Origin of the sequence: Streptomyces sp. NPDC006368 (genome assembly GCF_040612535.1) — a bacterium.
In the GTDB taxonomy this organism is placed as follows: Bacteria; Actinomycetota; Actinomycetes; order Streptomycetales; family Streptomycetaceae; genus Streptomyces.
In genome coordinates, this window is sequence record NZ_JBEXQK010000039.1 from 1 (window position 1) to 54,714 (window position 54,714).

At 72.3% G+C, this 54,714-nt stretch carries 57 protein-coding genes (1 of these 57 only partly in view); 25 read left to right on the forward strand and 32 right to left on the reverse strand.

Going from position 1 to position 54,714, the window contains the following annotated elements; genetic code table 11:
* Positions 1–279 precede the first annotated feature (279 nt).
* Positions 280–972 (reverse strand): metal-dependent transcriptional regulator, encoded by a 693-nt coding sequence (locus tag ABZZ38_RS23960; protein ID WP_356743357.1) that lies wholly within the window; start codon positions 970–972, stop codon positions 280–282.
* Positions 973–1,135: 163 nt separating this feature from the next.
* Between ABZZ38_RS23960 and ABZZ38_RS23965 the strand changes: the two genes are divergently transcribed.
* A complete protein-coding gene (locus ABZZ38_RS23965) occupies positions 1,136–1,942 on the forward strand; it encodes an SIS domain-containing protein (RefSeq protein WP_356743359.1) in 807 nt (268 codons plus the stop codon).
* Positions 1,943–1,972: 30 nt separating this feature from the next.
* On the opposite strand, the gene ABZZ38_RS23970 is transcribed toward ABZZ38_RS23965, so the two are convergent.
* On the reverse strand, positions 1,973–2,572 hold the full coding sequence (locus ABZZ38_RS23970; protein ID WP_356743361.1) for a TetR/AcrR family transcriptional regulator: 600 nt from the start codon (positions 2,570–2,572) through the stop codon (positions 1,973–1,975).
* A 117-nt stretch (positions 2,573–2,689) separates the two neighbouring features.
* Here ABZZ38_RS23970 and ABZZ38_RS23975 point away from each other — a divergent pair, with 117 nt between their 5' ends.
* From ABZZ38_RS23975 to ABZZ38_RS23985, 3 genes are read left to right on the forward strand one after another with little or no spacing between them, the layout of a single operon-like run.
* Complete coding sequence (locus ABZZ38_RS23975; RefSeq protein WP_356743363.1) at positions 2,690–3,304, forward strand: flavodoxin family protein; 615 nt, start codon at positions 2,690–2,692, stop codon at positions 3,302–3,304.
* A complete protein-coding gene (locus ABZZ38_RS23980) occupies positions 3,301–4,401 on the forward strand; it encodes a nitronate monooxygenase (protein WP_356743365.1) in 1,101 nt (366 codons plus the stop codon). The genes ABZZ38_RS23975 and ABZZ38_RS23980 overlap by 4 nt, the downstream gene beginning before the upstream one ends.
* Positions 4,402–4,452: 51 nt before the next feature.
* A complete protein-coding gene (locus tag ABZZ38_RS23985; protein WP_356743497.1) occupies positions 4,453–4,977 on the forward strand; it encodes a transposase in 525 nt (174 codons plus the stop codon).
* Here ABZZ38_RS23985 and ABZZ38_RS23990 read toward each other — a convergent pair.
* Together ABZZ38_RS23990 and pdxH are read right to left on the reverse strand one after the other, a co-directional pair.
* Positions 4,905–6,221: a PAS domain-containing protein gene (locus ABZZ38_RS23990; protein WP_356743367.1), complete on the reverse strand. Its 1,317-nt coding sequence runs from the start codon at positions 6,219–6,221 to the stop codon at positions 4,905–4,907. The genes ABZZ38_RS23985 and ABZZ38_RS23990 overlap by 73 nt on opposite strands.
* A 364-nt stretch (positions 6,222–6,585) precedes the next feature.
* A complete protein-coding gene (gene pdxH, locus ABZZ38_RS23995) occupies positions 6,586–7,260 on the reverse strand; it encodes a pyridoxamine 5'-phosphate oxidase (RefSeq protein WP_356743369.1) in 675 nt (224 codons plus the stop codon).
* A 233-nt stretch (positions 7,261–7,493) separates the two neighbouring features.
* Here pdxH and ABZZ38_RS24000 point away from each other — a divergent pair, with 233 nt between their 5' ends.
* The gene (locus tag ABZZ38_RS24000) at positions 7,494–8,594 is read left to right on the forward strand and encodes a citrate synthase 2 (RefSeq protein ID WP_356743371.1); all 1,101 of its coding nucleotides are present in this window, start codon (positions 7,494–7,496) and stop codon (positions 8,592–8,594) included.
* Between the two features lie 76 nt (positions 8,595–8,670).
* On the opposite strand, the gene ABZZ38_RS24005 is transcribed toward ABZZ38_RS24000, so the two are convergent.
* The 10 genes from ABZZ38_RS24005 to ABZZ38_RS24050 all read right to left on the reverse strand — a co-directional run bounded on the left by ABZZ38_RS24005 (position 8,671) and on the right by ABZZ38_RS24050 (position 21,739).
* A complete protein-coding gene (locus ABZZ38_RS24005) occupies positions 8,671–9,273 on the reverse strand; it encodes a TetR/AcrR family transcriptional regulator (protein ID WP_356743373.1) in 603 nt (200 codons plus the stop codon).
* Complete coding sequence (locus ABZZ38_RS24010; protein WP_356743375.1) at positions 9,261–9,998, reverse strand: enoyl-CoA hydratase family protein; 738 nt, start codon at positions 9,996–9,998, stop codon at positions 9,261–9,263. The genes ABZZ38_RS24005 and ABZZ38_RS24010 overlap by 13 nt, the downstream gene beginning before the upstream one ends.
* Positions 9,995–10,528, reverse strand: a complete 534-nt coding sequence (locus ABZZ38_RS24015; RefSeq protein WP_356743377.1) for an AMP-binding protein — start codon at positions 10,526–10,528, stop codon at positions 9,995–9,997. The genes ABZZ38_RS24010 and ABZZ38_RS24015 overlap by 4 nt, the downstream gene beginning before the upstream one ends.
* Positions 10,529–10,576: 48 nt before the next feature.
* Entirely contained in the window at positions 10,577–11,710 is a 1,134-nt protein-coding gene (locus ABZZ38_RS24020) for an acyl-CoA dehydrogenase family protein (protein ID WP_356743379.1), read from the reverse strand.
* Entirely contained in the window at positions 11,707–13,605 is a 1,899-nt protein-coding gene (locus tag ABZZ38_RS24025) for a biotin carboxylase N-terminal domain-containing protein (RefSeq protein ID WP_356743383.1), read from the reverse strand. Before ABZZ38_RS24025 ends, ABZZ38_RS24020 begins: the two co-directional genes overlap by 4 nt.
* An 8-nt stretch (positions 13,606–13,613) precedes the next feature.
* Entirely contained in the window at positions 13,614–15,212 is a 1,599-nt protein-coding gene (locus tag ABZZ38_RS24030; RefSeq protein ID WP_356743386.1) for a carboxyl transferase domain-containing protein, read from the reverse strand.
* A 40-nt stretch (positions 15,213–15,252) separates the two neighbouring features.
* A complete protein-coding gene (locus ABZZ38_RS24035; RefSeq protein ID WP_356743389.1) occupies positions 15,253–16,932 on the reverse strand; it encodes an acyclic terpene utilization AtuA family protein in 1,680 nt (559 codons plus the stop codon).
* On the reverse strand, positions 16,929–17,717 hold the full coding sequence (locus ABZZ38_RS24040; protein WP_356743392.1) for a TIGR03084 family metal-binding protein: 789 nt from the start codon (positions 17,715–17,717) through the stop codon (positions 16,929–16,931). The genes ABZZ38_RS24035 and ABZZ38_RS24040 overlap by 4 nt, the downstream gene beginning before the upstream one ends.
* 78 nt (positions 17,718–17,795) lie before the next feature.
* Entirely contained in the window at positions 17,796–18,764 is a 969-nt protein-coding gene (locus ABZZ38_RS24045; protein WP_356743394.1) for an EamA family transporter, read from the reverse strand.
* Between the two features lie 161 nt (positions 18,765–18,925).
* Positions 18,926–21,739, reverse strand: coding sequence for an FAD-binding and (Fe-S)-binding domain-containing protein (locus ABZZ38_RS24050; protein WP_356743397.1), 2,814 nt, complete (start codon positions 21,737–21,739; stop codon positions 18,926–18,928).
* A 205-nt stretch (positions 21,740–21,944) separates the two neighbouring features.
* Here ABZZ38_RS24050 and ABZZ38_RS24055 point away from each other — a divergent pair, with 205 nt between their 5' ends.
* The 8 genes from ABZZ38_RS24055 (at position 21,945) to ABZZ38_RS24090 (ending at position 29,307) form a co-directional block, all read left to right on the forward strand.
* Positions 21,945–23,285, forward strand: a complete 1,341-nt coding sequence (locus ABZZ38_RS24055) for an ATP-binding protein (protein WP_356743399.1) — start codon at positions 21,945–21,947, stop codon at positions 23,283–23,285.
* On the forward strand, positions 23,282–23,689 hold the full coding sequence (locus ABZZ38_RS24060; protein WP_356743401.1) for a roadblock/LC7 domain-containing protein: 408 nt from the start codon (positions 23,282–23,284) through the stop codon (positions 23,687–23,689). Before ABZZ38_RS24055 ends, ABZZ38_RS24060 begins: the two co-directional genes overlap by 4 nt.
* Positions 23,686–24,063, forward strand: a complete 378-nt coding sequence (locus ABZZ38_RS24065; protein ID WP_356743403.1) for a DUF742 domain-containing protein — start codon at positions 23,686–23,688, stop codon at positions 24,061–24,063. The genes ABZZ38_RS24060 and ABZZ38_RS24065 overlap by 4 nt, the downstream gene beginning before the upstream one ends.
* Complete coding sequence (locus ABZZ38_RS24070; protein ID WP_356743405.1) at positions 24,044–24,637, forward strand: ATP/GTP-binding protein; 594 nt, start codon at positions 24,044–24,046, stop codon at positions 24,635–24,637. The genes ABZZ38_RS24065 and ABZZ38_RS24070 overlap by 20 nt, the downstream gene beginning before the upstream one ends.
* Positions 24,634–25,863: a cytochrome P450 gene (locus tag ABZZ38_RS24075; protein WP_356743407.1), complete on the forward strand. Its 1,230-nt coding sequence runs from the start codon at positions 24,634–24,636 to the stop codon at positions 25,861–25,863. Before ABZZ38_RS24070 ends, ABZZ38_RS24075 begins: the two co-directional genes overlap by 4 nt.
* Positions 25,860–27,098, forward strand: coding sequence for a cytochrome P450 (locus ABZZ38_RS24080; protein ID WP_356743409.1), 1,239 nt, complete (start codon positions 25,860–25,862; stop codon positions 27,096–27,098). The genes ABZZ38_RS24075 and ABZZ38_RS24080 overlap by 4 nt, the downstream gene beginning before the upstream one ends.
* 107 nt (positions 27,099–27,205) lie before the next feature.
* A complete protein-coding gene (gene serC / locus ABZZ38_RS24085) occupies positions 27,206–28,324 on the forward strand; it encodes a phosphoserine transaminase (protein ID WP_356743411.1) in 1,119 nt (372 codons plus the stop codon).
* A 269-nt stretch (positions 28,325–28,593) separates the two neighbouring features.
* Complete coding sequence (locus ABZZ38_RS24090; RefSeq protein WP_356743413.1) at positions 28,594–29,307, forward strand: DUF4360 domain-containing protein; 714 nt, start codon at positions 28,594–28,596, stop codon at positions 29,305–29,307.
* Between the two features lie 126 nt (positions 29,308–29,433).
* Here the strand turns inward: ABZZ38_RS24090 and ABZZ38_RS24095 are convergent, their stop codons facing one another.
* Positions 29,434–30,276, reverse strand: a complete 843-nt coding sequence (locus ABZZ38_RS24095; RefSeq protein ID WP_356743415.1) for an ABC transporter permease — start codon at positions 30,274–30,276, stop codon at positions 29,434–29,436.
* Positions 30,273–31,235, reverse strand: coding sequence for an ATP-binding cassette domain-containing protein (locus ABZZ38_RS24100; RefSeq protein WP_356743417.1), 963 nt, complete (start codon positions 31,233–31,235; stop codon positions 30,273–30,275). Before ABZZ38_RS24100 ends, ABZZ38_RS24095 begins: the two co-directional genes overlap by 4 nt.
* Positions 31,236–31,380: 145 nt before the next feature.
* Between ABZZ38_RS24100 and ABZZ38_RS24105 the strand changes: the two genes are divergently transcribed.
* Positions 31,381–32,154 (forward strand): TetR/AcrR family transcriptional regulator, encoded by a 774-nt coding sequence (locus ABZZ38_RS24105; protein ID WP_356743419.1) that lies wholly within the window; start codon positions 31,381–31,383, stop codon positions 32,152–32,154.
* Between the two features lie 66 nt (positions 32,155–32,220).
* Here ABZZ38_RS24105 and ABZZ38_RS24110 read toward each other — a convergent pair whose 3' ends face one another.
* Positions 32,221–33,234 (reverse strand): WD40 repeat domain-containing protein, encoded by a 1,014-nt coding sequence (locus ABZZ38_RS24110; RefSeq protein WP_356743421.1) that lies wholly within the window; start codon positions 33,232–33,234, stop codon positions 32,221–32,223.
* 60 nt (positions 33,235–33,294) lie between these two features.
* Here ABZZ38_RS24110 and ABZZ38_RS24115 point away from each other — a divergent pair, with 60 nt between their 5' ends.
* Both ABZZ38_RS24115 and ABZZ38_RS24120 read left to right on the forward strand, forming a co-directional pair.
* Entirely contained in the window at positions 33,295–33,981 is a 687-nt protein-coding gene (locus tag ABZZ38_RS24115) for a GDSL-type esterase/lipase family protein (RefSeq protein WP_356743423.1), read from the forward strand.
* Between the two features lie 48 nt (positions 33,982–34,029).
* Complete coding sequence (locus tag ABZZ38_RS24120) at positions 34,030–34,416, forward strand: phage holin family protein (RefSeq protein ID WP_356743425.1); 387 nt, start codon at positions 34,030–34,032, stop codon at positions 34,414–34,416.
* Between the two features lie 21 nt (positions 34,417–34,437).
* Here ABZZ38_RS24120 and ABZZ38_RS24125 read toward each other — a convergent pair whose 3' ends face one another.
* The 4 genes from ABZZ38_RS24125 to ABZZ38_RS24140 all read right to left on the reverse strand — a co-directional run bounded on the left by ABZZ38_RS24125 (position 34,438) and on the right by ABZZ38_RS24140 (position 37,180).
* A complete protein-coding gene (locus ABZZ38_RS24125) occupies positions 34,438–34,608 on the reverse strand; it encodes a hypothetical protein (protein WP_356743427.1) in 171 nt (56 codons plus the stop codon).
* Positions 34,609–34,856: 248 nt separating this feature from the next.
* Entirely contained in the window at positions 34,857–35,195 is a 339-nt protein-coding gene (locus ABZZ38_RS24130) for a hypothetical protein (protein ID WP_356743429.1), read from the reverse strand.
* Between the two features lie 432 nt (positions 35,196–35,627).
* Positions 35,628–36,671 (reverse strand): hypothetical protein, encoded by a 1,044-nt coding sequence (locus ABZZ38_RS24135; protein WP_356743431.1) that lies wholly within the window; start codon positions 36,669–36,671, stop codon positions 35,628–35,630.
* Between the two features lie 98 nt (positions 36,672–36,769).
* On the reverse strand, positions 36,770–37,180 hold the full coding sequence (locus ABZZ38_RS24140) for a hypothetical protein (protein ID WP_356743500.1): 411 nt from the start codon (positions 37,178–37,180) through the stop codon (positions 36,770–36,772).
* A gap of 82 nt (positions 37,181–37,262) precedes the next feature.
* On the opposite strand from ABZZ38_RS24140, the gene ABZZ38_RS24145 reads away from it, so the two are divergent.
* Positions 37,263–38,081, forward strand: coding sequence for a helix-turn-helix transcriptional regulator (locus ABZZ38_RS24145; RefSeq protein ID WP_356743433.1), 819 nt, complete (start codon positions 37,263–37,265; stop codon positions 38,079–38,081).
* Positions 38,078–38,314 (forward strand): DUF397 domain-containing protein, encoded by a 237-nt coding sequence (locus ABZZ38_RS24150; RefSeq protein WP_356743435.1) that lies wholly within the window; start codon positions 38,078–38,080, stop codon positions 38,312–38,314. The genes ABZZ38_RS24145 and ABZZ38_RS24150 overlap by 4 nt, the downstream gene beginning before the upstream one ends.
* A gap of 1 nt (position 38,315) precedes the next feature.
* Here the strand turns inward: ABZZ38_RS24150 and ABZZ38_RS24155 are convergent, their stop codons facing one another.
* Positions 38,316–39,719 carry a hypothetical protein gene (locus ABZZ38_RS24155; protein ID WP_356743437.1) on the reverse strand — a complete coding sequence of 468 codons (1,404 nt, stop codon included), beginning with the start codon at positions 39,717–39,719 and terminating at the stop codon, positions 38,316–38,318.
* Positions 39,720–39,748: 29 nt separating this feature from the next.
* Positions 39,749–40,726, reverse strand: a complete 978-nt coding sequence (locus tag ABZZ38_RS24160; protein ID WP_356743439.1) for a GlxA family transcriptional regulator — start codon at positions 40,724–40,726, stop codon at positions 39,749–39,751.
* 127 nt (positions 40,727–40,853) lie between these two features.
* On the opposite strand from ABZZ38_RS24160, the gene ABZZ38_RS24165 reads away from it, so the two are divergent.
* Positions 40,854–41,312: a hypothetical protein gene (locus ABZZ38_RS24165; protein WP_356743441.1), complete on the forward strand. Its 459-nt coding sequence runs from the start codon at positions 40,854–40,856 to the stop codon at positions 41,310–41,312.
* Between the two features lie 41 nt (positions 41,313–41,353).
* Here the strand turns inward: ABZZ38_RS24165 and ABZZ38_RS24170 are convergent, their stop codons facing one another.
* Both ABZZ38_RS24170 and ABZZ38_RS24175 read right to left on the reverse strand, forming a co-directional pair.
* Positions 41,354–41,773: a PPOX class F420-dependent oxidoreductase gene (locus ABZZ38_RS24170; protein WP_356743444.1), complete on the reverse strand. Its 420-nt coding sequence runs from the start codon at positions 41,771–41,773 to the stop codon at positions 41,354–41,356.
* A gap of 82 nt (positions 41,774–41,855) precedes the next feature.
* On the reverse strand, positions 41,856–42,137 hold the full coding sequence (locus ABZZ38_RS24175; RefSeq protein WP_356743447.1) for a ribosomal protein L7/L12: 282 nt from the start codon (positions 42,135–42,137) through the stop codon (positions 41,856–41,858).
* 164 nt (positions 42,138–42,301) lie between these two features.
* Between ABZZ38_RS24175 and ABZZ38_RS24180 the strand changes: the two genes are divergently transcribed.
* Positions 42,302–42,892 carry a Uma2 family endonuclease gene (locus tag ABZZ38_RS24180; protein WP_356743450.1) on the forward strand — a complete coding sequence of 197 codons (591 nt, stop codon included), beginning with the start codon at positions 42,302–42,304 and terminating at the stop codon, positions 42,890–42,892.
* A 56-nt stretch (positions 42,893–42,948) separates the two neighbouring features.
* Positions 42,949–43,938: an aldo/keto reductase gene (locus tag ABZZ38_RS24185; protein ID WP_356743452.1), complete on the forward strand. Its 990-nt coding sequence runs from the start codon at positions 42,949–42,951 to the stop codon at positions 43,936–43,938.
* A 182-nt stretch (positions 43,939–44,120) separates the two neighbouring features.
* Here ABZZ38_RS24185 and ABZZ38_RS24190 read toward each other — a convergent pair whose 3' ends face one another.
* The 3 genes from ABZZ38_RS24190 to ABZZ38_RS24200 all read right to left on the reverse strand — a co-directional run bounded on the left by ABZZ38_RS24190 (position 44,121) and on the right by ABZZ38_RS24200 (position 46,283).
* Entirely contained in the window at positions 44,121–45,323 is a 1,203-nt protein-coding gene (locus ABZZ38_RS24190) for a tachylectin-related carbohydrate-binding protein (protein ID WP_356743456.1), read from the reverse strand.
* Between the two features lie 306 nt (positions 45,324–45,629).
* Positions 45,630–45,803 (reverse strand): hypothetical protein, encoded by a 174-nt coding sequence (locus ABZZ38_RS24195; protein ID WP_356743460.1) that lies wholly within the window; start codon positions 45,801–45,803, stop codon positions 45,630–45,632.
* A 108-nt stretch (positions 45,804–45,911) separates the two neighbouring features.
* On the reverse strand, positions 45,912–46,283 hold the full coding sequence (locus ABZZ38_RS24200; protein ID WP_356743464.1) for a hypothetical protein: 372 nt from the start codon (positions 46,281–46,283) through the stop codon (positions 45,912–45,914).
* Positions 46,284–46,451: 168 nt separating this feature from the next.
* Here ABZZ38_RS24200 and ABZZ38_RS24205 point away from each other — a divergent pair, with 168 nt between their 5' ends.
* Entirely contained in the window at positions 46,452–47,447 is a 996-nt protein-coding gene (locus ABZZ38_RS24205; RefSeq protein ID WP_356743466.1) for a helix-turn-helix transcriptional regulator, read from the forward strand.
* Positions 47,448–47,530: 83 nt separating this feature from the next.
* Here the strand turns inward: ABZZ38_RS24205 and thpR are convergent, their stop codons facing one another.
* From thpR to ABZZ38_RS24220, 3 genes are all read right to left on the reverse strand, one after another.
* Positions 47,531–48,097: an RNA 2',3'-cyclic phosphodiesterase gene (gene thpR, locus ABZZ38_RS24210; RefSeq protein ID WP_356743468.1), complete on the reverse strand. Its 567-nt coding sequence runs from the start codon at positions 48,095–48,097 to the stop codon at positions 47,531–47,533.
* 198 nt (positions 48,098–48,295) lie between these two features.
* Complete coding sequence (locus ABZZ38_RS24215; protein WP_356743470.1) at positions 48,296–49,624, reverse strand: MFS transporter; 1,329 nt, start codon at positions 49,622–49,624, stop codon at positions 48,296–48,298.
* Between the two features lie 29 nt (positions 49,625–49,653).
* Complete coding sequence (locus tag ABZZ38_RS24220) at positions 49,654–50,097, reverse strand: MarR family transcriptional regulator (protein WP_356743472.1); 444 nt, start codon at positions 50,095–50,097, stop codon at positions 49,654–49,656.
* Between the two features lie 110 nt (positions 50,098–50,207).
* Between ABZZ38_RS24220 and ABZZ38_RS24225 the strand changes: the two genes are divergently transcribed.
* Positions 50,208–50,390: a ribbon-helix-helix protein, CopG family gene (locus ABZZ38_RS24225; protein WP_356743474.1), complete on the forward strand. Its 183-nt coding sequence runs from the start codon at positions 50,208–50,210 to the stop codon at positions 50,388–50,390.
* 35 nt (positions 50,391–50,425) lie between these two features.
* On the opposite strand, the gene ABZZ38_RS24230 is transcribed toward ABZZ38_RS24225, so the two are convergent.
* A complete protein-coding gene (locus ABZZ38_RS24230) occupies positions 50,426–51,880 on the reverse strand; it encodes an NCS2 family permease (RefSeq protein ID WP_356743476.1) in 1,455 nt (484 codons plus the stop codon).
* A gap of 203 nt (positions 51,881–52,083) precedes the next feature.
* On the opposite strand from ABZZ38_RS24230, the gene ABZZ38_RS24235 reads away from it, so the two are divergent.
* Positions 52,084–52,350, forward strand: coding sequence for a DUF2530 domain-containing protein (locus ABZZ38_RS24235; RefSeq protein WP_356743478.1), 267 nt, complete (start codon positions 52,084–52,086; stop codon positions 52,348–52,350).
* A 145-nt stretch (positions 52,351–52,495) separates the two neighbouring features.
* Positions 52,496–54,714 carry the 5' portion of an HAD-IC family P-type ATPase gene (locus tag ABZZ38_RS24240; RefSeq protein WP_356743480.1) on the forward strand. Its footprint extends 235 nt past the window's final position, so only the first 2,219 of its 2,454 coding nucleotides appear in the window; its start codon is at positions 52,496–52,498; its stop codon lies off the right edge, out of view.

Genomic DNA, 54,714 nt, shown 5'->3' on the forward strand with positions numbered 1-54,714 from the left:
GACTCAAGTCCCGGGCGGTGTTGGGCAGTATGTTGTGTTTGGGTTGTAGGGTGGGGGGTGTTCGGGCGTAAAACGACTGAACTCGCGCGAAGCGCGGTGAACGAGAGCCCGAAGGCCCCCCACCGGAGACCCCGGCACCCGACCCGCGCCCACGGCGCACCACACCGGGCGCCCACCCCGGGCAACGGCACCGCACCACACCGCAGCCGGGCCCACCGCTCAACGCACCGCGCAGCGGCACCGCACCCCGCGAGGGTCAGGCGGCGGGCGCGGGGGCGTTCAGGGCTTGGCGACGAAGACGTGGGAGGCCACATCCGCCGCCAGCTCCGCGGCTTCGCCGCTGCTGCCGACCAGGACGCCGCCCGGCGATTCCGTGACGCTCACCACCGAGCCGGGCTGCACGCCGGCGCGGCGGAGGGTGTACATCAGCTGGGCGTCCGTCTGGATCGGTTCGCCGATGCGGCGGACCACCACGGTCTTGCCCTCCGTGCCCGCGTCGAGCTCGGCCAGCGACACCATGCCCTCGTCGAGGAACGCCTCGGCCCCCGCCTCCTCGCCCAGCTCCTCCAGGCCCGGAATCGGGTTGCCGTACGGCGATTCGGTGGGGTGGCGCAGCAGTTCGAGCACGCGGCGCTCGACCGCCTCGCTCATGACGTGCTCCCAGCGGCACGCCTCGGCGTGGACCTGTTCCCACTCCAGGCCGATGACATCGACGAGCAGGCATTCGGCCAGTCGGTGCTTGCGCATCACGCGGGTGGCCAGGCGGCGGCCCTCGTCGGTGAGCTCCAGGTGGCGGTCGCCGGCGACGGTGACGAGACCGTCGCGCTCCATTCGCGCGACCGTCTGGCTGACGGTCGGACCACTCTGGTCGAGCCGTTCGGCGATGCGGGCGCGCATGGGCACCACACCTTCCTCCTCCAGCTCGAGGATGGTGCGGAGATACATCTCCGTGGTGTCGATCAGTCCGGACATACATGCCCCTCGATTCGTGCGCTGGCCCTGACTCAATTCTGACGCATCCCACTGTCAACCGTGTCGCGCCGGGGAGAAGCCCGGTATCGGGAGCCCGGTATTGACAGCGCAATGGTCCAGACCGCAACGTGATCCGCGACACGAGGAAAAGGGGCTCCGGACCATGGGCGAGAGCGGCGGGAACGGCGAACGCGAGAGCGGCGGAACCGGCGGGAGCGGCACGAGCGAGCTGGCCGGTCGGTTCTTCGACGCGGCGATCGGGCTGCTCCAGCGGGTCCGGGACGAGGAGGCGGGGAGCGTCGCCGCCGCCGGGGAGGCCATCGCCGACGCCGTCGCCGCCGGCGGCCGTCTCTTCGCCTTCGGCGCCGGCCACTCGTCGCTCGCCGCCCAGGACGTGGTCTACCGGGCCGGCGGGCTGGCGCTGATGAACCTGCTCGCCGTGCCGGGTGTCGTCGGCGTCGACGTCATGCCGGCGACGCTGGGCTCGGCCCTGGAACGGGTGGACGGCCTGGCGGGCGCGGTCCTCGACTCCTCACCCGTCAGGGCCGGCGACGTACTGGTCATCGTCTCGCTGTCCGGGCGCAACGCGCTGCCCGTCGAGATGGCGATGAACGCCCGCGCGCTGGGCCTGAAGGTCATCGGCGTGACGTCGGTGGCGTACGCGCAGGAGACCAAGTCGCGGCACGTGTCGGGGACCTTCCTGCGGGACCACTGCGACATCGTGCTCGACTCCAAGATCGCGGTGGGGGACGCGGAGCTCACCCACGAAGGCGTCGCGGCGCCGTTCGCCCCGGCGTCCACGGTCGTCACCAGCGCGCTGATGCAGGCGACGATGGCCGCCGCGACCGAGTCCCTGGTCGCCCGCGGCATCGAGCCGCCCCTGCTCCGCTCGGGCAACGTGGACGGCGGCCACGAGTGGAACGGCCGCGTCATGACCGAGTACGCGGACCGGATCTTCTTCCGGCACTGAACACCGTCGCAGTCCTGACCCGCGGCAGTCCTAGCCCGCGGCTCCGAGCAGCAGCAGTGTGTGCGGCCACAGGTCGTCGAGGACAGTGGGGTCGTTCTTGAGCTTGGCGAACATGACCAGTCCTTCGAGGTGGGCGACCACGGCTCGCGCGGTGGCCGCTGTGGCTCGTTCGCGGGGGACGGTTCCCTCGTCGGCGGCGTCGTTCAGGGTGGCGGCGACGAGTGCGATCTGTTCGTCGAAGATCTCTTCCAGGCGGGCCCGCACGGCGGGCTCCTGGGTGGACAGCTCCAGTGCGAGGTTGCCGAGGAGGCAGCCGTCGACCGTCCCCGAGGTCTCCTTCATCCGGCGCTGGAGCTGCGCCATGGCGTCCAGGAGTCGCCGCAGGCGGTCGAGGGCGGGGCCGGTGGCGGCCAGCTCGGTGGTCCAGCAGCTGCGCTCGGCGTTCCAGTAGGCGTTGACGGCCTCGACCGTCAGCGCCTGCTTGGATTCGAAGAAGTGGTAGAAGCTGCCCTTCTTCACCTCTGCCTTGGCGCAGATCTCGGCAACGCCGAGGCTGCTGTAGCCGCGGCTCCGCATCAGTTCACCGGTGGCATCGATGAGGCGGTCGCGTGCCGTGCTGGTGCGTCCCATGGGGGTGAGTATACGTCCGGTCAACTATCCGTACTGGTGGGGTACCGAATAGTTGACCAGTCGTCTACAGTCAGGTTCGTTGATCCGCACAGCACCACAGAGCACGAAGGGACACCCATGTCCGTGCCACTCTCCGTCGTTATCGCTCATCACAGCGGCTACGGCCACACGGGGCGCCAGGCCGCCGCCGTCGCGGCCGGCGTTGATTCGGTCCCCGGCGTGCGCGCCGACCTGCGGGACGTCGCCACTCTGGACGACAGCCTCTGGGCGGCCCTTGAGGACGCTGACGCGATCATCTTCGGCTCGCCCACCTACATGGGGTCCACCTCCGCCGTCTTTCAGCGGTTTGCCGAGGCCAGCGGCAAGGTATGGGCCGAGCAGGGCTGGCAGGGCAAGCTCGCGGCCGGTTTCACCAACTCCGCCGGCGTCAACGGCAACAAGGACAACGCCCTGCTCTCCCTGGCCGTCCTCGCCGCGCAGCACGGCATGACCTGGGTCTCGCTGGGCCTGCTCCCCGGCTGGGCCTACACCTCCACCGGCAGCCCGGACGACCTCAACCGTCTCGGCGGCTTCGTCGGCGCCATGGCCCAGTCCTCCTCCGACCTCGGCCCCGACCAGGCCCCCACCGACTCGGACCTGCGCACCGCCCACCACCTCGGCGCCCGCGTCGCCCGCACCGCGCTCCAGTTCGCCCACGGCCGCGAGGCCGCCGCCCTGGCGGTGACCGCATGAGCGGTCCGGGCCGGCTCGGCGATCTGCTGGGCATCGACCACCCCATCGTCCAGGGCCCCTTCGGCGGCGGACTCTCCTCCGTCGCCCTCGCCGCCGCGGTCAGTGAGGGCGGCGGCCTCGGCTCCTACGGCGCGCACATTCTCACCCCCGACGCGATCACCGGGCTCGTCACCGAACTGAAGGCCGCCACGAGCCGGCCGTTCGCCGTGAACCTCTGGGTGCCGTTGGAGGGCGAGCGCTCCGCACTGCCGGACAAGGCCGTATACACGGCCCACACCGAGCGGCTCCGTCCCTACTACGACGAACTCGGCGCCGCCGCCGCCTACGAGGACATCGAAGCCCTGCCTGACTTCGACGACCAGATCGACGCGCTCCTCGCCGCCGCGCCGCCCGTCATCAGCTTCGTCATGGGCATCCCGCCCCGCCGTGTCATCGACGAGGCGCGCCGCCGGGGCATCGCCCTGATCGGTACGGCGACGACCGTGGACGAGGCCGTCGCCCTCGACGACGCGGGCCTCGACGCGATCGTGGCCTCGGGCAGCGACGCGGGCGGGCACCGCGGGGCGTTCCTCGCGCCGCTACGGGAGTCGCTGGTCGGCACCTTCTCGCTGGTGCCGCAGATCGCCGACGCCGTGACCGCGCCCGTCATCGCCGCGGGCGGCATTGCCGACGGCCGCGGCATGAGGGCCGCCCTCACCCTCGGCGCCGACGCCGTGCAGATCGGCACCGCGTTCCTCGCCACCCGGGAATCCGGCGCGAGCGACGCCCACAAGCGTCAGCTCGGGACCCCGGCGGCTCGTACGACCGTTCTCACCCGGCTCTTCTCCGGCCGCACCGCCCGCGGCATGCCCAACCGGTTCGTCCGCGACATGGCGGCGTACGAGGACGCCGTGCCCCCATACCCCATCCAGAACGCCCTGATGCAGCCCATCCGCCGGGCCGCCGCCGCCCAGGGGAGGCCGGAGTACGTGAATCTGTGGGCCGGACAGGCGGCGGCGCTGGCCGGCGATGGTCCGGGGGCAAGGGAGTACCTGGCCCACTTGGTCGAGGAGCTCCCACGTCAGGGCGTTCCCTTCGGATCACCTTGCGCCTGCTGACGAAGACCGCGCCGTGGAGTGCGGCCACGTGCCGTCGTGATCGAGGGGTTCGTGGAGTTCGCCGGCGCGTGGGGCAAGGAGTATCCGGCGATCGTCCGGCTTCGGGAGAACGCGTGGGAGGAGTTCACACCGTTCGTCCGGTTCGACACCGCGATCCGCCGCGTCGTCCGCACCACGAACGCGGTCGAGTCGGTGAACGCCGGGATCCGGCGGGATCCGGCGGGATCCGGCGGGCAGTCAGGGCCGCGGCCACTTCCCCAACGGGACCGCGGCCTTGAAGGGCGTCCACCGGGCCATCATGTCGCTGGGTCCCACCGGTCGGGGCCGGGCCCGCTGGACCATGCGTGGGAAGACCGCCCTGAACGCCCTCGACATCACCTTCGACGGCCGACTCCCAGCAGCCCGTGGCCCGAACATCCCGGACGCACCGCTCGTTCGGCAGACCTCCTGGCCGGCAGTCACGGCAGACACCGTTGCGGTACTGCGGCGCAACCAGGGCGCGACTACGGCGCGGCGTCCGCCGAGACCGCCAGGTCCGCCGAGACCGCCACGCGCACGGCGACGCTCTCCGCGTAGACCGCGTCCGGGCGCTCGAAGGCCGGGCGGGCTCCACAGCGCAGGAAGGTGACCACGCCCAGGGTCCTGCCGCGGCTGCGGAGCACCGTGCACAGGGCGTGGACCGCCTCCGGGGGCCACTGGCGCTCGGCCGCCCACGCCTCGGACGACGCGCTGGCCCGTACCGGCCCCGCCCGGTCCACCGCCTGGAGGGCCGGGTGCCCCGGCCCGTACCGCACGGGCAGGCCGCCGCCCGGCATCCGCGCCACGGGGCCGGGCGCTCCGGTCGGGGTCGCCGCCGCCCGTACGAGGCGACCGCCGTCCCGTGCCAGGTCGAGGAGTACGTGGTCGGCGAACCCGGCCAGGGCGAAGTCCAGGTAGGTGGCCGCCGCCTCCATCGGGTCCTCGCACTCCGCCGCCGCGGCGCCCGCCCGGTGCAGCTGGCTGAACCGGAACCGCAGCCGGTCCGCCTCCTGCTGCGCGAGCCGCTCCTCCGTGACGTCCTGGAACAGCCAGCCGACCCCCAGCGGGACGGGCTCCTCCGCGAGGGGCGACGCCAGCCGCAGGAACCCGCTGCGCCAGCACCGCCGCCGCTCGCCGTCCGGTGTGCGTACCGTCAGCCACAGCTCGACCGGCGCCCGCGGCGCACCCTCCACCAGGACGTGCTGGAGGGCGGCTTCCAGGTCCTCCATGCCCTGCACGACCAGTTCGCCGAGCGGCCGGCCGAGGAGCGTCGCCCGCCCGGCGCCCAGGGCGTGCGCGGCATGGGTGTTCACGAGGGCGGGGCGCAGGTCGACGTCCAGGAGCATCACGCCCCAGGACGCGTCCTCGAAGAGCGCCTCGCTCAGCGCGATGGACCGCTCCAGGTCGATCTGCGCGTGGACCTCGCTGAACGCGCAGTACACCCCGGCCGGCGCCCCGTCCGCGCCCCGCACACCGGCCGACTGGGTCCGTACGAGGACCCGGCCGCCGTCCTTGCGCAGCAGCGCGAACTCGTGCACCTGCCGTCCGGACGCGTGCGCCGCGCCCATCAGCCGTTCCTCGACCTCGGCGGCGTCCCCGGCGCGCGCGGCCCACCCGCCGAGCCCGCGTCGCCCGACGGCCTCCGCGGCGGTCCAGCCGAGGATCCGCTCGGCCTCCCGGTTCCAGTGGGTGACCACCCCGTCGGCGTCGAACGCGCAGAGCGCCGCGTCCATCCCGTCCAGCAACGCGGCGAGCAGATCCGAACCGCGCTCACTGGCGGTCTCGCTCCTGGACGCACTCATCCCCGCACCCCCTGCAGGACGTGTACTCACTGCGGTCATTCAACTGGAACGTGACCCAGGACACACCCGGTTCGGCGAAAGAGGTGGCGGACCGTGCGCGAAAAAACGGTTGTGCGGCCGGGAGGCGTCTTCTTAGGGTGGGGGCACACAGGAAAGGAGGTGGTCCGGAAGTGATGTCTTCTCGGATGCGTGAGGTGGCTGCGGGCTGAGGCCTGCCGTCGCACTCTGTGCACATGTCGGCAGGCCTCCTGCCGCAATCCCAAGCAGTCACCGGCCCGCGGGCTCGTCGGCACATCCGGCCGACCTCTCCGTCAGGAGAGACAAGAGCCCGCGGGTTTCCGCGTTCCCGCACCTTGTCCGGCCGTTACGGCGACAGGCGCTCGACGCGCCACGCCGCGCCCTCCCGCACGTACCGGAGCCGGTCGTGCAGGCGGTTCTCATGGCCCTGCCAGAACTCCACCGTGTCCGGGACGACCAGGAATCCTCCCCAGTGCGGCGGCACCGGCACCTGCTCGCCCTCCGGGAAGCGCGCCGCCAGCTCCTCGTAGCGGGCCAGCAGCTCCGCGCGCGAGGCGATGACCGACGACTGTTCGCTCGCCCAGGCGCCCAGCTGGGAGCCGTGCGGGCGGGTGCGGAAGTACGCCGCCGTCTCGTCGCGGCTCACGCGCGACGCCGTGCCCGTGACGATGACCTGGCGGGCGACCGGGTGCCACGGGAACAGCAGCGACAGGTACGGGTTGGTGTCGAGCTCCATGCCCTTGCGGGAGCCGTAATTGGTGAAGAACACGAAGCCCCGCTCGTCGAAGTGCTTCAGCAGCACCGTGCGCGAGGAGGGCCGCCCGTCGGGCGAGGCCGTCGAGACGATCATGGCGTTCGGCTCATGGATGACGCCTCCGCCGGCCACGTCCTGGAACCAGCGCGCGAACTGCTCCATCGGCTCGGCCGCGAGGTCCGCCTCCGCCAGTTCGGCGGTGCGGTACTGCTCACGCATGTCGGCGGGATCGAGGGCGGGATCGAGAGCGTCGGTCACGGGTGACATCCTGCCGTAGCGCGCAGTCTGCCCGGCGCCCCCTGCCGGTAACCCTCACGGGCCGAATCGGCGGAGTGTGCCGGATGTCACGCTTCCCCGCATCGGGGGAACCCGACAGACTCTTGCGCTGGGTCACTGTTACCTCCCCATACCTCTCCACGACGACGCTGGACGACCACCGGCCACGGGGCATCACGGAGTCGATCCGAGCCGTCGTCGCACACTTCACGAGGAGCCGCCTGATGTCCGACTTCGTACCCGGACTCGAAGGAGTCGTCGCGTTCGAAACGGAGATCGCCGAACCGGACAAGGAGGGTGGTGCGCTCCGGTACCGCGGCGTCGACATCGAGGAGCTGGTCGGTCACGTCTCCTTCGGGAACGTCTGGGGCCTGCTGGTCGACGGGGCGTTCAACCCGGGCCTGCCGCCGGCCGAGCCGTTCCCGATCCCGGTGCACTCCGGCGACATCCGCGTCGACGTGCAGTCCGCGCTCGCCATGCTCGCCCCGGTGTGGGGCCTGAAACCGCTCCTGGACATCGACGAGGAGCAGGCCCGCGACGACCTGGCGCGCGCCGCCGTCATGGCGCTGTCGTACGTCGCCCAGTCGGCCCGCGGCCAGGGCCTGCCGATGGTCCCGCAGAGCGAGATCGACAAGGCCGAGTCGGTCGTCGAGCGGTTCATGATCCGCTGGCGCGGCGAGCCGGACCCCAAGCACGTCAAGGCCGTCGACGCCTACTGGACGTCCGCCGCCGAGCACGGCATGAACGCCTCCACGTTCACCGCGCGGGTGATCGCCTCCACCGGCGCGGACGTGGCCGCCGCGCTGTCCGGCGCCGTGGGCGCGATGTCGGGCCCGCTGCACGGCGGTGCGCCGTCCCGCGTCCTCGGCATGATCGAGGAGATCGAGCGCACGGGCGACGCCACCGCGTACGTCAAGCAGGCCCTCGACAAGGGCGAGCGCCTGATGGGCTTCGGCCACCGCGTCTACCGCGCCGAGGACCCGCGCGCCCGCGTCCTGCGCCGTACCGCCAAGGAGCTCGCCGCGCCGCGCTTCGAGGTGGCGGAGGCCCTGGAGAAGGCCGCGCTGGAGGAGCTGCACGCCCGCCGCCCGGACCGTGTCCTGGCGACGAACGTCGAGTTCTGGGCGGCGATCGTGCTGGACTTCGCGGAGGTCCCGGCGCACATGTTCACATCGATGTTCACCTGCGCCCGCACGGCCGGCTGGAGCGCCCACATCCTGGAGCAGAAGCGCACCGGCCGCCTGGTCCGCCCCTCGGCCCGCTACGTGGGCCCCGGCTCGCGCAGCCCGGAGGAGATCGCCGGGTACGAGGACATCACCGGCTGACCCCCGGCGCGTACGCGAACGGCGCCGCCCCTCGCGGGTGCGGCGCCGTTCGCGTACGCGCTCGGGTTCCGGCGGGTCATCGGCCCAGCGTCTCGTCCAGCAGCGCTCCCCACTGCGCCACCACCCGGTCCCGGCGGGCCCGGTCGTCGGTGAGGAGGTTGGCCAGGCCGAGGCCGCGGGCCATGTCCAGCAGGCCCTGGACCGTCTCGCGCACCCCCGGCCGGGACTCGTCCGCGCCCAGCAGTTCGACGGCGATGCGGTGGGTCTCGCGGCCGACCCGCGCCTCCAGCTCCGTCACCCGGGGGCGCAGCTGCTCCTCGTCGGAGGCGGCCACCCACAGGTGCAGGGCCGCCCGGAACAGCGGGCCCGTGTAGAGGTCGACCAGCGCCGCGACGACCGCCGTGCGGCTCTGGACGGGCAGGGCGCGCAGCGCCTGGGAGCGTTCCTCGGCGACGTACTCGACGGCCGCCGTGAAGAGGTCCTCCCGGGTCGGGAAGTGGTGTTGCGCGGCCCCCCGCGAGACCCCGGCGCGCTCGGCGACGACCGAGACGGTGGAGCCCGCCCAGCCGCGTTCCGCCAGGCAGGCCACGGCCGCCTCCAGGAGGCGCTGCCGGGTGGCCCGGCTGCGGTCCTGCTTCGGCGCCTTGAGCTCCTTCGGGGCCGAGATCACACCACCCATGCAGCGTCCCGTCGTTCGAGGAAGGCCGTCATCCCCTCGCGGGCCTCCGCCGAGGCGAAGAGCGAGGCCGAGCGCCGCACGAGGTCCTCCGCGTCGCGCTCGAAGGTCTCCAGCACCCTAGCCGTCACCAGGCGCTTGGACTGCGCCAGCCCCTGCGGTGACGCCCTGCGCAGCCCGTCCAGGACGGGGACGAGGGCCTCGTCGACGTCCGGTCCGGTGACCGTCACCAGGCCGATCCGGGCCGCCTCGGCCGCGTCGAACCGCTCCCCGGTGAGGTAGTAGCGGGCGGCGGCCCGCGCGTCGAGGCGCGGCAGCAGGGTGAGCGAGATGACGGCCGGGGCGACCCCCAGCCGGGCCTCGGTCAGGGCGAAGTCCGCGTCCGGTCCCGTCGCGACGATGTCGCAGGCCCCGACCAGCCCCAGCCCGCCGGCCCGCACGTGGCCCGTCACCCGCGCCACCACCGGCTTGGGCAGCTCCACGATCGCCCGCAGCAGCGCCACGAACGTGTACGGGCTGGGCGGCGCCTTCAGGTCCGCGCCCGCGCTGAACGTCGGCCCGGTGTGCGTGAGCACCACCGCCCGTACCGCCGGGTCCCTGCCGCAGCCGTCCAGGGCCTCCGCCAGCTCGCCGACGAGCCGCGCCGACAACGCGTTGCGGTTGTCCGGCGAGTCCAGTGCCAGCGTGGTGATGCCCCGCTCGTGCGCGGCGGTGACGAGACTCGTCATGCGCCCTCCCGATCCCTCTGCCTCGACTCGCGCTGCCTCAGCTCGCGCCGGAGGATCTTCCCCGACGCCGCCCTCGGCACGCCCTCGACGAACTCGACGCGCCGGATCTTCTTGTACGGAGCGACCTTCCCGGCCACGAACCCGATGATGTCGTCACCCGTCAGGTCCGCCGCGCCCGGCTGCCGTACGACGTACGCCTTGGGGACCTCGTTGCCGTCCGCGTCGTACACGCCGATCACGGCCGAGACGGCCGCGCCGGCGCGCGTCGCGGCGTGGAAGACGGCCGGGTAGAGGACGGTGTTCGGGCTGTGCAGGGCCAGCACGTCGTCCTTGCGCACCCCCGCCTCGGCGAGCGCGGCGGCGATGCGGCGGTGGTACGCGTCGAGCCGGCCGTAGGTGACGGTGAGCCCACCGGCGCCGTCGACGAGGGCCACGGCGTCGCCGTACGCGGTGGCCGAGCGGCCCAGCACGGCGTCGTGGATGGGCAGGGAGACGGCCGGGACGTCCGCGTACTCGCTGTGGAACACCATGACGGCTCCTGTCGGTACGAGTCAGTACGTCGGTGGGGCTTCGGTACGTCAGTAGGACTTGGGCAGGCCGAGCGTGTGGTGGGACACGTAGTTCAGAATCATTTCCCGGCTGACCGGAGCGATGCGTGCCACGCGTGACGCGGTGATGAGGGAGGCGAGCCCGAACTCGCGAGTGAGGCCGTTGCCGCCGAGGGTGTGGACGGCCTGGTCGACCGCTTTCACGCACGCTTCGGCGGCGGCGTACTTGGCCATGTTGGCGGCCTCCCCGGCGCCGATGTCGTCGCCCGCGTCGTACAGGTGGGCGGCCTTCTGCATCATCAGGCGGGCGAGCTCCAGCTCGATGTGGACCTGGGCGAGCGGGTGCGCGATGGCCTGGTGGGCGCCGATGGGGGCCTTCCACACCTGGCGCTCCTTGGCGTAGGCGACGGCCTTGGCGACCGCGTACCGGCCCATGCCGACGGCGAACGCGGCGGTCATGACGCGCTCCGGGTTGAGCCCGGCGAACAGCTGGAGCAGGCCCGCGTCCTCCTCACCCACCAGGGCGTCTTCGGGGAGGCGCACGTCGTCCAGGGTCAGCTCGAACTGCTTCTCGTGGGCGTGGAGTTCCATGTCGATCCGCCGGCGCCCGAAGCCGGGGGTGTCGCGCGGGACGACGAAGAGGCACGGCCCCAGGCGGCCGGTCCTGGTGTCCTCCGTGCGGCCGACGATCAGCGTCGCGTCGGCGATGTCGACGCCGGAGACGAAGACCTTGCGGCCGTTCAGGACCCAGCCGCTCCCCGTCCTGCGGGCGGTGGTCGTGATCCGGTGGGAGTTGGACCCCGCGTCGGGCTCGGTGATGCCGAACGCCATGGTGCGGGTGCCGTCGGCCAGGCCGGGCAGCCAGCGCCGCTTCTGCTCGCCGGTGCCGAAGCGGGCGATGACGGTGCCGCAGATGGCGGGCGAGACGACCATCATGAGCGGCGGGCAGCCGGCGGCGCCCAGCTCCTCCAGGACGAGGGAGAGTTCGGCCATGCCGCCGCCCCCGCCGCCGTACTCCTCGGGCAGGTTGACCCCGAGGTAGCCCAGCTTGCCGGCCTCGGCCCAGAGGGCCTCGCGGTCGTGATCGCGGCCGTGGCGCCGGCCGAGGGCGGCGACGGCGGCGCGCAGGGCCCGCTGCTCTTCGGTCTCGATGACGGTGCTCATCGGTCGGTCTCCTTCTCCGGTGCGTCCTGTACGACGGCGAGCAGGGCACCGACCTCGACCTGGTGGCCGGGGGCGGCGTGGAGCGCGGTGAGCGTGCCGGAGGCGGGGGCGGTGACGCGGTGCTCCATCTTCATGGCCTCCAGCCAGACGAGCGGCTGCCCGGCCTCGACACGGGCGCCGACCGGGACGTCGGCGACGCGGACGACCGTGCCGGGCATGGGCGCCAGCAGGGAGCCGGGCGCGGCGCGCTCGGCGGGGTCGGTGAAGCGGGGGTGGGCGACGAGCCGGAAGGCGTTCACATGGACGGTGCCGTCGCCGTACCCGGCCACCTCGAAACGGCGTACCACCCCGTCCACTTCGAGGCGGACGCGGGTGGGCGAGACGTCCACCACGCGCACGTGGGGAGGGGACTCCACGACGAACCCGCCGTCGCGCGTGGGCCGGTAGCGCACCTCGTGGTCGCCGTACCGGGCGATCCGCGGCTGCGAGGGTACGTTGCGGAAGCCGCCGAAGCGGCCTCCTGCGCGTGCGGCGGCGGCGAGTGCGGCGGCGACGGCCGCGTACTCCTCGCCGGGCGCCGGGGCGGTGAGCGCGGCGAGGTTCCGTTCGTAGAACCCGGTGTCGAGGCGGCCCGCCGTGAAGTCCGGATGCCGCAGCGACCGCACCAGCAGCTCCCGGTTGGTGACCGGTCCGTGCAGCCGGGTACGGGCGAGGGCGTGCGCCAGTTTGCGTACGGCTTCGCTCCGGGTGGGCGCGTGGGCGACGACCTTGGCGAGCATGGCGTCGTAGTGGACCCCGACCTCGTCCCCCGCGGCGTATCCCGCGTCGACGCGGAGGCCGTCGGTCCGGGGGATGTCCAGCGCGTGCACCACCCCGGTCTGCGGCGCCCAGCCGGCCGCCGGGTCCTCCGCGTAGAGGCGGGCCTCCACGGCGTGGCCCCGCGCCCGGGGCGGTTCGGCGGGGAGCGGGGCGCCTTCGGCCACGTGGAGCTGGAGGGCGACCAGGTCGAGGCCGAACACCGCCTCGGTGACCGGGTGCTCGACCTGGAGCCGGGTGTTCATCTCCAGGAAGTACGCCCGGTCGCCCGCGACCAGGAACTCGACCGTGCCCGCGCCGGTGTACCCCACCGCCCGCGCCGCCGCCACCGCCGAGGCGTGGAGGGTGTCGCGCAGGGCGGCGCCCAGATGTGGGGCGGGGGCCTCCTCGATGACCTTCTGGTGCCGGCGCTGGAGCGAGCAGTCGCGGGTGGACAGCGCCCACACCGTGCCGTGGGTGTCCGCGAGGATCTGCACCTCGACATGGCGGCCCCGCTCCACGTACGGCTCCGCGAACACCTCGCCGTCCCCGAACGCCGACCGTGCCTCCGCCGTGGCCGCCGCCAGCTCCCCCGGCAGCGCGGCCGGGTCGCGGACGATCCGCATGCCCCGGCCGCCGCCGCCCGCCGCCGCCTTCAGCAGCAGGGGGAAGTCCTCGGGGGTGGCCGTCGCGGGATCGACGGGGGCCAGGAGCGGCACGCCCGCCGCCGCCATCAGCTCCTTCGCGCGCGTCTTGGACGCCATGGTCTCGATGGCCTTCGCCGGCGGCCCGATCCACGTCAGGCCCGCGTCGGTCACCGCCCGCGCGAAGCCGGCGTTCTCGGACAGGAACCCGTACCCCGGGTGCACGGCGTCCGCGCCCGCCGCCAGGGCCGCCTGCACGATCAGATCGCCGCGCAGGTACGTCTCCGAGGGCGCCGCCCCCGGCAGCCGTACCGCCGCGTCGGCCTCACGGACGTGGAGCGCCGAGGCGTCCGGGTCCGCGTACACCGCGACCGTGTCGATACCGAGCGAGCGGCAGGTGCGGAAGACCCGGCAGGCGATCTCGGCCCGGTTGGCGACAAGGACGGAAGAGATCATGGAGTACCTCACATCCGGAAGACGCCGAAGCCGCCGCGCGCGCCTTCGACCGGGGCGGTGTGGATCGCCGACAGGCACAGCCCGAGGACGGTTCGCGTGTCGCGCGGGTCGATGACGCCGTCGTCGTACAGCCGGCCCGACAGGAACACCGGCAGGGACTCGGACTCGATCTGCCGCTCCACCATGGCGCGCAGGGCGGCGTCGCCCTCGTCGTCGTACGGCTGTCCCTTGGCGGCGGCCGACGCGCGGGCGACGATCGACAGGACGCCGGCGAGCTGCTGCGGGCCCATGACGGCGGACTTGGCGCTGGGCCAGGCGAAGAGGAAGCGCGGGTCGTAGGCCCGGCCGCACATGCCGTAGTGCCCGGCGCCGTACGAGGCGCCCATGAGCACGCTCAGGTGCGGCACGCGGGAGTTCGACACGGCGTTGATCATCATGGCGCCGTGCTTGATGATGCCGCCCTGCTCGTACTCCTTGCCGACCATGTAGCCGGTGGTGTTGTGCAGGAAGACGAGCGGGATGTCGCGCTGGTTGGCGAGCTGGATGAACTGCGCGGCCTTCTGCGACTCGGCGGAGAACAGCACCCCTTGGGCGTTGGCCAGCACCCCGACCGGATAGCCGTGGAGGGACGCCCACCCGGTCACCAGGCTCGGCCCGTACAGCGGCTTGAACTCGTCGAAGTCGGAGCCGTCGACGATCCGGGCGATGACCTCGCGCGGGTCGAACGGCGTCTTCAGGTCGCCGGGGACGATGCCGAGCAGCTCCTCCGGGTCGTACTCCGGGGGCTCGGCCGGGCCCGGATCGGGGTGCGCCTTGCGGTGGTTGAGGCGGGCGACGATCCGCCGGGCCTGGCGGATGGCGTCGGTCTCGTCGACCGCGTAGTGGTCGGCGAGTCCGGACACGCGCGCGTGCATCTCCGCGCCGCCGAGGGACTCGTCGTCGCTCTCCTCCCCCGTGGCCATCTTCACCAGCGGCGGGCCGCCGAGGAAGACCTTCGACCTCTCCTTGATCATGACGGTGTGGTCGGACATGCCCGGCACGTACGCCCCGCCCGCCGTGGAGTTGCCGAAGACGACCGCGATGGTGGGGATCCCGGCGGCCGACAGGCGGGTGATGTCCCGGAAGAGAGCGCCACCGGGGATGAAGATCTCCTTCTGGGACGGCAGGTCGGCGCCGCCGGACTCGACGAGGCTGACGCAGGGCAGGCGGTTGGCGTACGCGATCTCGTTGGCGCGCAGCGCCTTCTTCAGCGTCCAGGGGTTGGACGCGCCGCCGCGTACGGTCGGGTCGTTGGCGGTGATCAGGCATTCGACGCCCTCCACCACCCCGATGCCGGTGACGATCGACGCGCCCACGGGGTGGTCGCTGCCCCAGGCGGCGAGGGGGGAGAGCTCCAGGAAGGGCGCGTGGGGGTCGAGGAGCAGCTCGACGCGTTCGCGGGCGAGGAGTTTGCCGCGCCCCCGGTGCCGGTCGACGTACTTCTCGCCGCCGCCCGCGAGGGCCTTGGCGTGTTCGGCCTCCAGCTCGGCCAGCTTGTCGAGCATGGCGGCGCGGTGGGCCGCGTAGTCGGGCCCCGACGTGTCGAGGGCGGTGGGGAGGAGGGTCACAGCGGGGCCTCCGGGATGGCGGGGGACTCAACGGGCGCGGTCACAGCAGGGCCTTTGGGATGTCGAGGTGGCGGGAGCGGAGCCATTCGCCGAGCGCCTTGGCCTGCGGGTCGAAGCGGGCCTGCGACGCGACGCCCTCGCCCAGCAGCCCGGTGACGGTGAAGTTCAGCGCCCGCAGCCGCGGCAGGACGTGGCGCGCGACGGGCGACCCGGCCGCCTCCGGGATCAGTTGGCGGAACCGGTCGACCGTCAGCGCGTGGGCCAGCCAGCGCCAGGCGTCATCGGTGGGCGCCCACACCCCGACGTTGGCGTCGCCGCCCTTGTCGCCGCTCCTCGCCCCGGCCACCAGCCCGAGCGGGGCCCGGCGCGTGGGACCGGGCGGAAGCGGTTTTGGAAGCTCTGGTTCCGGCACGGGCTCCAGGGTCCGCGTCCGGGCGGGAGGCGGGACCACCACCCGGGCCCCGTCCGGCAGTACGGCGACGTGCGCCACCTCGCCCGCCGCCACGTACTGCGCCTCGAAGACGCCGTACGGCGCGCCCTTCCCCGGTGGCGCCGTCACATGGAAGCCGGGGTAACTGCCCAGCGCCAGCTCGACGGCGGCCCCGCTCACCGCCCGGCCCACCGCGTCCGCGTCGCTGTCGCGCACGACCAGTCGCAGCAGCGCGCTCGCCGTCTCCTCCGTGGGGGCGTCGGCCCGGTCGGTGCGGGCCAGCTCCCACCGCACGTCCGTCGTCGGGGCGAACGCGTCCTCCAGCTGTTCGCGCACGAGCCGCGCCTTGGCCTCGATGTCGAGGCCCGTCAGGACGAACACGACCTCGTTGCGCCAGCCGCCGAGCCGGTTCAGCCCGACTTTGAGGGTGGGGGGCGGTGCCTCGCCGCGTACGCCGGAGATCCGCACCCGGTCCGGCCCGTCCGCGTCCAGCCGTACGGTGTCCAGCCGCGCGGTGACGTCCGGCCCGGCGTACCGCGCGCCCGCCGTCTCGTACAGCAGTTGAGCGGTGACGGTGCCTACGTCGACGACGCCGCCCGTGCCGTCGTGCTTGGTGATCACGGCGGACCCGTCCTCGTGGAGCTCGGCGAGCGGAAAGCCGGGGCGCCGCAGCCGCCGTACGCCATGGTCGGTGAAGAAGGCGTAGTTGCCGCCCGTCGCCTGCGTGCCGCACTCCAGGACGTGCCCGGCGACCACCGCGCCCGCCAGCCGGTCGTACTCCTCGGGCCCCCACCCGAACCACCACGCCGCCGGCCCGCCGACCAGCGCCGCGTCGGTGACCCGCCCGGTGACCACCACGTCGGCCCCGCCGCGCAGGCAGGCGGTGATGCCGCCGCCGCCCAGGTAGGCGTTGGCCGTCAGCACGCCGTCCCGGGCGGGCAGCCGGTCGCCCTCGACGTGCGCGACGCGCACCGGCAGCCCGAGCCGGCCGGCCAGCGCGCGCAGGGCGTCGGCGAGGGCCGCCGGGTTCAGGCCCCCGGCGTTGGTCACGATCCTCACGCCGCGTTCGTGCGCGGTCCCGAGCCCCTCCTCCATCTGGCGCAGGAAGGTCTTGGCGTAGCCGAGCTCGGGGTTCTTCAGCCGGTCGCGGGCGAGGATGAGCAGGGTCAGCTCGGCGAGGTAGTCGCCGGTCAGGACGTCCAGCTCGCCGCCGGTGAGCATCTCGCGCACGGCGTCGAAACGGTCGCCGTAGAAGCCGGAGGCGTTCCCGACGCGCAGCGGCCTCTTCACGCCGGCCCCTCGGGCGGGCGGCCGGGCCCGGCCGGTCCGGCGAACGCCTGCGCGATGTCCAGCCACCGGTCGGCGTCGGCGCCCTCCGCCCGTACGGCCAGGTCGTCGCGGTGGGCCCGCTGGGTGACCAGCAGGCAGAAGTCGAGGGCGGGTCCGGTGACGCGCTGGGCGGCCCCTTCGGGGCCGTACGTCCACAGCTCCGTGCCGTCCGGCGCGGTGAGCTCCACGCGGAACGGCGCGGCGGGCGGGGTCAGGCCCCGTACCGCGTAGGCGTGGTCCCGGGCGCGTACGCCGATCCAGGCGACGTGCCGCAGGCGTGCGGTCGGTTCGCGCACGGCTCCCAGGGCGTCGGCGATGTCCTGGCCGTGCGCCCAGGTCTCCATCAGCCGGGCGGTCGCCATGGACGCGGCGCTCATGGGCGGCCCGTACCAGGGGAAGCGGGCGCCGACGGGGGCGGAGCGCAGGGCGTGCTGGAGGCGCTCGCGGCCGTCGCGCCAGCGGGCGAGGAGCTCGTGGGGCGGTGCGGCGGCCCCGGCCTCCGCGCCCTCGTCGACGAAGGTGCCGGGCGCGTCGAGGGCCTCGGCGGCGCGGGCCGTGAAGGCGTCGGCGTCGGTGATCGCGAGCAGCGCGGCGGCGTCGGTCCACGCGAGGTGGGCGATCTGGTGGGCGACGGTCCAGCGGGGCGCGGGGGTGGGCGTGGCCCAGAGGCCGGGTTTCAGGTCGGCGACGAGGTGGTCGAGCTCCTCGCTCTCGTCGCGCAGATCATCCAGCAGGGCATGGGACACGGAGCGCTCCCTCCGGGACACGGCAAGGCGTGTCCCGGAGCATGGCAGCGCCCCGAGAAACAATCAAGCATGCTTGCTTTACTTTTTTGCCACCTGGGAGCGCACCGCTCCGATGCTCGCCGCGATGACCAGGGAGATCGCCAACGCGTCGGTGACGGAAAGGGCTTGATGCAGGACGAGGAACCCGGCCGTCGCCGCGATGGCCGGCTCCAGGCTCATCAGCACGGCGAAGGTGGGGGCCGGCATCCGGCGCAGGGCGAGCAGTTCGAGGGTGTACGGCAGGACCGACGACATCAGCGCGACCGCGAGGCCCAGGCCGATCGTCGACGGCACGAGCAGCTTCGACCCGGCCTCGGCGACACCCAGCGGCAGGGTGAGCACCGCTCCGACCGCCATCGCCAGCGCCAGCCCGTCGGCCTGCGGGAACCGCCGCCCGGTGCGGGCACTGAAGACGATGTAGGTGGCCCACATGGCGCCCGCCGCGAGCGCGTACGCCGCGCCCACCGGGTCCAGCCGGTCGAACCCGCCCCCGCTGAGCAGCATCACACCGGCGAGGGCGAGCCCGGCCCATACGAAGCTGACCAGCCGGCGCGAGGCGATCACCGACAGGACGAGCGGCCCGAGCACCTCCAGGGTGACGGCGGCGCCCAGCGGGATGCGCTCGACGGCCTGGTAGAAGAGGACGTTCATCCCGGCCATGGCGGCACCGAAGGCGACGACCGTGCCCCAGTCGGCGCGGGTGTACCCGCGCACCTTCGGCCGGCACACCAGCAGGAGCACGACGGCGGCAAGGATCAGCCGCAGCGTGACGACGCCGACCGCCCCGGCACGCGGCATGAGCAGCACGGCGACGGCGGACCCGAACTGCACGGACAGCCCGCCGGCCACCACCAGCGCCACCGGCCCGAGCCCCCCGCCCGGCCCCCGGACGGCCCTGCCCGCGTGCCCGGGGTGCGCGGCGGCGGCCTCCGGCAGCGCGACGGCCGAGGCGTCTGCGGTACGGGCATCCGCCAGGCGGGCGGCTTCCGTACGGGCGGCGTCGTTCACCGGATCCCTCACTCCCCAGGAAAGTTCAATTCATTGGACTCTCTGTCGAGGATACTGCACCGACCGACCGCCCCCAGCCGGGTGAAGCCCCCGGAGGTGCCCCACCCGTCCACGGTAAGGCGAGCGCCACTTGAGGGACGCCGGAGCGGGTCATCCGAAAGTCACCGAGTGAGCCCCTCCGTCAGTCCCTCCGCCAGGATCTCCGCCAGGTGCCGGGCCCGGCGGCCCGCGAGCTGGTCCAGTTGGGTGCGGCAGGAGTAGCCGTCCGCCAGGAGTGCGGCGCCCTCGGGGGCCGAGCGGACGGACGGGAGGAGCTGGTCCTCCGCGCAGGCGACGGAGACGTCGTAGTGGCCGCGCTCGAAGCCGAAGTTGCCCGCGAGGCCGCAGCAGCCACCGCTGAGGTCGCCCGAGAGGCCCGCCCGCTCCCGTAGACGGCGTTCCGCGGTGTCGCCGAGGACCGCGTGCTGGTGGCAGTGGGTCTGGCCGGCGACCGGGCGGTCGAGGCGCGGGGGGCGCCAGTCGGGGGCGTACTCCTCCAGTGCCTGGGCGAAGGTGCGGACGGAGTCGGCCAGGCGGCGGGCGCGGGGGTCGTCGGGGAGCAGCTCGGGCAGGTCGGTCCGCAGGGCGGCGGCGCAGCCGGGTTCGAGGACCACCACGGGCGCGCCCAGGACGGGGCCCAGGGTGTCGAGGGTGCGGCGCATGACCCGGCGCGCGTGGTCGAGCTGGCCGGTGGAGACGTACGTGAGACCGCAGCACACGCGCCCGGGCGGGAGGGCCGGTCGCAGGCCCGCCGCCTCCAGGACGGTGACGGCCGCCCGGCCCACGGACGGCGAGAGGTGGTCGGTGAAGGTGTCGGGCCACAGCAGCAGGTCGCCCGCTCCCGCACCGCGCCGCGCGAACCAGCGGCGGAACGTCTGCGGCGCGAGCCTCGGGATGTCCCGCTCCGGCGCGATGCCGGACGCCCGCTTGGCGAGGGCCGCGAGCGGGCGCACCCTCGCCGCCGCGTTCACCACCCGGGCGAAGGGCGCGGCGAGGCGCAGCCACCCCGGCAGGCGGCCCATCGCGTAGTGGGCGGCGGGGCGGCGCCGGCCCGCGTAGTGGTGGTGCAGGAACTCCGCCTTGTACGTCGCCATGTCGACGCCCACCGGGCAGTCGCTGCGGCACCCCTTGCACGACAGGCACAGGTCGAGCGCGTCACGGACCTCCGTGGACCGCCAGCCGTCGGTGACGACCTCACCGGCCAGCATCTCGTGCAGCAGCCGGGCGCGGCCACGCGTGGAGTGCCGCTCCTCGCCCGTCGCCCGGAAGGACGGGCACATGACCCCCGGGCCCCGGCCCGGTCCCTCCACCCGGCACGCGGCGACCCCGACGCACCGCCGTACGGCGGTGGAGAAGTCGCCGCCGTCGTGCGGATAGCCGAAGGCGACGTCGACCCGCTCGCGCGGCAGCACGGCGAAGCGGAGGTTCTCGTCGAGGCGGGCCGGGCGGGCGAGCATGCCCGGGTTCATGCCGCCGTCCGGGTCCCACAGGTCCTTGAACCGGCCGAAGAGCCCGACCATCTCCTCCCCGTACATCCGGGGCAGCAGTTCGGCGCGCGCCTGCCCGTCGCCGTGCTCGCCGGAGAGCGAGCCGCCGTGGGCGACGACGAGGCCGGCGACCTCCTCCGAGAACCGGCGGAAGCGCCGCACGCCGCTCTCCGAGACCAGGTCGAAGTCGATGCGGACATGGACGCAGCCGTCGCCGAAGTGGCCGTACGGCGTACCGCGCAGCCCGTGTTCGGCCAGCAGGGCGCGGAAGTCCCGCAGGTACGCGCCGAGGCGGGCGGGCGGTACGGCGCAGTCCTCCCAGCCCGGCCACGCCTCCGTCCCCTCGGGAGTCCGGGTGGCGGTTCCGGCGGCGTCCTCACGGACCCGCCACAGGGCGCGCTGCGCGGCCAGGTCGGTGACGACGGTGCCGTCGAGGGCGTCGGCGGCGCGGACCAGGTCCGCCGCGCGGGCGGCGGCGTCTTCCGGTGTCGCGCCACCCGTCTCCACGAAGAGCCAGGCACCGCCCCGGGGCAGGGCGGTGCGGGCGGCCGGGTCGCGGACCAGGTCCTCGGCCATCCCCTCGACGGTGAGCGGACCGTGCGGAAGGAGGCCGGGTGCCGCCTCGGCGGCCGCGCTCTCGTCGGCGTACCCGAGCACGGCGAGTGCGCGGGCGGGCGGTGACTCGACCAGGCGCACGGTCGCCTCGGTGAGCACGCCCAGGGTGCCCTCGCTGCCGCAGAAGGCACGGGCCAGGTCGGTGCCGCGCTCGGGGAGGAGTGCGTCGAGGGCGTAACCGGAGATGCGGCGGGGAAGGCCCGGCGGGAAGCCGGTGCGGAGGAGGGCGAGGTTGTCCCGGACCAGCCGGGTCAATCCGTTCGGCGCGCCCTCCCAGCCGCGTCCCAGGCGCAGCTCGGTGCCGCCGTACGTCACGACCGAGAGCCGGTCGACGTTGTCGGCCGTCGTCCCCCACGCCACCGAGTGCGCGCCGCACGCGTTGTTGCCGATCATCCCGCCCAGCGTGCAGCGGCTGTGCGTCGAGGGGTCGGGCCCGAAGGTCAGCCCGTACGGGCGCACCGCGTCGCGCAGGTGGTCCAGGACCACCCCGGGCTGGACGACGGCCGTGCGCGCCTCGGCGTCCACCGCGAGAATGCCGCGCATGTGACGGGTGAAGTCCAGCACGACCCCGGTGCCGGTGGCCTGCCCCGCGATGGACGTGCCCGCCCCGCGCGGTACGACGGGCACCCCGTGCTCCCGGCACACCTCCAGTACGGCGGCGACGTCCGCCGCGTCGCGGGGGGCCACCACGCCCACCGGCACGCGCCGGTAGTTGGACGCGTCCATGGTGTGCAGCGCCCGCGCCGCCGCCCCGAAGTCCACCTCGCCGCGCACGCGTGCGCGCAGGGCCCGCGCGATCCGCCCCGCCGTACCGTCCCGGTGCCGCTCGCTCATGGGGTCAGGATGCCTCGGCGGGCGGGCGCCCCGCTGTCCGCGAGCGACGCGCGCCGCACTGCGATCGCGCAAAGAAAGCGCATGAGATCTTCCCCAACTGATCGACAACTCTCCTATAGTGACCGGGATTCTTTGGGAACTGACGACTCCTCACCCCTTCACGCCCACCCCGCCCCCGCCCCGCCCCCCTGAGGACAGAGACGACGTGCGTCCCACCACCCTCCCGGCCCTGCTGCTGTCGGCGGTCGTCACCGGTCTGCTGTGCGCGGGCGCCGTGGCCGTGGCCCCCGGGTCCGTACGGACTCCGCTCTCGTGGGGCGCGGCTTCGGTCGCCGTCCTGCTGACCGCCGCCGTCACGGCCGCCGCCCACGGGCGGGACACCGCCCGGCGGCTGCGCGCGCGGAACGCCGCGCTGGCCGACGAGGCCGCGCGCCGGGCCGCCGAGGCCGCCCGCGCCCGCGAGGAGGCCGCCCGCGCCCGTGAGGAGACCGCGCGGGCCCGTGAGGACGCCGCGCGCAGCGAGACGAACCGGGCCGCGGCCGTGGCCGCCTGCGCCAACGCGGCCGGGCGCATGCAGGCACTGGCCACGAGCATGCTGGCCGATCTGCGCGCGATGGAACACCGGCACACCGACGAGGACGTCCTCGCCGACCTGCTCCAGCTCGACCACCGCACCGCGCAGGCGGGCCGCCTCGCCGACTCCGTCGCCGTCCTCACCGGCGCCCGCTCCGGCCGCCGGTGGGCGAAGCCGATCGTGATGGAGTCCATCCTGCGCGGCGCGATGGGCCGGATCGGCGGCTATCAGCGGGTACGGCTCCACTGCGCCACGGACGCGGCCATCGCCGGCCACGCCGCCGAGGGCGTGATGCACGCCCTGGCCGAACTCCTCGACAACGCCGCGAACTTCTCGCCGCCCACCGCCGAAGTACACGTGTACGTCGAGGAGGTGGCGGCCGGGCTCGTGGTCGCCGTCGAGGACAGCGGCCTGGTCATGAGCGAGGTCCAGCTGCGCCGCGCCGAGCGGGCGGTCGGCGCCGCGCACACGGACCTCACCGGTCTGTCCGGCACCCGTCTCGGTCTGGCCGTCGTCGGCCGCCTCGCCCGCAAGCACGGTCTCACCGTCTCGTTCCGCCCGTCCGCGCGCGGCGGGACGGGCGTGCTGGTGATGATCCCGCAGGAGCTGGTCACCCGCGCCCGCCCGGAGGCCCCGCCCACCCGCAGGCCGGCCACCAAAGGGTTGACCACCACCGGGACGGCCACTCCCGCCCGCGAGGCGACCGCCCCGGCCCCCGTCGCGCCGGCCCCCGTCACGCCCGCCCCCGTCGCGCCGGCCACCCCGCAGCCCCCCGCCACCGGGGACGCGTTGCCCCGGCGCCGCCGTGGACAGACGCTCGCCGCCGCGCACCCCGACGGGGCGCCGCCGCCCCTCGGCACACCGCCGTCCCCCAGCACGCCCGTCGCCCGGCCGGCCGCGAAGGCCGCCGCCGCCCGTTTCCACAGCTTCCGCCAAGCGGTACGCACCACCACGGAAGGCACCTCCGAATGACCACTTCGACGACCGACGAGAAGCTCACCTGGCTGCTGGAGGGGCTTCTTCAGCGCACCCCCGGCGCCCGGCACGCCCTCGTCCTGTCCCGCGACGGACTCAAGCTGTGCCGCACCCCCGAGCTCTCCGTCGACCAGGCCGACCAGCTGGCCGCCATCGCCGCCGGCATCCAGAGCCTGTCGCACGGCGCGTCCATGGAGTTCGGCGACGGGACCGGCGGCGTACGGTCCGCGATGGCGGAGTTCTACGGGGGCGTGCTGCTCATCGTCGGGGCCGGGGAGGGCGCCCATCTCGCGGTGGTCGCCGACGAGGACGCCGATGTCGGCCTGGTCGGCCACACCATGAGCGAACTGGTCGAGCAGCTGGGCGAGCACCTGCACGCCGAGCCCCGTACGTCCTCGTGAGGGGTCCGAGGGACGAGTCACCGGACCGGCTGTACACCCTCACCGGCGGCCGGGCCCGATCCGGTCCGGACACGCCGTTCGACCTGGTGACCCTGGTGGTCGCCGAATCCGACCCGGTGCCCGGCATGCAGTCCGAGCACGCGGCGATCCTGCGCATGTGCCGCCGGCCCACGGCGGTCGTGGAGGTGGCCGCCGGGCTCGCCCTGCCCGTGAGCATCACCCGCATCCTGCTCTCCGATCTGCTGGGCACGGGCCGGATCAGCGCCCGCCACCCGCGTACCTCCACGGCCACCGCCCACCCGGCCACCCCCGCGTACAGACTCCCCGACCCCGACATCCTGGAGCAGGTGCTCGTTGGACTCCGCAACCTCTGAACGGACACCCCTCGCCCGTACCGCCGACAACGGCCTGAAGATCGTGATCGTCGGCGGTTTCGGGGTCGGCAAGACGACGCTGGTCCGTTCCGTCAGCGAGATACGCCCGCTCAACACCGAGGAGACGATGACCCGCGCGGGCGAGGCCGTCGACGACCTCGCCGCGGTCGGCACCAAGACGTCCACCACCGTGGCGTTCGACTTCGGCCGCATCACCCTGGACGCCCGCAACGTCCTGTACCTCTTCGGCGCCCCCGGCCAGGAGCGATTCTGGTTCCTCTGGGACCGGCTCTTCTCCGGCACGCTCGGCGCGGTCGTCCTCGTCGACACCCGCCGCCTGTCGGACTCCTGGTACGCGATCGACCGCCTGGAGCACCACGGCATGCCGTTCATCGTCGCCTGCAACGACTTCGGCGGCCCGGTCCACACCGAGCAGGAGATCCGTGAGGCGCTCGACCTCGGCCCGCACGTACCGCTCGTCGAGTGCGACGCGCGTGACCGCTCCTCCAGCAAGTACGTGCTGATCAACCTCGTGGAACACCTCCGCGGCCTGCTCCAGGAGACAAGACCATGACCGCCACCGGCCCCGCCCCCGTCCCCCTCTCCGGGCCCCGGTTCCAGAGCGACCCCGCCGGCCTCTACCGGGAGCTGCGGCGCGAGCACGGCGCCGTCGCCCCGGTCGTCCTCGACGGGGACATCCCGGCCTGGCTGGTGCTCGACTACCGCGAGCTGCACCAGGTCACCGGCGACCCCGTCCTCTTCAGCCGTGACTCCGCCCTGTGGAACCAGTGGGACCGCGTCCCCGACGACTGGCCGCTCCTGCCGATGATCGGCCGCGGCCAGCCGTCCATCCTCTACACGGTCGGCGAGCGCCACCGGCAGCGCGCCGCGATGGTGGCGGGCGCCCTGGAGTCCGTCGACCCCTTCACCCTGCGCCGGTACGCCGAGGAGTACGCGGACGGCCTCATCGACGGGTTCTGCGGCAAGGGCGAGACGGAGCTCGTCGCGCGGTACGCGATGCTGCTCCCCGTCCGCGTCCTGGTGAGGATCTACGGCGTGCCCGACGAGCAGGGCCCCGGACTCGTCACCGCGCTGAACGACATGATCGACGGCCGGGAGCGGGCGCTGGCGGGCCAGCGGCACCTGGCGGAGTCGATCGCCGCGCTGCTCGCCGCCAAGCGGGAGGCACCGGGCGACGACGTGGCGTCGCGGATGGTGGCCGACACGTCCGGCTTCACTCCTGAGGAGCTCGCGCAGGACCTGATGGTGATGATGGCGGCCGGCCACCAGCCGACCGCCGACTGGATCGGCAACTCGCTGCGGCTGATGCTGACCGACGACCGCTTCGCGGCGTCGCTCTCCGGCGGGCGGCACAGCGTCGCCGAGGCGATGAACGAGGTGCTGTGGGCCGACACCCCGACCCAGAACGTGGCCGGGCGCTGGGCCTCGCGCGACACCCGCCTGGGCGGCCGGGACATCAAGGCGGGCGATCTGCTGCTGCTCGGTCTGGCGGCGGCCAACGCCGACCCGCGGGTCCACATCGACAACTCCGCCCTCACCGGCGGCAACAGCGCGCACTTCTCCTTCGGGCACGGCGAGCACCGCTGCCCGTTCCCGGCGCAGGAGATCGCCGAGATCATCGCCCGGACCGGGATCGAGGTGCTGCTGGACCGGCTGCCCGACCTGGATCTCGCCGTCCCGGCCGAGTCCTTGACCCGCCGCCCGTCGCCGTGGCTGAGCGGTCTGACCGAGCTGCCCGTGACGTTCACCCCGACACCCGCCCTCGGAGGCACCCCATGACCGTGACCGGTGATTCCCTCGGCCGTGAACCGATCGTCCTCGATCCGTTCGTCACCGACCTCGACGGCGAGAGCGCCCGGCTGCGCGACGCGGGCCCGCTCGCCCGCGTCGTCCTGCCGGGCGGTGTGCCGGTGTGGGCAGTCACGCACCACGAGGAGGCGCGCCAACTGCTCACCGACAAGCGCCTCGTCAAGGACATCGGTGTGTGGGGTGCCTGGCAGCGCGGTGAGATACCGGGGGACTGGCCGCTGATCGGCCTGGCCAACCCGGGCCGCTCGATGCTCACCGTGGACGGCGAGGAGCACCGCCGGATGCGCACCCTGGTCGCGCAGGCGCTCACCCCGCGCCGCGTGGAGCGGATGCGGGAGCGGATCACCGAGCTGACCGAGGGCCTGCTGGACGACCTGGCCGCCCCGTACCGAGCGGGCGGGACGGTCGACCTCAAGGCCGCCTTCGCCTACCCCCTGCCCATGTACGTGATCAGCGACCTGATGGGCATCGACCCGGCGGACCACCCCCGCCTGAAGGTGCTGTTCGACAAGTTCTTCTCGACGCAGACGCCGCCGGAGGAGGTCGTGGCGACCCTCGGCGAGCTGGCGGGGATGATGGCGAAGGTGGTGGCGGCCCGCCGCGCGGAGCCGGGCGACGACCTGACCAGCGCGCTGATCGCGGCCTCCGAGGACGGCGACCACCTCACCGACGAGGAGATCGTCTCCACGCTCCAGCTGATGGTGGCGGCCGGTCACGAGACGACGATCTCGCTGATCGTCAACGCGGTGGTGAACCTCTCCGCCCACCCCGAGCAGCGGGCACTCGTCCTTTCGGGCGAGATCGGCTGGGACGCGGTGGTCGAGGAGACCCTGCGCTTCTCCACCCCCACCTCCCATGTACTGATCCGGTTCGCCACGGAGGACGTCGCGGTCGGCGAGAGGGTCCTGCCGAAGGGGGAGGCGCTGATCGTGTCATACGCCGCGATCGGCCGCGACGAAAAGCAGCACGGCCCGACGGCGGGCGTCTTCGACCTGACCCGCTCCCCCAACCGCCACATCGCTTTCGGCCACGGCCCGCACGTCTGCCCCGGCGCGGCGCTCTCCCGCCTGGAGGCGGGCGTGGCCCTGCCCGCCCTGTACGCGCGCTTCCCCGGACTCGACCTGGCCGTGCCGGCGTCGGAGCTGCGCAACAAGCCGGTCGTCACGCAGAACGACCTCTTCGAGCTGCCCGTACGGCTGGGGTGACGCCGGACCGGCCCGCCCGCGCGCCTCATGTCCACGCGTCTCATGTCCACGTCTCACCGGACGGACACGGTCCTCGGCCATGTCCGTCAGCGGCTAGGCTCCGGCTCGTGGCTGAGATCCGGATTCCCGCTGACATCAAGCCCGCCGACGGCCGTTTCGGCGCGGGCCCCTCCAAGGTGCGTACGGAGGCGCTGGACGCCCTGGCCGCCACCGGCACTTCTCTTCTCGGTACGTCCCACCGCCAGGCCCCGGTCAAGAACCTGGTCGGCGAGGTCCGCGAGGGCGTACGCGCGCTCTTCTCGCTGCCCGACGGGTACGAGGTGATCCTGGGCAACGGCGGCTCCACCGCCTTCTGGGACATCGCGACCCACGGGCTCATCGAGTCGAAGTCGCAGCACCTGTCCTTCGGCGAGTTCTCGTCCAAGTTCGCGAAGGCGGCCAAGCTGGCCCCGTGGCTGGAGGAGCCGACCGTGATCTCCTCCGACCCGGGCACGCACCCCGAGCCGCGCGCGGAGGCGGGCGTCGACGTGTACGCGTTCACGCACAACGAGACCTCCACCGGCGTCGCCGCCCCCGTCAAGCGCGTCGAGGGCGCCGACGAGGGCGCGCTGGTCCTCGTCGACGCGACGTCCGGCGCGGGCGGCCTGCCGGTCGACATCACCCAGTCCGACGTCTACTACTTCGCTCCGCAGAAGTCGTTCGCCTCGGACGGCGGCCTGTGGATCGGCGTGTTCTCCCCGGCGGCGCTGGAGCGCGCCCAGCGGGTCCACGCCTCCGGCCGTCACGTCCCGGAGTTCTTCTCCCTGCCGACGGCGATCGACAACTCGCTGAAGAACCAGACGTACAACACCCCGGCCCTGGCCACGCTGTTCCTGCTCAACGAGCAGCTGAAGTGGATCAACGGCCAGGGTGGTCTGGAGTGGTCGACGGGCCGCACCGCCGCCTCCTCGCGCACGCTGTACGGCTGGGCCGAGGAGTCCAAGTACGCGACGCCGTTCGTCACCGACCCGTCGAAGCGTTCGCAGGTCATCGGCACGATCGACTTCTCGGACGAGATCGACGCCGCCGCGGTCGCCAAGGTGCTGCGCGCGAACGGCATCGTGGACACCGAGCCGTACCGCAAGCTGGGCCGCAACCAGCTGCGCGTCGCGATGTTCCCGGCGGTCGAGCCGTCGGACGTCGAGGCGCTGACGAAGTGCGTCGACCACGTGATCGAGAAGCTCTGACCCCCGCGGTCACCGAAGGGGCCCGGCGCCGAGCGCGCCGGGTCCCTTTCGCGTGGGCCTTTCGCGCGGGCCCCGCGCGTGGGGCCGCCCTGGCGCGTGGGCGCGGTACGTCGGGTTCCGGATGCGGCCGATAAGCGCTCTATCCGGGTCCGGCGCGGCTCCCTATCCTCCGTAGCACTCCCGGCCCTCACGGCGCGCGGGATTGACATGGTCACATCATCAACGGTTGAACCCCCCACTTCGGCCGACAGGCAACCGATCGGAGTCCCATGTCCACAGTGCCCAGAGCGTTCCGAGCCTCCACAGTCACCAGAACCTCCAGGGCGTCCAGGGCGACGGCCGTCGGCGGCGCCGCCGCGGCACTGGTCGCCTCCGTGGCCCTCTCCCCCGGCGCCTCCGCCGCCACGGCGCGCGCCATCGTCGCTCCGCCCGACAGGATCGTGATCGAGATCGCGACCGTCAACGGCTCCGGCTGCCCCCAGGGCACCGCCGCCGTCGCCGTCGCCCCCGACAACACCGCCTTCACCGTCACCTACAGCGACTACCTCGCCCAGGTGGGCCTGGGCGCCGAGCCGACCGACTTCCGCAAGAACTGCCAGCTCAACCTGGTCGTCCACGTCCCGCAGGGCTTCACCTACGCGGTCGCCGGCGCCGACTACCGCGGCTACGCGCACCTGGAGGCGGGCGCCACCGCCGTGCAGCGGGCGTCGTACTACTTCCAGGGCTCGCCCGACACGGCGGTCAGGTCCCACCCCTACAAGGGCCCGTACGACAACAACTGGCAGGCGACCGACTCGACCGACTGGGGCCAGCTGGTGTGGGCGCCCTGCGGCGTGAAGCGGAACTTCAACATCAACACCGAGCTCCGGGTCAACGCCGGCACGTCGGACCCGGCGAAGACGAACAGCTTCATCGCCATGGACTCGACGGACGGTGACATCAAGACGGTGTACCGCCTGGCGTGGAAGGAGTGCCCGGCGTGAACACGGGCGCCCGGCGCACCGCACCGCCGCCCGGCGTGAACACCGCCGCCCCGGCGTCGGACACCGTCCCGACGCCGCCCCGGTGACCGGGTGGGCCCGCGCCCCCTCCGCGGGCCCACCCCCTCCTCACCGGCCCAGCCGCTGGAACCGCCGTACGGCCAGGGGCAGGAAGACCGCGGTGAGCACCAGCGGCCACACCACCGCCATGAGCGGCGCGTTGTCCTGGATCCAGCTGCCGTCGCTGCCCACCGGGTTGCCGAACAGCTCGCGCGTCGCCGCCGCCGTGGAGGAGATCGGGTTCCAGGCGGCGATCGTGCCCAGCCAGCCGGGCATCGTGGCGGGCTGCACGAACACGCTGGAGATCATGGTGAGCGGGAAGGCGACGGCGAACAGGCCGCCGGCCGCCTCCGGGTTCGGCACCAGCAGCCCGAGCCAGATGCCCACCCACGTCAGGGCGTACCGCAGGAGCAGCAGCAGCCCGAAGGCTCCCACCGTCCCGGCGAAACCGCCGTCCGCGCGCCAGCCCATCGCGAACGCCGTCGACGCCAGGATGGTCAGCTCCGCGCAGGCGATGATCACATCCGTCACCCCGCGTCCGGTGACCACCGCGGACGGCGCCATCGGCATGGAGCGGAACCGGTCGATGACGCCCTTGCTGGCGTCGGTGACCACGGCGGTGGCGGTGTTGATGAAGCCGAACGCCATCGTCATCACGAACATGCCCGGCATGAGGAAGTCCCGGTAGTCCGCGGCCCCTCCGCCGCCCGGCGGCTTCATCGCGCCGCCGAAGACGTATCCGTACAGCAGGACCGACAGGATCGGGAAGCCCAGCTGCCAGGCGATGTAGACCGGCTTGCGCTGATAGTGGGTCAGGTGGCGGCGTACGACGTTCAGGCAGTCGGCGACCGCCCAGTACGCCCGCCCGCGCCCCGCGCCGGGCCGCGGGACGGGTTGCACGGTGCCGCTCATGCCGCCGTCACCTCCTCGTCGGTCACGTGACCGGTCAGGCGCAGGAACACATCGTCGAGGCTCGGCCTGCGCAGTCCGATGTCCTCGACCTGGACGCCGTCGTCCTGGAGCGACCTGGCCACCTCGGTGAGCGCCGCCACCCGGTCGGTGACGGGTGCGTGCACCCGGCGCTGGGCGTCGTCGACGTGCGGCTCGCCGGCGCAGACGCGGGCCACGGTCTTGGCGACCAGCGGCAGGTCGGCGCGCTCGGCCGCGACGACCTCGATGCGGTCGCCCCCGACGCGGTCCTTGAGCGCCTCGGGGGTGTCGTCGGCGATGGCGCGGCCCCGGTCGATGACGGTGACGCGGGAGGCCAGCCTGTCGGCCTCCTCCAGGTACTGCGTCGTCAACAGCACCGTCGTGCCGTCCTGGACGAGCGCCCGTACGGCGTCCCAGACCTCGCCGCGTCCGCGCGGGTCGAGCCCGGTCGTCGGCTCGTCGAGGAACAGCACGCGCGGGGCGAGGATCATGGAGGCGGCCAGGTCCAGGCGCCGGCGCATGCCGCCGCTGTAGCCCTCGACGCCCTTGTCGGCGGCCTCGGTGAGGCCGAACCGCTCCAGCAGCTCGGCGGCGCGGTCCCGGGCCCGCCGGCCGCCCAGGTGGAACAGCCGCCCGAACATCTCCAGGTTCTGCCGGCCGCTGAGCACCTCGTCCACGGCGGCGTACTGCCCGGTGAGCCCGATCAGGCCGCGTACGCGGCGGGGGTCGCGGGCCACGTCGACCCCGGCGACCTCGGCGCGCCCGCCGTCGAAGCGGCGCAGGGTGGCCAGCACCCGTACGGCGGTGGTCTTGCCCGCACCGTTCGGGCCGAGCAGCCCGTGCACGGTGCCGGGGCGCACGGCGAGGTCCAAGCCGTCCAGTGCCCGTTTCTCCCCGTACCGCTTCTCCAGGCCCTCGGCCCGTACCGCCCAGTCGTTCATGTCGCCCTCCCGTTGAACCGCTCGCGAACCGCACCCGTCCGGAGACCGGATCCGCCGAAACCGGACCCGCCCGGAAACTGAGTACACCGTACCCAACGAACCGTACACCGTACTCAGTTTTTGTCCAGGGAATTACGCTGGCGCCATGAGCAGCGAGAAGACGACGGCGACGAGCGGCAGCGGCGACATCGTGCGCAGCCTGGAACTCCTCTGGGGCAGCGACGAGCCGGGCACCCGCGGGCCGAAACGCGGGTTGACCCTGGACCGGGTCGTCACCGCCGCCATCGAGGTCGCCGACGCGGAGGGCCTGGACGCCGTCTCGATGCGCCGCCTCTCCGCCGAACTGGGCGTCGGCACGATGTCGCTGTACCGGTACGTCCCCGGCAAGGCCGAGCTGCTCGACCTGATGCTCGACCGCGTCCGCCGCGCCCGGGTCGACCCGGACGCGCCGCCGCCCCCCGACTGGCGCCACGCCGTGGAGACCATGGCCCGCACCAACCTCGACCTCTACCGCCGCCACCCCTGGCTGCTGAAGGTCAACCAGGCCCGTACGGTTCTCGGCCCGGGCGCCCTGCAAGGCCTGGAGCTGGCCCTCACCGGGCTCAAGAGCATGGGGCTGACCGACCCCGAGACCGTCTCGGTGATCCTGGCGGTGGAGTCCTTCGTCAGCGGCATCGTGCGCATGGAGGCCGACGCCGTGCAGGCGGCGAAGGAGACGGGCGTCAGCGACGAGGAGTTCTGGAAACGGCAGGAGCCGGTCCTCAGCCGCGCCATGGCGAGCGGTGACTACCCCCTGATCGCCGCGCTTTCCGAGGACACCTTCTCGACCGACTTCGACCACTTCGCCTTCGGTCTGCGCGCGCTGCTCGCCGGCTTCGAGTCACTGGTCGCGCGCCGCGCCGCCGAGCGGCGGGAGTGACGTCGGAAGCGGCGCGAGGGAGGCAGGCGCGAGGGACGCGGGCGCGAGGGTCCTCGGAAGCGGCGTTCAGCCGCGCCGGCGGAGCCGCTTCGCGCCGAAGAGCAGGACGACGGCACCGATGACGACCATGCCGAGGGTGACGTTCGTCCCCCCGTCGCCCCCCTGCCCGCCGGACCCGCCGCCGTCGGCGCCCGGTGAACCACCCGGCGCCGGGGACCTCCCGGCATCCGCGCCGCTCCCGCCCGATGTCCCCCCGCCCGCCTTCTCCACCGGCACGCGCGCGACCTCGCTGCCCTTCCCCTCCGAGCCGAACAGCAACGCCGTCCCGTCCGGCGTGTACGTCACCGACTCCGACTGCCCCTGGAACGGAGCGCGCACCGGCTTCTCCGCCCCGAGCCCGCCGCCCTCCCACGCGTACGCCCGCGCGCTGAAGTAGCCGCGCAGCACCAGGTGCGTCCCGTCCGGCGAGAACGCCCCGTCCGTCACCCACGGCACCTCGCCGATGCGCCGGAAGACGTTCGCACCCTTCGCCGACAGCCGCGCGGGCCCTTCGTACAGGCCGCCCCCGTCCTCGTTCTTCGACGCGATGTACACGCGGCCCGTCTTCGGGTGGACCATGAGCGCCTCGGCGTTGCGGGGGCCGTCGGCGTACCGGACGGTGTACTGCGTGGCGTCCACGGCCTGGTCGCGCAGCTGCTCCGGCTCGGGGAAGCGGTAGATCCACACGTGGTCCCAGGAGCCGTTCAGGTTGTCCCCGATGTCCCCGACGTACACGGCCCCGTCCGGCCCGACCGAGATGGCCTCCATGTCGCGCGGCGTGCCCACCCCGCGGAGGGTGACCGTCGCCACCGTCCGCCCCGTCCGGGAGTCCACCGCGAACACCCGCGGCCCGTCCTGGTCGTTGTGCGTCCAGTAGACGCCCGGATGGGCGCGGCTGGCCGCGAGGCCGCTGGACTCGGTGATCCGCGGATCCTCCAGGGCGAAGCCCTCGTCGTCCGCCGCCCCCGCGGGAGCCGCGGACAGCACCACCGCCCCCAGGGCCAGACCCACCGTCGTACGCACCGAAGCCAACGCAGCCATACCCCCCAGTGTCCATGGTCACATCGCACTCCACCGCCCCGGTCGGGGATGATGAGGCCCATGCGCTTCATGTTCGTCGGCGACTCCATGACCATCGGACGCGCCGGCGACTACACCTGGCGCTACCGCATGTGGCAGCACCTCGACACCACCTTCGACGGCCCGTACGACATCGTCGGCCCGCGCACCGAGCTGTACGACACGGACGCCGCCGCCCCGGTCTCCCACGCCTACGCCGACCCGGCCTTCCCCGAGGACGCCCGCAGGCACCTGGCCGGCTGGGGCGAGGGCTGGCTCCACATGGCGCCGCTGATCGGCGAGGCGGTCGCCGCCACCGGGGCGGACGTCCTGCTGGTCTCCCTCGGCCTGATAGACCTCGGCTTCTACACCAACAGCGCCCAGACCGCCGAGAACACCCGCGCCTTCGTCCGCGAGGCCCGCGCCGCCAACCCGCGCCTGCGCGCGGTGCTCCTCCCGGTGATCCCCAACATCCGCGCCCGCGACGAGGAGCCCTTCGCCGCCGAGTGCGCCCGCTTCAACGAGCTGCTGGCCAAGGCGGTCGCCGACCTCGACGCCCCCGGCTCCCCGCTCCTCCTGGCGACGCCCCCGGAGACGTACGACATCCACACCGACACCTACGACGGCACCCACCCCGGCCCGTCCGGCGAGCACAAGCTGGCGGCGGCCTTCGCGACGGCGATGCACCAGGCGTGGGGCGTGGGCGGCCCGTACGCCCCGCCTGCCTGACGGTCCGTCAACCTCGCCCCGCCACACACCGGATGCGATCATCCGGTCATGCATAAACCGAAACGCTTCCTGGGCTCGATCCTCGGGGTGGCCCTGGCCACCTTCCTGCTGCCCGGCATATCGCCCTCGCCCCACACCCTGCCCTTCACGTCGGTGTTCCTGGCAGCCATGGTGTTCATGATCATCAACCAGCTGATCTACAGCTATCCGAACGACATCAGGACCGCGCCCGCCGTCATGCTGCTGATCCTCGGCGCGATCGGCATCGTCCAGGATGCCCTCATCTGGCTGCTCGTCTCCTGGCTGGAAGGCCGGATTCAGAGCGGCCTCCACGTCGACGGCATCCTCACGGCGCTCCTCGGCGGCCTCATCGTCCGGGCCACGGTCTTTGCCCTCCTCGCCCTCCCCTCCCGGCGCACCCAGGAAGCCGCCTAGGGTTCATACGCGAACGCCGGCTCACAACCACTCGTTGAGGACCGCCACCAGCACGGTCGCCTCGCGGCGGACGGCGGGCTTGTCGTATCCCGTGGCCACGGCCCGGTGGCGCTTGCGGTGGGTGTCCGGCAGGTTGGTCTCGCCCAGGAGCGCTTCCGGCCGCCGGCGCGCCCGAACACAAGAGCCGCCCACGCAAGACGCTCGGCTGGGAATCCCCAGCCGAGCGCCTGCATGAACGGCTCGCGGTCCACCACCCGACTGCCTAGTGCGACGGGCGTGAAAGCGCCCTCCTCCTGTGGTTCAAGCAGTCGACGGGCTGGACACCATGGCTCGCAAGTCGGGCCCACAGCAGTGCTTCACGCTGCTGCCCGAGTCGGCCGAGGTCAACGGGTCCGCCCGTTTCCCGCTCGCCGGCGAGCGCTGGTACGCGCCACGCGTCGTTACAGAAGGTCGAGGCCGAGGTCCAGTCCCGTTCCCGTCTCGGCGGCGGCACCGTTCCCGGCCAGGGTGTCACCGCCACTGCAGATCTGCTGGACCGAGGTCGCGGTCGCCGGGCCGCTGCCGAGGAGGGTGATGGGCCCGGCGATGTTGATGAGGCCGATCTGGTAGGTGTCATCGCTGATCCGAGACTCCTGCTCGCAGACGACCAGGTTGCCGTCCTTGCTGACCTGGTCGCCGTAGGAGTCGGCGGCGTCGGAGGCTGCGGCGACACCGGCCCCGAACATGCTGAAGCTCCCGAGCATGGCAGCTACCAGGGCAGCATTGCGAATCTTGCGCACAACATCTCCACTTCCGTCAGAGTCGACGTGATCCGTGATGGGTGGAACCGTACGACTTGAAGGTTAAGCAACCTTTGTCCCATTTCGGGGGCAACACGCCGATATGTCATTCCGCGTCAGAGCGGCTGGCCGGCCGTGGCCTTGACTGGAAGGGGCCACCGAAAACCTCGGTGAGAGCGGCCTTCACGTTCGATACGTGGTCAGCGCCTGCCCTGCCTCGCCGTCCGCGAGCCACCCCGGCACCCGGTCGTACCTGGGTGCTGACGGACCATCAGAACCCTGATCGCGACGCGTGAACCGTCGATCCCGTACGTGGCGCGATACGGCCCGACGCGCAGGCGCCGCAGCGCCGTGCCCCCGGGCTCGCCGCTCACCGGAGGCCCGGGATCGCCCTCCGGCGACTGCCGGTCACCTACGGCAGCAGCGTAGGACCTACGCCCGGACGGAGGCCTCCTGCTCGACGAGGGCGCGCCAGGAGACGCGGCTCCGGCGAGCGGACGGGGCGGAGGCTCTGGCGGCTGCGTCACGGCGGCAGGGGCCGCAGTGGGTCTCGTCGCCGACGGGCCGGAACAGGTGCTCGTCGCCCGGCCCCGCGCAGGCCACCAGGGCGCTTCGGGGCGGCGCCGCAGGAGCCTCGGCCGCCGGTACGGGGAGTTTCTCGACCAGGCGGTGACGCAGGAACCCCACCGCCGAGCGGACCCCGTCGCGCGGCAGCCCCGAGGTCAGGGCGTGGTGCAGGTCTGCCGTGGTCAGGCCGCGCCGCAGCCACTCCGCCGCCGCGTCGGCCAGCCCACGGGCCTCCCGGACCCCCAGCAGCAGGGACCGGTGCGTATGGCGCAGCGACAGCAACACCCGCTCGGCCGCGACCACTTCGGGTGCCGGGGGCGCCTCCGCCTCCGGGGCGGCCGTTTCGGGCGCCGGTGGCGCCTCCGCCTCCGGGGCGGCCGTTACGGGCGCCACCGCTTCGGGTGCCGCCACTTCGGGTGGGAGGTGGGGGTTGTTCTTCTCCCGGTTTTCGTCTTCCGGAGGGGAATCGCCGACCTGCGGGGGTTCCGGTTCACCGACGGTCGGTTCCTGGGCACTCGGAGAGACCGGAGGAGCGGGAAAGGCCGGAGGAGACGGGGGCGGGTCCGAGGGGAGGGCCGGGACGCCGTCCCGGACGTCGTTCGCCTCCTCACGCGTGAGGGTGACGTTCGACATGAGCTGCTCGGTGACCCAACGCCCGCGCGCCCCCTGCCACTTCCACTCGTGGTAGTAGCCGCACGCGATGAGCTCCTCCTTGGCCCGCTGATAGGCCCGGGGCTTCATGCCCAGCCCTTCCGCGTGCTCACCGAGCGGCTTGTCGAGCTCGTCTTCGCGCATCCCCTGAATGAGAATGATCAGGATCTTGGCGTCGCTGCTCAGGCGCCGATGGCGTACGACGTCGTGCGAAACCTTGGTGTAGCGCCGAACCGGCGCGATAGCATGCCGAAGCATTTCTGGTGGACCTCTATTCCACTGGTGATGAAGGTCCTCGGACGGTGTTGGCGCACCCCCGGGGACCGCCCCATTTGGTACGGAGCGTGATGACGCGGTCACCGTACAGCACGAACCACCGTTTCGTGCAGCAAGTCCGGTTCCACGAAGGGCACTTCCCCGGTGGGCCGCGACCTCCAGTCCAGCGGCCATGTGAGCCCGTCGAGCGCCGGGATACCGACGAAGGCGGCGGAGCGCCCGTTCCGGCTCAGCGCCCGCGCCCCCGCCGGCCAGGCGAAGGCGGCTGCGGTCTGGGGCGGCAGGAGGAAGTACAGGTTCTGCTCACCGGTGAGCTCCCGGACGATCGGCCCGGCCTGGAAGTCCGTGAACTGCATGAGTTCGTACGCCACTTCCTCGCCGAGATAGCCGCCGATGCGTACGGCGTCGAAGTGAATGCCCGCATGCCGCAGGGCATGCCCGGACGCCGGAACCCAAGACGGCACCGTGTCAAGTGAATTGCGCGGATTCATGCGGCCAGCTTTGCGGCCCGGTTCTACTGTGACCAGCACCACAAGGTGTTTGTGACGGGCTGTGCACCTGGGGAGGTCGGGCGTGAACATCGGGAACAACGGCACTCCGGGCGCCGCGAAGGCGTTCGGACGGCTGCTGCGCTTCCACCGGGAGCGGGCGAAGGTCTCACAGGAGGCGCTGGGCAGGCACACGGGGTATTCCAAGTCCCAGGTGGCCATGATCGAGCGAGGCGAGCGCCGCCCGAGGGGCAACTTCGTCGAGCTGGCGGACGAGCTGGTGGGTGCACAAGGTGCACTGATGGAGGTGGCGCAGGAGCTGACCGCGAGTGGAGTGGCGGCTTGGTTCGAGGACTACTTGGAGGAGGAGGCGAAGGCTGCGGGCATCCACAAGTACGAGAGCCATCTGATCCCCGGCCTCCTGCAGACCGAGCCCTACGCACGGGCAGTCTTCCGCTGCGCTTGCCCATCACTGGATGACGAGGAGATCGAAGCCGGCGTGACGGCTCGACTCGCACGGCAGAAGGTGTTCCACCGCAGGCCGACGCCTCTCATCAGTTTCGTACTGGAGGAGGCAGCGCTCAGCCGCCCCCTTGGAGGACCGACGGTCCTCAGGGAGAACCTCCTGCACATCCTCGACATCGGGAAACTGCGCAACGTGGACATCCAGGTGATGCCGAAGGATCGGCGGACGCACGCCGGGCTCAACGGCCCCTTCACCTTGTTGGACACTGCGGAACGGCGCAGTCAGCTCGTCTATGTCGAGGGGCAGGGCGGGAGGTACTTTCTCAGCGAACAGCCGGACATGGGGGACGTGTTCGCACGGTATGGCGCCCTGCGCGCACAGGCCCTCACCCCGGAAGACTCCGCCGAACTCATCGAACAGGTGGCACAAGACCTATGAACACCAACCTCGACTGGTTCAAGAGCAGCTATAGCGGTAGCCAACAGGGCGAGTGCGTCGAGGTCGCCTTCACCTGGACCAAGTCCTCCTACAGTGGCGACCAGGGCGGCGACTGCGTCGAGGTCGCCGCCTGCCCCCACACCGTCCACGTCCGGGACTCCAAGGACACCGCCCGCCCCGCCCTCGCCCTCTCCCCCGCCGCCTGGGTCGCGTTCCTCACCGCCCAGCGCTGACTCACCCCAGCGCCGGGTCCCGGGTCTCGTGCAGGTCCCAGCCGTCCGCCCGGCGCGCGAGCCGCTCCCCGCGCCGGGACAGGACGACCCAGGACGCGGCCGTCACCGCCCCTGAGAACAGGCACAGGCTGAGCGAAAGCCCCCAGCCGGGGGCGCCGAGAAGGACGGGCAGCAGGAGCGCGTAGGCGAGGACGAGTCCGCCGAGCCAGGGCAGGTGGGCCGCCGCCACGACGACCGTACGGCGCGGGACGGGGCGTACCGGGCGGTCCACCACCGGGCGGACGTCCGTGGGGGCGAGGACCGTCTCGAAGGTGTCGCGGTCCAGGCGGAGCCACAGCGCCTCGCCCTCGTCGGTCACGAACACCACGGGCTGACTGCCCCCGATCAGCCGCCAGTCCCGGGCGCCGCACAGCCAGCCGGGGCGGTCGCGCAGTTCGGCGGCGAGGGTGGGCAGTTCGTGATGGGGGGTGTCCTCGGCGGTCGCGTACAGTTCCGCGCCGTCCTCGCACACCAGGGTCAGCCGGTGGAGCGAGGTGGTGCTGGTGGTGCCGTCGCGCTCCCCGAGCGTGGTGTGGTCGTCCCGCCGGGCCCGGGTGATCCGGGCCCGTACGGCGGGCAGCGGGCCGCTGCGCGCGTTGTCCCGGAGGATACGGGTGGCGATGTGTGGCCGTACGTCCCCGAGCAGGCACAGCGAGACGAAGAGGGCGATGCCCGTGAGCCCCAGGGTGGTCCACCCTCCGTCGGTCGGCCCCGCCACGGCGAACGGCGAGGAGGACTCCACGTAACGGCGCAGGTCGGTGCCCTCGTCGATCACACCGCCGAGCTCCGGCTTCCCCGGCTGGTACAGCACGTGCACCTGCTCACCGGACGACCGGCGGGACCCCAGCATGGCGCCGGTGACGCGGATCCGCTCGCGGCCGGAGTCACGCCGGACCTCGACGGTCACGTCACCGGTGTGCGTCTGCCAGACGCTGTCCGGGCTGCCGGTGAGCCGTTCCACGGAGACGATCGTGCCTTGGGCCACCTGGGCGCCCTCGGTACGGAAGACGTGTACGCGCTCCAGGTCCGCGCCGTCCGGGCGGGAGGCCAGGTCGACGAAGAAGGCGGGCATCGGCAGCAGGCACCAGAAGACGACGAACGGGCGCAGCCGGTGCAGCCACGGCAGCGGTATGCGCGCGGGAGGCCCGGGCGGGCGGTCCGCCACGATCGGCGGCCCGCTCGGTGTACACCTGGACGCGACCCGGATCCAGGCGGCGGCTGCCAACAGGGCCGCCGCCCCGAGTACCACCACGTCCACCCTCCACATGGGAGCCCCCGCCCGGAACAGCAGACTCACCATCGCGGCCACCGCCGACAGCAGCGCGCCCCCGCCCAGAATCCTGGTCGCCCAGGTCGCTCTTCCCATGAGTCCGGACGCTACCAACGGCTGTCAGGTCAAGGAGCGGCGTCTACCGCGGTGTTGGCGTCGCGGTAGCGGGACGGGGGGATGCCGTAGTGGCCGGTGAAGGCCTGGCGGAGGGTCTCGGCGGAGCCGAAGCCGCACCGGGCGGCGACCGAGGCCATGGGGAGCCGGGTCGAGACCAGGAGGTGGGCGGCTGCCTCGACGCGGGCCCGGCGCACGTACTGGCCCGGTGTCACGCCGAGGTGCTCCAGGAACAGCCGGGTCAGATGGCGGCGGGTCACGCCGGCGCGGGCGGCCAGCGCGTCCGTGCCGAGATCGGCGTCCGGGTGGCCCGTGATGTGGTCGACGAGCCGCCGGACCGCGTCGTTCCGGGGTGGCGGGGCGGCGGTGAACATGCTCATCTGGGCCTGGTTGCCGGGGCGTTGGAGGTAGGTGACCAGGTGTCGGGCGACCTGGCGGGCGAGTTCGGCGCCGTGGTCCTCCTCGATGAAGGCGAGGGTGAGGTCCAGGGCGCTCGTGATGCCCGCCGCCGTGGAGACGTTGCCCTCACGGATGTAGATGGGGCGGGGGTCGACCGTGACCGCCGGGTGACGGGCGGCGAGCCGGGACGCGAACCGCCAGTGGGTCGTGGCGCGGTGGCCGTCGAGCAGGCCGGTGGCGGCGAGGACGGCGGCGCCGGTGCAGAGGGAGGCCACCCGGCGGCTTTCCCCGGCGAGCCTGCGGACGTGCCCGACCAGCCGGGGGTCGTCGGCGGCCCGCTCGGAGCCGACACCGCCGGAGACGATCAGCGTGTCCAGGGGGCCGATGAGGCGTTCGAGACCCTGCTGGCTGTGGAGGGTGAGGCCGGATCCGCACGTGATGGGTCCACCACCCGGGGCGGCGACCAGCACCCGGTAGGGGCGGGCGGGGGCGCCGAGGTCGTTGGCCATGGCGAGGGTGGTGGTCACGCAGGCGATGTCCAGTAACTCGGCGGAGTCGTACCCGACGACCGCCACCAGCCGCTCCGTCATGCGGGCACCCTATGCCGGAAGGACCGGTACCCCAAGGTTCGGGACATGTCCGGAGCCGGGCCGTCGATACCGGCCCGCTCCCGGCCCAGAGTGGGGGAAACTCCCCGCCCGGCTCCCTGGAGACCTCATGGCGACCGAACGCACCGCCGCCCACCCGACCGACCCCGCGATCCGCCCCTCGGCCCTGCGCAGACTGGGGCACCGCTGGCCCACATGGCTCGCGCTCGCCATGGTGGCCGTCACGTTCGGTGACGGCAGCCCGCCCGTCGACACCCTGGCCGGGGTGCTCGTGACCATGCCTCTCATCTACCTGGCCTTCGGCGCGTTCCGAGGCGAGCTCGGTCATCGCCGGACCCTCGCACTCCAGCTGGCGGGGCTCCTCGGCTTCACGGGCCTGGCGGCGGTCGCCGTGATCACCGACGAGCCGGCCGCCCGCTGGCTGGTCGCGGCCGGCTGGCTCGCCCACGCCGCCTGGGACTTCGTCCACCACCGCACGGGCCGGGTCGTCCCCCGGGCCTGGTCCGAGTGGTGCGGCGTCGTCGACCTCCTCGGCGCGGTGGGAATCCTGCTCCCGCTCTGGTGGTGATCACCACCCCAGGGCCTCGCCCCGCTCGGACCGGCACGGGGTCACCCGGGCTGGTCGGTGTCCTTCAGAGTGCCCCAGCCGTGCCAGCGGTCGACCTCGATCCACGCGCTGAACCGCCGACGGTCGCGCCGGCCGTAGGGTTGGCCCAGGTAGTGCTGGGACAGCCGGTCGGAGTCGGCGAGCTCCATGTCCTCGTGGAGCTCGGTGACGCGGCCGATGATGCTGAGGTGCGTGTACCAGTTGGACTCGTCCAGCACGGTGAGCGTCACGCGCGGGTCGCCGCGCACGTGCTGGAGCCGTTTGCGTCCCTCGTCCATGTTGACGAGGACCCGGCCGTCGTCCCAGAGGTACCAGGTGGCCGCGGACACCGGCTGGCCGTCCGGGCGGAGGGTCGAGATGACGGCCGGATTGGGCTTGGCCAGCATCGCGACTGCCTCTTCGGGAAGCGGTGGTTTCGACATGGGCACCCTCCGTGACACGTACGCGCGCTTCGACGCTTCGACTCTTTCCCACGTGGGGTGCCCCCGCCACCGCGCGCCAGTCCTACGCGTCCATGCGGTCGACCGCGTTCCTGGCCTCCACCAGGTCCGCGCCGGTGATCTCGCGGTAGGCCTTGATCGCCTCGATCTTCTTGTCCTGCCGCACCAGCGCGCGGACCCGCTCCAGCTCCGGATCGGTGTGATCGATGCCGAGGTGGTCGAGGATGAGGTCGACCTTGGTCTCCAGCCGGGCGATGCGGCGGTTGACGCGCTTGACCTTCTGCTCGGTGCCGGCCGCCGCCAGGCCGATGAAGACGACGACCAGGAGGATGAGTGCTATGTCCATGACCGGAGAGCCTAGAGCCGCCCGCCCCGGACCGATTCGACCGCTCGACCGCACACGGCCCCTGCTTGGCGCCAGTTCTCGCCACCGGCGTGTCGTGGTCACCGTGCGTATCGTTGGAGCGCGCGGCTGCATGCACACACGCGGCAGCGGGGAAGAGCGCCACGATGACCGTCGTAGACACCGACAGGATCGACATGGCCGACAGCAGCGACGAGCGGACCCTGGACGAGATGTTCGAGGCGCTTGAGCGGATGGGCGTCCCCGAGGGATACAAGGCCGAGATCGTCGGGGGGCACATCTTCATGTCGCCGCAGCGGGACACCCACTGGGACATCATCCTGGACATCTACGAACAACTCCGGGCAAAGCATGCCAGGAAACTGCTGAAGTCCGATGTACGCATCGACTACCCCGGTCACCTCAACGGCTTCGCCTCCGACCTGACGCTCATCGCCGAGGGGGCCGCGAAGGACGACAGGGGCCTGTGGCGTCACCAGGACGTCAAGTTCGTCGCCGAGGTCATCTCCCGCAGCACCGGCCTGAACGACTACGGGCCCAAGAAGGCCGCCTACGCCGCCGCCAAGGTGCCCGCCCACCTCATCGTCGACCCCTACACAGGCAGGTGCGTCCTCCACACCCACCCGAAGGGTGAGGAGTACACCGTGGACGCCAGGTTCGACTTCGGGGAGCCGGTCGACCTCAGCGGGACGCCGGCCGGCATCGTCCTGAACACCGCTGATTTTCCCCGGGACTGACGCGACCGCAGGGCACCCTTGCCTTGAGCGGACTCGAAGGCGTTGGCTGTACGGTCATGAAGTACACGCAGCTCGGACGCACCGGACTCAAGGTCAGTCGCATCGTTCTCGGCACCATGAACTTCGGGCCGCAGACCGACGAGGCCGGCAGCCACGCCATCATGGATGCCGCGATCGACGCCGGCATCAACTTCTTCGACACCGCCAACGTCTACGGCTGGGGCGAGAACAAGGGCCGCACCGAGGAGATCATCGGTTCCTGGTTCGCCCGGGGCACCGGCCGCCGCGACAAAGTCGTGCTCGCCACCAAGGTGTACGGGAACATGGGGGCCGACAGGGACGTCTGGCCCAACCACGACCGGCTCTCCGCCCTCAACATCCGGCGGGCCGTCGAAGCCAGCCTCAAGCGGCTGGGCACCGACTACATCGACCTCTACCAGTTCCACCACATCGACCGGCGTACGCCCTTCGAGGAGATCTGGCAGGCCGTCGACGTCCTGATCCAGCAGGGCAAGATCCTCTACGCGGGGTCGAGCAACTTCCCCGGCTACAAGATCGCCCAGGCCAACGAGATCGCGGCCGGGCGCGGCATGGTCGGCCTCGTCAGCGAGCAGTGCCTCTACAACCTCGCCGAGCGCCGCGCCGAGATGGAGGTCATCCCGGCCGCGCGGGACTACGGCCTCGGCGTCATCCCGTGGTCCCCGCTGCACGGCGGACTGCTCGGCGGCGTACTCAAGAAGGAGAGCGAGGGCGCTCGCCGCACGGAGGGACGCTCGGCGGACGCCCTCGCCAGCACCGCCGTACGCGAGCAGGTCCAGGCGTACGAGGACCTCCTCGACAAGCACGGGCTGCCGCCGGGCGAGGTCGCCCTGGCATGGCTGCTCACCCGGCCGGGGGTGACGGGGCCGATCGTCGGGCCGCGCACGGCCGAGCAGCTCGACTCCGCGCTGCGGGCGGCCGAGCTGGAGCTCTCGGACGAGATCCTCCAGGAGCTGGACACGATCTTCCCGGGGCCGGGTCCGTCCCCGGAGGCCTTCGCCTGGTAGGGATCAGAGCACCGAGGCCACCGCGACGATCACGAACATCAGCACGAGCACACCGGCCATGATCCGGTTTCGGGTCTTCGGGTCCACGTTCCGAGACTAACGCGGACGGTCCCGCCCCTCGCAGCGAGGGGCGGGACCGTCCGCGTGACCGGTACCGGTACCGGTACCGGTACCGGTGGTGATCAGTACCAGTTGTGCGACTGCCAGAAGCTCCACGCGCCGCACGGCGTGCCGTAGCGACCGTCGATGTAGGTCAGACCCCACTTGATCTGCGTCACCGGGTTCGTCCGCCAGTCGTCACCCGACACGGCCATCTTCGTGCCCGGCAGCGCCTGCGGGATGCCGTACGCGTCGGACGACGGGTTGTCCGCGTTCCACTTCCAGCTGCTCTCCCGGGTCCACAGCTGGTCCAGGCAGTTCCACTGGGTGGTCGTGTTCCAGGCCGCGTCGTGCTTGCCCATCATGTCGCGGGCGACGGCCTTCACCTCGGCGATGTCGTTCGGGTCCGACACGGTGGTGCTGGTGGTGCAGGTGTACGTGCCGGGCTGGGCGGACAGCATCTTCTGCGTCCAGCCGTCGGTGTTCACCGGGTCCTTGGTGTTGTACTCGATGTCGGAGCCCTGGCCGTCGAGCGGGTTGCCGTCCTTGTACCAGTACATGGCACCGGTCGTCGCGATCCGCCCGTAGTAGAGGCCGCCGCCGGGGGACACGAGCTGGTCGAAGGCCGCCCAGCCGTCCGCCTTCAGGTCGTTGCGCTGCCAGTCGCCGGCGCCCACGATCTTGTAGTCCAGCAGCTTGCCCTCGGCAGTCGTCGCGCTGAGCCGGTCGTCACCGGTGGCCGTGAGGGTCTTCAGCACGAAGCCCGTGGAGATCTCGGTGCGGGCGCCGATGTGCTGCGAACCGGCGGGCTTGGCCTCGGTGACGTTGTAACGCAGGAGCAGACCGGCGGCCGTCGTGCCGTAGAGGTGGCCGTGACCGTCGTACGTCAGCTTGTCGTGCGTCCAGCCGCTGTCGGCGATCCGGGTGGGGGTGCGCTCCAGCGTGAGGATCTCGTTGTTCGTCTTGACGTCGACGCGGTAGAGCGCACCCGTCGTGGAGGTGACCAGCACCGTGTTGAAGTTGAGCGTGGCCATCGCCTTCGGCTCGAACCCGAGGTCCTGGCCGACCCGGACCTTGGCCAGGTCGCCGTTGGCCGGGTTGATCGCGCTGTACGTGATCCGGCCGTCGGGCAGGACGCCGTAGATCGACACGCTGCCGGAGCAGGACGTCGCGGCCTGGGCCGCGGGAGCGGTCACCACGCTCGCCGCGGTGAGCAGCCCGGCGCCTGCGGCGGCGGTGAGGACGAGGCTGGTGGCGCTCCGGGCAGCCTTGTGGACGGTCTTCACGGTGGGTCCCCCCTGGGTGGTGGCAGATAGCGGCGTGGGTGGTGCGGCGTGCGTGTGATGCGGACGCGCAGGGCACGGTGGAGCGGCGCGGGGCGTCGGCGCGGTGAGCGGCGTGGTGGGTGGTGCTGTGCCGTCGGCGGCTGCCGGGACGTGGGTGCGCACTGGGTGGCGCGGGGCAGCGGCGGGTGCGGCGTGGATCGTGGGTGGTGCGGGGTGTGCGGAGTGGGGCGCGTGTGCGGGGTGGGGCGGGTGGTGGCGGTTGCGCCATGGCCGCCGGTGCGGCGCGGCGTGGGGCCACCAGGGGTGTTACTGCCAGCCCATGTCGCCGTTCAGCTCCGCCGGGGCCGTCTGCCAGCCCATGTCGCCCGCCACCGTGGTGGTCGACTGACGAGCGGCGTCGGTGGCGGTGGCGACCGTGCCGCCCAGGGTGAGGGCGAGGGCGAGGACCGCGGCGGCCTGGGGGAGGCGGGTGCGAAGCATGGGTGGGCCTTTCTGCGAACGAAGCGAAGGATGGAGGTGAGCTCCTGGCCGGTTTCGCGTCCCGCGGTGACGCTTGTCCCGGCCGGTGATCCATAGCTTCGTCGCAGGTCAGGGATGGTGGAAGGGCTTTCGGGTGGACCGAACCGGCCTTGGACCAATGTGTCCAGGGAGAGCCTCACCGCCCACCGCCGCCGGCAGGAACGGGAGCAGCGGCACCCCCACATCCAGCAGCCGCGCGCCGCCCAGCGCGGGCACCTCGTCCACCAGTCGGCGGCACACCCGTGCCGTCCGGGCCTCCGCCTCCTCCAGCCGGTGGGCGAGCAGGTAGCAGCCGAGGGTGAGCCACGAAGGCGAACGGGGGTGCACGGCCAGGTGCTCGACCTCGTCGTCGGGCCGCAGCGCGGACTTCAGCAAGTTCCGCACGTCGTACGGCAGTTCTCGGCCGAACGGGAGTTCCAGATGGGCGTGAACAAGGTACATGCGCTCCACCGTCCCAGGGGAAAACGCCGGTGGCGCGGTGTCCGCCCTGGTCTGTTCCGTCCTTGGCCCCTTCCGGCCGACCTTGCGAAATCCCTCTGTGTCCCTTCACACTCCGTCTGCGAAGATCGGTCCGCACTTGTGAAGATTTCGGTCACGCCGGGGGGAAACATGCTGACTGCTCTGGGGCTCGACGCGGTTGCAGAATCGATTTACCGCGGCATGCTCATGCATCCGCAGGCCGGCGTCGTCGAACTCGCCTCTCTTCTGGGAACGGACGAGCAGGCGGTACGCGACGCCCTTGACATACTCAGCGAGCTGGCGCTCGTACGGCCGTCCGCGACCGACGCGGGCCGCCTTCGGGCCGTGTCACCCGACATCGGCATGGAAATCCTGATGGCCCGCCAGCAGGCCGAACTCGCCGCCCAGCAGCAGCGGTTGGAGGCGTCCCGGGCCGCCGCCGCCCAGCTGATCTCCGAGTACACCGAGCTGCGGCCGGCCGCCGGGCACCCGGGCGTCGAACAGCTCGTCGGGCTGGACCAGATACGCGACCGGCTGGCCTCCCTGACGCGCGAGGTACGGGAGGAGGTCATGACGTTCGCCCCCGACGGGCCGCAGACCGCCGACAACATGGCCGCCTCCCGGCCGCTGAACCAGCAGCTCCTGGAGCGCGGTGTGCGAATGCGCACGATCTACCTGGACAGCGTCCGCACCAACCGCCCCACCGTCGAGCACGCCACCTGGCTGGCCGGGCTCGGCGGCCAGGTCCGTACCGTGCCGTCGCTGCCCACCCGCCTCATCCTCACCGACCGCAAAACGGCGCTGATCCCCGTGAGCAGCGACGACTCGGCGGCGGGCGCGGTGGTGCTCACCGGTCAGGGGACGCTCGCCGCGCTGTGCGCGCTGTTCGAGACGGTGTGGGCGGGCGCGCAGCCGCTCGGGGACACCGTGCCCGTGGACGCGCACGGCCTGACCGGCCAGCAGGCGACGGTCGTCCGGCTCCTGGCGGAGGGCCACACGGACGAGGCCATCGCCAAGCGGCTCGGGGTGTCGCACCGGACGGCACGCCGGATCGCGTCGGAGCTGATGGAGCGGCTCGGCGCGCGCAGCCGCTTCGAGGCGGGTGTGCGGGCGGTCCAGCGGGGCTGGCTCGGCAAGGACTGCTGACGGACCGCTGACGGACTGCTACGGACTACGGGCTACGGACCCGGCCGCCGACGGTCCGGGCCGTGGGGACGGGCCCTGGCCGCTCAGTGGCCGAGCGGCCAGATGGCGAGCGTCTCGTAGCGCGGCCGGTCACCCGGGACACCGCGCACCGGCAGGTTGCTGCGGACCAGGACGAGTTCCTCGACCTGCCAGCGCACGCCCTCGAAGTGCTCCAGCTCGGTGACGTACGGGCGCAGGTCGGCGTGGTCCGTACGGCTGCGGGCCACCGTCAGATGCGCCTGGTAGCGGCGGTGCTCCTCCATGTCGACACCGGTGCGGCGGGCCGCCGCGTCCGCGCGCTCGGCGAGCAGCCGCATCTCGTCGAGCCCGCCCGCCGCGCCCGTCCACAGGGCGCGGCGCCCGAACCGGCCGCCGCCGTGGAGGCGCAGCGGGAAGGGCGGGGTGCGGTGGGCGGCGCGGGAGAGCCGGTCGCTCAGTTCGGGCAGGAGCCGCTCGTCGACCTCGCCCATGAACGCGAGGGTGAAGTGCCAGCCGTCCCGGCCGGTCCAGCGCAGCGCGTCCGCGTCGGGGAGGGCCCGCAGGCGTTCGACCTCGGCGGCGAGTTCCTCGACGGCCGCCGGCGGCGGCAGAACGGCAGCGAATAGCCTCATGCGGCGAGTCTGGCACGATCGGCCACGCCTGTTCCGGCTGCGTTCCGGCCGTTCCCTCCGCGACGTGGGGGCGCTCGGCGGGCAGCCGCCCCCCAGGGTCCCGGGCCCGCCGGAACGGAAGAAGGGGCCCGAACCGGGCCCCTTCCTCACCTCACGCGGCACCTCAAGCAGCACCTCACTCGGCACCTCACACGGCCACTACGCCGCCGTCGCCAGCTCTTCGCGCGGTACGAACCGCACGTGCGGGTGGCCGCGGCGCATGTCCAGCTTCAGCCGCAGGCCCCCCAGCCGGGCCAGCACCAAGCCGATGACCGCGGCGGCGACCAGCGAGACGGCACCGCCCGTGGCGAAGCCGACGCGCGCGCCGTACGTGTCGGTGATCCAGCCCACGAGGGGCGCGCCCAGCGGCGTACCACCGACGAAGACCATCATGTACAGGCTCATCACCCGGCCCCGCATGACGGGGTCGGTGGCCATCTGGACGGACGAGTTGGCGGTGACGTTCACCGTCAGGCCCAGCATGCCGATCGGGACCAGCAGCAGCGCGAAGAGCCAGAAGGCGGGCGACAGGGCCGCCGCGATCTCCAGGGCGCCGAACGCCACCGCCGCGCCGACCAGCATCCGCAGCCGCGAGGTGCCGCGCCGGGCGGAGAGGAGCGCGCCGACGAGCGAGCCGACCGCCATCAGTGTGTTGAGGAAGCCGTACATGCCCGGGCCGACGTGGAAGACGTCGTCGGCGAAGGCGGTCAGCCAGATCGGGAAGTTGAAGCCGAACGTGCCGACGAAGCCCACGAGGGCGATCGGCCAGATCAGCTCCGGGCGCGCGGCGACGTACCGCAGGCCCTCCCGCAGCTGGCCCTTGCCGCGCGGGGCGCGCTCGACCTTGTGGAGCTCACCGGTGCGCATCAGCAGCAGGGCGGTGAGCGGGGCGAGGAAGGACAGGCCGTTGACGAGGAACGCCCAGCCGCTGCCGATCGACGCGATGAGCAGGCCCGCGACGGCGGGGCCGACGAGCCGCGCCGACTGGAAGTTGGCGGAGTTCAGGCTGACGGCGTTGCGCAGGTGCGCGGGGCCGACCATCTCGGACACGAAGGACTGACGGGCCGGGTTGTCGACGACCGTGACCATGCCGAGCAGGAACGCGATCAGGTACACGTGCCAGACCTGGATGTGGCCCGACAGAGTGAGCACGGCCAGGGCCAGGCCGCACAGGCCGAGCGCGCCCTGGCTGAGGACCAGCAGGAGCCGCTTGGGATACCGGTCGGCGATCACGCCGCCGTACAGGCCGAAGAGCAGCATCGGCAGGAACTGCAGCGCGGTGGTGATACCGACCGCGGCGGCCGAGCCGGTGAGGCTGAGGACCAGCCAGTCCTGGGTGATCCGGGCCATCCACGTACCGGTGTTGGAAACGATGGCGCCGGTGAAGAAGAGCCGGTAATTGCGTACCTTCAGTGAGGAGAAGGTCGACGTGCGTGAGGTATCGGATATGTGTGCGGGTGCGGAGTCTCCTCCGTTTCCCGTACTCAAAAGTGTTCGCCTCCTCGGCTTGCCTACGTCTACAGGTGTGCGAGCTTCTCCAGCACGGGGGCGGCCGCGCGCAGCTTGGCCCACTCCTCCTCGTCCAGACTCTCGGCGAGCGCGGCCAGCCAGGCGTTCCGCTTGCGGCGGGACTCCTCCAGCATGGCCTCGGCCGTCTCGGTCTGGCTGACCACCTTCTGCCGGCGGTCGTCGGGGTGCGGCTCCAGCCGGACCAGCCCCTTGGCTTCGAGCAGCGCCACGATGCGGGTCATCGACGGCGGCTGCACGTGCTCCTTGCGGGCCAGCTCACCGGGGGTGGCGGAGCCGCAGCGGGCGAGGGTGCCGAGCACCGACATCTCGGTGGGGCTCAGCGATTCGTCGACGCGCTGGTGCTTCAGGCGTCGGCCCAGCCGCATGACGGCCGAGCGGAGCGAGTTCACGGCGGCTACGTCAGCGGGGTCACCGTGGGAGTGGTCAGGCATGTCTTTAGCGTAACTCATTACCCTCGCTAAAGACAGCGCGTCACCCGAAGGGGTGAGAGATTGCCCGAAAACGACCCGGACAGGTGGTCGAGGCGGCCACTCTGACCGGCATGTCATCGACAGTGCTCAGCCTGCGGATAGACGGAGAGCTGCTCGACCGGCTCAAGCGGCATGCGGCCAGAAGCGGAATGAGCGTCCAGGACTATGTGGTCCGGACGCTCATTCGCGAGGATTTCGACGCACGCTTCGAGGCGGCGGTCGACGAGACGGAACGGTTCTACGGCCTTACGTGAGGCGGCCCCGCGCGAGGGCCCCGCACGGGCCGGCCTTACGTGAGACCGAGGGCCGGCATGGCGTAGTAGAAGACGAACACCGCCGACACGACGTACATCGCGACCGGGACCTCCCGGCCGCGCCCGGCCGCCAGCCGCAGCACGCTGAACGCGATGAAGCCGATGCCGATGCCGTTGGTGATCGAGTACGTGAACGGCATCATCACCATCGCGAGGAACGCGGGCACGGCGATGGTGAAGTCGCTCCAGTCGATGTCCCTGACCGACCCGGCCAGGATCAGGAAACCCACCGCGAGCAGCGCGGGCGTGGCCGCCTGGGACGGGACCATGGTGGCGATCGGCGTGAGGAAGAGCGCGACCGAGAAGAGCGCACCCGTGACGACCGACGCCAGGCCGGTACGCGCGCCCTCGCCGACGCCCGCCGTGGACTCCACGAAGCAGGTGGTGGCGGAGGAGGACGTGGCGCCGCCGGAGGCGACGGCGAGGCCGTCGACGAGGAGGACCTTGTTGATGCCGGGGAAGTTGCCGTCCTTGTCCATCAGCTTCGCCTCGTCACCGACGCCGAGGATGGTGCCCATCGCGTCGAAGAAGCAGGACAGCAGGACGGTGAAGACGAAGAGGCAGCCGGTCAGCAGGCCGACCTTCTCGAAGCCGCCGAACAGACTGACCTGGCCGACGAGCCCGAAGTCGGGGGTGGCGAGCGGGTTGCCCGGCCACTTCGGGGTGGTCAGGCCCCAGGACGGGACGGTGGCGACCGCGTTGATCACCATGGCGACGATCGTCATGACGACGATCGAGATGAGGATCGCGCCGGGCACCTTGCGGATGATCAGCGCGAGGGTGAGCAGCGCGCCCAGGACGAAGACCAGGACCGGCCAGCCGGAGAGGTGGCCCGCGGCACCGAGCTGGAGCGGGACCGTGGTGTGGGCGGCGTCCGGAATGCGGGAGACGAAGCCCGAGTCGACCAGGCCGATCAGCATGATGAACAGGCCGATGCCGATGGCGATGCCCTTGCGCAGGCCGACGGGGACGGCGTTCATCACCCGCTCCCGCAGTCCCGTCGCGACGAGCAGCATCACGACGACACCGGCCAGGACCACCATGCCCATCGCGTCGGGCCACGACATGCGCGGCGCGAGCTGGAGGGCGACGACCGTGTTGACGCCCAGGCCGGCGGCGAGGGCGATGGGGACGTTGCCGATGACGCCCATGAGGAGCGTCGAGAAGGCGGCGGTCAGGACGGTCGCGGTGACGAGCTGACCGCCGTCGAGCTGGTGACCGTACATGTCCTTGGCGCTGCCGAGGATGATCGGGTTCAGCACGATGATGTAGGCCATCGCGAAGAAGGTCGCGAATCCGCCGCGTACCTCCCGGGCGACCGTGGAGCCACGCTCCGAGATCTTGAAGAAGCGGTCCAGGCCGCCGATCGGCTGCTGCGGGGACGGCGGCGTGGCGCCGGAGTCCGCGGGAGCGGTGACCGAGGAGGGCATGCGAAACCTCAGGGTGCGGGGGGCGGAAAGGGGGCTCCAACCGGTCATTTATGTATGTTCAAACGAACAGAACCAGTCAGACACAAGACGTTTCAGTATGAACACATGATTCGAAGATCGGTATCTCCGCGCGTAGAACGCGTATCCGCACGGGGTCGCGGGCGTGCCGGGGGCGCCGGGTCGGGCCCACCTACACTGTCCGCATGGCGAAGTGGACCCCCAAGCACGAGGCACCCGAGCCCCTGGAGGGGCCCGTCGTCGCCACCATCACCGGCGGCACGATCATCTGGTTCGTCCTCTTCCTCGTGCAGGTCCCCTTCTACGGCTGGTTCGCCGACCGTGACCTCACCTGGTGGGTCTGGACCTGCCTCGCCGGGGCCGGTCTGGGCCTCCTGGGCATCTGGTACGTCCGCAAGCGCGACGCGGCACTGAAGCGGGCGGCGGCGGAGCGCGGGACCGACCCCGCCTGACCGAGCGGCACACGGGGAACGACGGCCCGGCGCCCCGGTGGCCGTGCCGCCGCGTACGACTCAGGGACCATTCCCGTCGTACCAGGGGCGGAACTTCCCGCCGCTCGGCGGGTGAGCCGCGCCTTCCGGCCGTACCGTCGGAGACATGACGCAGCGGGCGAAGATCGACACCGGCCGGCCCGGCACGGAGGGCCGCCCCCTCATCGACGCCGGGGCCGAGCTCGACCCCGTGCACCCGGTGCCACCACCCGTGCGTCACCGGCCCGCCGGGCTGACCGCCGCCGAGGTGGCCGAGCGGGTCGCGCGCGGCGAGGTCAACGACGTACCCGTACGCAGCTCGCGCTCCACCGCCGACATCGTCCGCGGCAACGTCTTCACCCGCTTCAACGCCCTCATCGGCGTCCTGTGGGTGATCATGCTGATCGTCGCGCCGATCCAGGACAGCCTCTTCGGCTTCGTCATCCTCGCCAACACCGGCATCGGCATCGTCCAGGAGCTCCGCGCCAAGAAGACCCTCGACGGGCTCGCCGTCATCGGCGAGGCCAAGCCCACCGTCCGGCGCGACGGGGTCGCGACCGGCGTCCCGACGTCGGAGATCGTCCTCGGGGACTGCATCGAACTCGGGCCCGGCGACAAGGCCGTCGTCGACGGGGTCATCGCCGAGGCCGACAACCTGGAGATCGACGAGTCACTGCTGACCGGCGAGGCCGACCCCGTACTGAAGAAACCCGGCGACCAGGTCATGTCCGGCAGCTTCGTCGTCGCGGGCACCGGCGCCTTCACCGCCACCAAGGTGGGGCGCGAGGCGTACGCCGCCCAGCTCGCCGAGGAGGCGTCCCGCTTCACGCTCGTCCACTCGGAGCTGCGCTCCGGCATCTCGACGATCCTCAAGTACGTGACGTGGATGATGGTGCCGACCGCGATCGGGCTCATCATCAGCCAGCTCGTCGTCAAGGAGACCGACTTCAAGGAGTCGGTCGCCCGGACCGTCGGCGGCATCGTGCCGATGATCCCCGAAGGGCTGGTCCTCCTCACCTCCGTCGCCTTCGCCATCGGGGTCATCCGGCTGGGCCGCAAGCAGTGCCTCGTGCAGGAACTGCCCGCCATCGAAGGGCTCGCCCGCGTCGACGTCGTCTGCCTCGACAAGACCGGCACACTCACCGAGGGCGGCATGGACGTCACCGAGCTGCGCACCCTGAACGGCACGGACGAGGCGTACGTCCGCACCGTGCTCGGCGCGCTCGGCGAATCCGACCCGCGGCCGAACGCCTCCCTCCAGGCGATCATCGACACCTACCCCGACAGCGACGACTGGCGGTGCGCGCAGGCGCTCCCCTTCTCGTCGGCGCGCAAGTACAGCGGCGCCGCCTTCAGCGAGAGCGACGGGCAGACCAGCACCTGGCTGCTCGGCGCGCCCGACGTCCTCCTCCCCGACGACGCCCCCCTCCTCGGCGAGATCGACGACCTCAACCAGCAGGGGCTGCGCGTCCTGCTCCTCGCCCGCGTCACCGGTGAGCTGGACGACCCCGAGGTCGCCGCCACCGCGCAGGCCGCCGCCCTCGTCGTCCTGGAACAGCGCCTGCGGCCCGACGCGGCCGACACGCTCGCCTACTTCGCCGACCAGGACGTCGACGCCAAGGTCATCTCCGGTGACAACGCCGTCTCCGTCGGCGCCGTCGCCGGGAAGCTGGGGCTGCCCGGGGCGGAGCGGGCCGTCGACGCGCGCAGGCTGCCCGCCGAGCGGCACGAGATGGCCAAGGTCCTGGAGGACGGGAGCGTCTACGGACGCGTCACCCCGCGACAGAAGCGCGACATGGTCGGCGCGCTCCAGTCGCGCGGGCACACCGTCGCGATGACCGGCGACGGCGTCAACGACGTCCTGGCGCTCAAGGACGCCGACATCGGCGTGTCCATGGGCTCCGGGTCCGAGGCGACCAAGGCCGTCGCGCAGATCGTGCTGCTCAACAACAGCTTCGCCACGCTGCCGTCGGTCGTCGCGGAGGGACGGCGCGTCATCGGCAACATCACCCGCGTCGCCACGCTCTTCCTCACCAAGACCGTGTACTCGGTGCTGCTCGCGATCCTCGTGGTGTGCTCGCAGGTGGAGTACCCGTTCCTCCCCCGGCACCTGACCCTGCTGTCCACGCTGACGATCGGCGTCCCGGCGTTCTTCCTGGCGCTCGCCCCGAACAAGGAGCGCGCCAAGCCCCACTTCGTACGCCGCGTCATGCGGTACTCCGTGCCCGCCGGGCTCATCGCCGGCGCCACGACCTTCACCACCTACCTGCTGGCGGGAAGCCACTACAGCGGGCCGGAAGCGCTCAGCGCCGAGACGAGCGCGGCGACGCTGACGCTGTTCCTGGT

Bases quoted from the DNA above. Each gene is read 5' to 3' on its own strand.
- ABZZ38_RS23960 (WP_356743357.1), bottom strand. From the start codon at position 972: ATGTCCGGACTGATCGACACCACGGAGATGTATCTCCGCACCATCCTC.
- ABZZ38_RS23965 (WP_356743359.1), top strand. From the start codon at position 1,136: ATGGGCGAGAGCGGCGGGAACGGCGAACGCGAGAGCGGCGGAACCGGC.
- ABZZ38_RS23970 (WP_356743361.1), bottom strand. From the start codon at position 2,572: ATGGGACGCACCAGCACGGCACGCGACCGCCTCATCGATGCCACCGGT.
- ABZZ38_RS23975 (WP_356743363.1), top strand. From the start codon at position 2,690: ATGTCCGTGCCACTCTCCGTCGTTATCGCTCATCACAGCGGCTACGGC.
- ABZZ38_RS23980 (WP_356743365.1), top strand. From the start codon at position 3,301: ATGAGCGGTCCGGGCCGGCTCGGCGATCTGCTGGGCATCGACCACCCC.
- ABZZ38_RS23990 (WP_356743367.1), bottom strand. From the start codon at position 6,221: ATGAGTGCGTCCAGGAGCGAGACCGCCAGTGAGCGCGGTTCGGATCTG.
- pdxH (WP_356743369.1), bottom strand. From the start codon at position 7,260: ATGTCACCCGTGACCGACGCTCTCGATCCCGCCCTCGATCCCGCCGAC.
- ABZZ38_RS24000 (WP_356743371.1), top strand. From the start codon at position 7,494: ATGTCCGACTTCGTACCCGGACTCGAAGGAGTCGTCGCGTTCGAAACG.
- ABZZ38_RS24005 (WP_356743373.1), bottom strand. From the start codon at position 9,273: ATGGGTGGTGTGATCTCGGCCCCGAAGGAGCTCAAGGCGCCGAAGCAG.
- ABZZ38_RS24010 (WP_356743375.1), bottom strand. From the start codon at position 9,998: ATGACGAGTCTCGTCACCGCCGCGCACGAGCGGGGCATCACCACGCTG.
- ABZZ38_RS24015 (WP_356743377.1), bottom strand. From the start codon at position 10,528: ATGGTGTTCCACAGCGAGTACGCGGACGTCCCGGCCGTCTCCCTGCCC.
- ABZZ38_RS24020 (WP_356743379.1), bottom strand. From the start codon at position 11,710: ATGAGCACCGTCATCGAGACCGAAGAGCAGCGGGCCCTGCGCGCCGCC.
- ABZZ38_RS24025 (WP_356743383.1), bottom strand. From the start codon at position 13,605: ATGATCTCTTCCGTCCTTGTCGCCAACCGGGCCGAGATCGCCTGCCGG.
- ABZZ38_RS24050 (WP_356743397.1), bottom strand. From the start codon at position 21,739: ATGAGCGAGCGGCACCGGGACGGTACGGCGGGGCGGATCGCGCGGGCC.
- ABZZ38_RS24060 (WP_356743401.1), top strand. From the start codon at position 23,282: ATGACCACTTCGACGACCGACGAGAAGCTCACCTGGCTGCTGGAGGGG.
- ABZZ38_RS24075 (WP_356743407.1), top strand. From the start codon at position 24,634: ATGACCGCCACCGGCCCCGCCCCCGTCCCCCTCTCCGGGCCCCGGTTC.
- ABZZ38_RS24080 (WP_356743409.1), top strand. From the start codon at position 25,860: ATGACCGTGACCGGTGATTCCCTCGGCCGTGAACCGATCGTCCTCGAT.
- ABZZ38_RS24090 (WP_356743413.1), top strand. From the start codon at position 28,594: ATGTCCACAGTGCCCAGAGCGTTCCGAGCCTCCACAGTCACCAGAACC.
- ABZZ38_RS24095 (WP_356743415.1), bottom strand. From the start codon at position 30,276: ATGAGCGGCACCGTGCAACCCGTCCCGCGGCCCGGCGCGGGGCGCGGG.
- ABZZ38_RS24100 (WP_356743417.1), bottom strand. From the start codon at position 31,235: ATGAACGACTGGGCGGTACGGGCCGAGGGCCTGGAGAAGCGGTACGGG.
- ABZZ38_RS24105 (WP_356743419.1), top strand. From the start codon at position 31,381: ATGAGCAGCGAGAAGACGACGGCGACGAGCGGCAGCGGCGACATCGTG.
- ABZZ38_RS24110 (WP_356743421.1), bottom strand. From the start codon at position 33,234: ATGGCTGCGTTGGCTTCGGTGCGTACGACGGTGGGTCTGGCCCTGGGG.
- ABZZ38_RS24115 (WP_356743423.1), top strand. From the start codon at position 33,295: ATGCGCTTCATGTTCGTCGGCGACTCCATGACCATCGGACGCGCCGGC.
- ABZZ38_RS24120 (WP_356743425.1), top strand. From the start codon at position 34,030: ATGCATAAACCGAAACGCTTCCTGGGCTCGATCCTCGGGGTGGCCCTG.
- ABZZ38_RS24135 (WP_356743431.1), bottom strand. From the start codon at position 36,671: ATGCTTCGGCATGCTATCGCGCCGGTTCGGCGCTACACCAAGGTTTCG.
- ABZZ38_RS24140 (WP_356743500.1), bottom strand. From the start codon at position 37,180: ATGAATCCGCGCAATTCACTTGACACGGTGCCGTCTTGGGTTCCGGCG.
- ABZZ38_RS24150 (WP_356743435.1), top strand. From the start codon at position 38,078: ATGAACACCAACCTCGACTGGTTCAAGAGCAGCTATAGCGGTAGCCAA.
- ABZZ38_RS24155 (WP_356743437.1), bottom strand. From the start codon at position 39,719: ATGGGAAGAGCGACCTGGGCGACCAGGATTCTGGGCGGGGGCGCGCTG.
- ABZZ38_RS24160 (WP_356743439.1), bottom strand. From the start codon at position 40,726: ATGACGGAGCGGCTGGTGGCGGTCGTCGGGTACGACTCCGCCGAGTTA.
- ABZZ38_RS24165 (WP_356743441.1), top strand. From the start codon at position 40,854: ATGGCGACCGAACGCACCGCCGCCCACCCGACCGACCCCGCGATCCGC.
- ABZZ38_RS24170 (WP_356743444.1), bottom strand. From the start codon at position 41,773: ATGTCGAAACCACCGCTTCCCGAAGAGGCAGTCGCGATGCTGGCCAAG.
- ABZZ38_RS24175 (WP_356743447.1), bottom strand. From the start codon at position 42,137: ATGGACATAGCACTCATCCTCCTGGTCGTCGTCTTCATCGGCCTGGCG.
- ABZZ38_RS24180 (WP_356743450.1), top strand. From the start codon at position 42,302: ATGACCGTCGTAGACACCGACAGGATCGACATGGCCGACAGCAGCGAC.
- ABZZ38_RS24185 (WP_356743452.1), top strand. From the start codon at position 42,949: ATGAAGTACACGCAGCTCGGACGCACCGGACTCAAGGTCAGTCGCATC.
- ABZZ38_RS24195 (WP_356743460.1), bottom strand. From the start codon at position 45,803: ATGCTTCGCACCCGCCTCCCCCAGGCCGCCGCGGTCCTCGCCCTCGCC.
- ABZZ38_RS24200 (WP_356743464.1), bottom strand. From the start codon at position 46,283: ATGTACCTTGTTCACGCCCATCTGGAACTCCCGTTCGGCCGAGAACTG.
- ABZZ38_RS24205 (WP_356743466.1), top strand. From the start codon at position 46,452: ATGCTGACTGCTCTGGGGCTCGACGCGGTTGCAGAATCGATTTACCGC.
- thpR (WP_356743468.1), bottom strand. From the start codon at position 48,097: ATGAGGCTATTCGCTGCCGTTCTGCCGCCGCCGGCGGCCGTCGAGGAA.
- ABZZ38_RS24220 (WP_356743472.1), bottom strand. From the start codon at position 50,097: ATGCCTGACCACTCCCACGGTGACCCCGCTGACGTAGCCGCCGTGAAC.
- ABZZ38_RS24225 (WP_356743474.1), top strand. From the start codon at position 50,208: ATGTCATCGACAGTGCTCAGCCTGCGGATAGACGGAGAGCTGCTCGAC.
- ABZZ38_RS24230 (WP_356743476.1), bottom strand. From the start codon at position 51,880: ATGCCCTCCTCGGTCACCGCTCCCGCGGACTCCGGCGCCACGCCGCCG.
- ABZZ38_RS24235 (WP_356743478.1), top strand. From the start codon at position 52,084: ATGGCGAAGTGGACCCCCAAGCACGAGGCACCCGAGCCCCTGGAGGGG.